Annotated in this window: 55 protein-coding genes (1 of these 55 running past the window's edge); 25 read left to right on the top strand and 30 right to left on the bottom strand. The window is 63.5% G+C overall.

Annotated features, from left to right (window positions below; translation table 11 throughout):
- Positions 1-179 precede the first annotated feature (179 nt).
- The 4 genes from VC212_RS02755 to VC212_RS02770 all read right to left on the bottom strand — a co-directional run bounded on the left by VC212_RS02755 (position 180) and on the right by VC212_RS02770 (position 3960).
- Complete coding sequence (locus VC212_RS02755) at positions 180-575, bottom strand: DUF1801 domain-containing protein (protein ID WP_323514561.1); 396 nt, start codon at positions 573-575, stop codon at positions 180-182.
- Between the two features lie 989 nt (positions 576-1564).
- Positions 1565-1951 (bottom strand): YfeK family protein, encoded by a 387-nt coding sequence (locus VC212_RS02760; RefSeq protein ID WP_115515070.1) that lies wholly within the window; start codon positions 1949-1951, stop codon positions 1565-1567.
- A gap of 242 nt (positions 1952-2193) precedes the next feature.
- Positions 2194-3060 (bottom strand): hypothetical protein, encoded by an 867-nt coding sequence (locus VC212_RS02765; RefSeq protein ID WP_323514560.1) that lies wholly within the window; start codon positions 3058-3060, stop codon positions 2194-2196.
- A gap of 405 nt (positions 3061-3465) precedes the next feature.
- Positions 3466-3960, bottom strand: coding sequence for an N-acetyltransferase (locus VC212_RS02770; RefSeq protein ID WP_323514559.1), 495 nt, complete (start codon positions 3958-3960; stop codon positions 3466-3468).
- A 95-nt stretch (positions 3961-4055) separates the two neighbouring features.
- Between VC212_RS02770 and VC212_RS02775 the strand changes: the two genes are divergently transcribed.
- On the top strand, positions 4056-4301 hold the full coding sequence (locus VC212_RS02775; protein ID WP_323517941.1) for a hypothetical protein: 246 nt from the start codon (positions 4056-4058) through the stop codon (positions 4299-4301).
- Positions 4302-4338: 37 nt separating this feature from the next.
- On the opposite strand, the gene VC212_RS02780 is transcribed toward VC212_RS02775, so the two are convergent.
- The 9 genes from VC212_RS02780 to VC212_RS02820 form a co-directional block, all read right to left on the bottom strand.
- A complete protein-coding gene (locus VC212_RS02780; RefSeq protein WP_115512835.1) occupies positions 4339-4554 on the bottom strand; it encodes a DUF4287 domain-containing protein in 216 nt (71 codons plus the stop codon).
- An 874-nt stretch (positions 4555-5428) separates the two neighbouring features.
- Positions 5429-5695 carry a hypothetical protein gene (locus VC212_RS02785; RefSeq protein WP_153066000.1) on the bottom strand — a complete coding sequence of 89 codons (267 nt, stop codon included), beginning with the start codon at positions 5693-5695 and terminating at the stop codon, positions 5429-5431.
- An 80-nt stretch (positions 5696-5775) separates the two neighbouring features.
- Positions 5776-6093 carry a ribonuclease E inhibitor RraB gene (locus tag VC212_RS02790; protein WP_323514557.1) on the bottom strand — a complete coding sequence of 106 codons (318 nt, stop codon included), beginning with the start codon at positions 6091-6093 and terminating at the stop codon, positions 5776-5778.
- A 69-nt stretch (positions 6094-6162) separates the two neighbouring features.
- Positions 6163-6702 carry an HAD family hydrolase gene (locus tag VC212_RS02795; protein ID WP_323514555.1) on the bottom strand — a complete coding sequence of 180 codons (540 nt, stop codon included), beginning with the start codon at positions 6700-6702 and terminating at the stop codon, positions 6163-6165.
- 44 nt (positions 6703-6746) lie between these two features.
- Entirely contained in the window at positions 6747-7205 is a 459-nt protein-coding gene (locus VC212_RS02800) for a hypothetical protein (protein ID WP_323514554.1), read from the bottom strand.
- Between the two features lie 751 nt (positions 7206-7956).
- On the bottom strand, positions 7957-8226 hold the full coding sequence (locus VC212_RS02805; RefSeq protein ID WP_323514553.1) for a hypothetical protein: 270 nt from the start codon (positions 8224-8226) through the stop codon (positions 7957-7959).
- Positions 8227-10238: 2012 nt separating this feature from the next.
- The gene (locus tag VC212_RS02810; RefSeq protein ID WP_323514552.1) at positions 10239-10622 is read right to left on the bottom strand and encodes a DUF1579 family protein; all 384 of its coding nucleotides are present in this window, start codon (positions 10620-10622) and stop codon (positions 10239-10241) included.
- A 193-nt stretch (positions 10623-10815) separates the two neighbouring features.
- Complete coding sequence (locus VC212_RS02815) at positions 10816-11160, bottom strand: hypothetical protein (protein ID WP_323514551.1); 345 nt, start codon at positions 11158-11160, stop codon at positions 10816-10818.
- An 80-nt stretch (positions 11161-11240) separates the two neighbouring features.
- The gene (locus tag VC212_RS02820) at positions 11241-11747 is read right to left on the bottom strand and encodes a hypothetical protein (RefSeq protein ID WP_323514550.1); all 507 of its coding nucleotides are present in this window, start codon (positions 11745-11747) and stop codon (positions 11241-11243) included.
- Positions 11748-12147: 400 nt separating this feature from the next.
- Between VC212_RS02820 and VC212_RS02825 the strand changes: the two genes are divergently transcribed.
- Positions 12148-12585: a tyrosine-type recombinase/integrase gene (locus VC212_RS02825; RefSeq protein WP_323514549.1), complete on the top strand. Its 438-nt coding sequence runs from the start codon at positions 12148-12150 to the stop codon at positions 12583-12585.
- A 380-nt stretch (positions 12586-12965) separates the two neighbouring features.
- Here the strand turns inward: VC212_RS02825 and ilvD are convergent, their stop codons facing one another.
- Positions 12966-14804: a dihydroxy-acid dehydratase gene (gene ilvD, locus VC212_RS02830; RefSeq protein WP_055853423.1), complete on the bottom strand. Its 1839-nt coding sequence runs from the start codon at positions 14802-14804 to the stop codon at positions 12966-12968.
- Positions 14805-15210: 406 nt separating this feature from the next.
- Between ilvD and VC212_RS02835 the strand changes: the two genes are divergently transcribed.
- Entirely contained in the window at positions 15211-15477 is a 267-nt protein-coding gene (locus tag VC212_RS02835; RefSeq protein WP_115561029.1) for a YkgJ family cysteine cluster protein, read from the top strand.
- A gap of 56 nt (positions 15478-15533) precedes the next feature.
- Here the strand turns inward: VC212_RS02835 and VC212_RS02840 are convergent, their stop codons facing one another.
- Positions 15534-16079, bottom strand: a complete 546-nt coding sequence (locus tag VC212_RS02840) for a gamma carbonic anhydrase family protein (RefSeq protein WP_323514548.1) — start codon at positions 16077-16079, stop codon at positions 15534-15536.
- Positions 16080-16996: 917 nt separating this feature from the next.
- Between VC212_RS02840 and VC212_RS02845 the strand changes: the two genes are divergently transcribed.
- The 6 genes from VC212_RS02845 to VC212_RS02870 all read left to right on the top strand — a co-directional run bounded on the left by VC212_RS02845 (position 16997) and on the right by VC212_RS02870 (position 24209).
- Positions 16997-18307 (top strand): MFS transporter, encoded by a 1311-nt coding sequence (locus VC212_RS02845; protein WP_323514547.1) that lies wholly within the window; start codon positions 16997-16999, stop codon positions 18305-18307.
- Between the two features lie 150 nt (positions 18308-18457).
- On the top strand, positions 18458-19711 hold the full coding sequence (locus VC212_RS02850; protein ID WP_323514579.1) for an HD-GYP domain-containing protein: 1254 nt from the start codon (positions 18458-18460) through the stop codon (positions 19709-19711).
- Between the two features lie 551 nt (positions 19712-20262).
- On the top strand, positions 20263-20739 hold the full coding sequence (locus tag VC212_RS02855; RefSeq protein ID WP_115552710.1) for a MarR family transcriptional regulator: 477 nt from the start codon (positions 20263-20265) through the stop codon (positions 20737-20739).
- A 137-nt stretch (positions 20740-20876) separates the two neighbouring features.
- A complete protein-coding gene (locus tag VC212_RS02860; protein ID WP_323514546.1) occupies positions 20877-21896 on the top strand; it encodes a transporter in 1020 nt (339 codons plus the stop codon).
- A gap of 33 nt (positions 21897-21929) precedes the next feature.
- Complete coding sequence (locus VC212_RS02865; protein WP_055853410.1) at positions 21930-22697, top strand: coniferyl-alcohol dehydrogenase; 768 nt, start codon at positions 21930-21932, stop codon at positions 22695-22697.
- Between the two features lie 30 nt (positions 22698-22727).
- Positions 22728-24209, top strand: a complete 1482-nt coding sequence (locus tag VC212_RS02870) for a benzaldehyde dehydrogenase (protein ID WP_115526830.1) — start codon at positions 22728-22730, stop codon at positions 24207-24209.
- A 126-nt stretch (positions 24210-24335) separates the two neighbouring features.
- Here the strand turns inward: VC212_RS02870 and VC212_RS02875 are convergent, their stop codons facing one another.
- A complete protein-coding gene (locus VC212_RS02875) occupies positions 24336-25232 on the bottom strand; it encodes a helix-turn-helix domain-containing protein (RefSeq protein ID WP_323514545.1) in 897 nt (298 codons plus the stop codon).
- A gap of 96 nt (positions 25233-25328) precedes the next feature.
- Between VC212_RS02875 and pobA the strand changes: the two genes are divergently transcribed.
- Both pobA and VC212_RS02885 read left to right on the top strand, forming a co-directional pair.
- Positions 25329-26516: a 4-hydroxybenzoate 3-monooxygenase gene (pobA, locus tag VC212_RS02880; protein WP_323514544.1), complete on the top strand. Its 1188-nt coding sequence runs from the start codon at positions 25329-25331 to the stop codon at positions 26514-26516.
- 214 nt (positions 26517-26730) lie between these two features.
- Positions 26731-27243, top strand: a complete 513-nt coding sequence (locus tag VC212_RS02885) for a nuclear transport factor 2 family protein (protein WP_055853403.1) — start codon at positions 26731-26733, stop codon at positions 27241-27243.
- A gap of 111 nt (positions 27244-27354) precedes the next feature.
- On the opposite strand, the gene glpK is transcribed toward VC212_RS02885, so the two are convergent.
- The 7 genes from glpK to VC212_RS02920 form a co-directional block, all read right to left on the bottom strand.
- Positions 27355-28854 carry a glycerol kinase GlpK gene (gene glpK / locus VC212_RS02890; protein WP_115512812.1) on the bottom strand — a complete coding sequence of 500 codons (1500 nt, stop codon included), beginning with the start codon at positions 28852-28854 and terminating at the stop codon, positions 27355-27357.
- A gap of 131 nt (positions 28855-28985) precedes the next feature.
- On the bottom strand, positions 28986-29807 hold the full coding sequence (locus VC212_RS02895; RefSeq protein ID WP_055853399.1) for an MIP/aquaporin family protein: 822 nt from the start codon (positions 29805-29807) through the stop codon (positions 28986-28988).
- A gap of 170 nt (positions 29808-29977) precedes the next feature.
- Positions 29978-31492, bottom strand: coding sequence for a glycerol-3-phosphate dehydrogenase (gene glpD / locus VC212_RS02900; protein WP_323514542.1), 1515 nt, complete (start codon positions 31490-31492; stop codon positions 29978-29980).
- A 224-nt stretch (positions 31493-31716) separates the two neighbouring features.
- Positions 31717-32544 (bottom strand): DeoR family transcriptional regulator, encoded by an 828-nt coding sequence (locus VC212_RS02905; protein WP_323514541.1) that lies wholly within the window; start codon positions 32542-32544, stop codon positions 31717-31719.
- A 140-nt stretch (positions 32545-32684) separates the two neighbouring features.
- Positions 32685-33668, bottom strand: coding sequence for a PDR/VanB family oxidoreductase (locus VC212_RS02910; protein WP_055853394.1), 984 nt, complete (start codon positions 33666-33668; stop codon positions 32685-32687).
- On the bottom strand, positions 33661-34464 hold the full coding sequence (locus VC212_RS02915; protein WP_055853392.1) for a GntR family transcriptional regulator: 804 nt from the start codon (positions 34462-34464) through the stop codon (positions 33661-33663). Before VC212_RS02915 ends, VC212_RS02910 begins: the two co-directional genes overlap by 8 nt.
- A 22-nt stretch (positions 34465-34486) precedes the next feature.
- Positions 34487-35563, bottom strand: a complete 1077-nt coding sequence (locus tag VC212_RS02920) for an aromatic ring-hydroxylating dioxygenase subunit alpha (RefSeq protein WP_055853391.1) — start codon at positions 35561-35563, stop codon at positions 34487-34489.
- Positions 35564-35819: 256 nt separating this feature from the next.
- Here VC212_RS02920 and VC212_RS02925 point away from each other — a divergent pair, with 256 nt between their 5' ends.
- From VC212_RS02925 to VC212_RS02965, 9 genes are all read left to right on the top strand, one after another.
- Entirely contained in the window at positions 35820-36683 is an 864-nt protein-coding gene (locus VC212_RS02925; RefSeq protein WP_323514578.1) for a CoA-transferase, read from the top strand.
- The gene (locus VC212_RS02930; RefSeq protein WP_323514539.1) at positions 36680-37468 is read left to right on the top strand and encodes a CoA-transferase subunit beta; all 789 of its coding nucleotides are present in this window, start codon (positions 36680-36682) and stop codon (positions 37466-37468) included. Before VC212_RS02925 ends, VC212_RS02930 begins: the two co-directional genes overlap by 4 nt.
- On the top strand, positions 37465-38673 hold the full coding sequence (gene pcaF, locus VC212_RS02935) for a 3-oxoadipyl-CoA thiolase (protein ID WP_115552719.1): 1209 nt from the start codon (positions 37465-37467) through the stop codon (positions 38671-38673). Before VC212_RS02930 ends, pcaF begins: the two co-directional genes overlap by 4 nt.
- 83 nt (positions 38674-38756) lie before the next feature.
- Positions 38757-39488, top strand: coding sequence for a protocatechuate 3,4-dioxygenase subunit beta (gene pcaH, locus VC212_RS02940; protein WP_323514538.1), 732 nt, complete (start codon positions 38757-38759; stop codon positions 39486-39488).
- 4 nt (positions 39489-39492) lie between these two features.
- Positions 39493-40056 carry a protocatechuate 3,4-dioxygenase subunit alpha gene (pcaG, locus tag VC212_RS02945; protein ID WP_323514536.1) on the top strand — a complete coding sequence of 188 codons (564 nt, stop codon included), beginning with the start codon at positions 39493-39495 and terminating at the stop codon, positions 40054-40056.
- A gap of 271 nt (positions 40057-40327) precedes the next feature.
- The gene (locus tag VC212_RS02950) at positions 40328-41680 is read left to right on the top strand and encodes a 3-carboxy-cis,cis-muconate cycloisomerase (protein WP_323514535.1); all 1353 of its coding nucleotides are present in this window, start codon (positions 40328-40330) and stop codon (positions 41678-41680) included.
- A 10-nt stretch (positions 41681-41690) separates the two neighbouring features.
- On the top strand, positions 41691-42473 hold the full coding sequence (gene pcaD, locus VC212_RS02955; protein ID WP_055853379.1) for a 3-oxoadipate enol-lactonase: 783 nt from the start codon (positions 41691-41693) through the stop codon (positions 42471-42473).
- Positions 42474-42498: 25 nt separating this feature from the next.
- On the top strand, positions 42499-42885 hold the full coding sequence (gene pcaC / locus VC212_RS02960; protein WP_055853377.1) for a 4-carboxymuconolactone decarboxylase: 387 nt from the start codon (positions 42499-42501) through the stop codon (positions 42883-42885).
- A gap of 82 nt (positions 42886-42967) precedes the next feature.
- Positions 42968-43894: an alpha/beta fold hydrolase gene (locus VC212_RS02965; RefSeq protein ID WP_323514534.1), complete on the top strand. Its 927-nt coding sequence runs from the start codon at positions 42968-42970 to the stop codon at positions 43892-43894.
- A 206-nt stretch (positions 43895-44100) separates the two neighbouring features.
- Here the strand turns inward: VC212_RS02965 and VC212_RS02970 are convergent, their stop codons facing one another.
- The gene (locus VC212_RS02970) at positions 44101-44961 is read right to left on the bottom strand and encodes an IclR family transcriptional regulator C-terminal domain-containing protein (protein WP_115528165.1); all 861 of its coding nucleotides are present in this window, start codon (positions 44959-44961) and stop codon (positions 44101-44103) included.
- 146 nt (positions 44962-45107) lie between these two features.
- Between VC212_RS02970 and VC212_RS02975 the strand changes: the two genes are divergently transcribed.
- Positions 45108-45968 (top strand): PA4780 family RIO1-like protein kinase, encoded by an 861-nt coding sequence (locus tag VC212_RS02975; RefSeq protein WP_115512800.1) that lies wholly within the window; start codon positions 45108-45110, stop codon positions 45966-45968.
- A gap of 454 nt (positions 45969-46422) precedes the next feature.
- Positions 46423-47370: an alpha/beta hydrolase gene (locus VC212_RS02980; RefSeq protein WP_115552723.1), complete on the top strand. Its 948-nt coding sequence runs from the start codon at positions 46423-46425 to the stop codon at positions 47368-47370.
- Between the two features lie 146 nt (positions 47371-47516).
- On the opposite strand, the gene VC212_RS02985 is transcribed toward VC212_RS02980, so the two are convergent.
- The 4 genes from VC212_RS02985 to VC212_RS03000 form a co-directional block, all read right to left on the bottom strand.
- Positions 47517-48227: a DUF2490 domain-containing protein gene (locus tag VC212_RS02985; RefSeq protein ID WP_055853367.1), complete on the bottom strand. Its 711-nt coding sequence runs from the start codon at positions 48225-48227 to the stop codon at positions 47517-47519.
- A gap of 279 nt (positions 48228-48506) precedes the next feature.
- Positions 48507-49328, bottom strand: coding sequence for a nucleotidyltransferase domain-containing protein (locus tag VC212_RS02990; protein ID WP_115552914.1), 822 nt, complete (start codon positions 49326-49328; stop codon positions 48507-48509).
- A gap of 75 nt (positions 49329-49403) precedes the next feature.
- On the bottom strand, positions 49404-51308 hold the full coding sequence (gene mnmG / locus VC212_RS02995) for a tRNA uridine-5-carboxymethylaminomethyl(34) synthesis enzyme MnmG (RefSeq protein ID WP_323514532.1): 1905 nt from the start codon (positions 51306-51308) through the stop codon (positions 49404-49406).
- A gap of 598 nt (positions 51309-51906) precedes the next feature.
- On the bottom strand, positions 51907-52371 hold the full coding sequence (locus tag VC212_RS03000; protein ID WP_323514531.1) for a hypothetical protein: 465 nt from the start codon (positions 52369-52371) through the stop codon (positions 51907-51909).
- A 158-nt stretch (positions 52372-52529) separates the two neighbouring features.
- Between VC212_RS03000 and VC212_RS03005 the strand changes: the two genes are divergently transcribed.
- The 3 genes from VC212_RS03005 to VC212_RS03015 all read left to right on the top strand — a co-directional run bounded on the left by VC212_RS03005 (position 52530) and on the right by VC212_RS03015 (position 54771).
- On the top strand, positions 52530-53489 hold the full coding sequence (locus VC212_RS03005; RefSeq protein WP_323514530.1) for a pyridoxal-phosphate dependent enzyme: 960 nt from the start codon (positions 52530-52532) through the stop codon (positions 53487-53489).
- Positions 53474-54091: a YdcF family protein gene (locus VC212_RS03010; protein ID WP_055853359.1), complete on the top strand. Its 618-nt coding sequence runs from the start codon at positions 53474-53476 to the stop codon at positions 54089-54091. The genes VC212_RS03005 and VC212_RS03010 overlap by 16 nt, the downstream gene beginning before the upstream one ends.
- Before the next feature lie 260 nt (positions 54092-54351).
- Positions 54352-54771 carry a nuclear transport factor 2 family protein gene (locus VC212_RS03015; RefSeq protein ID WP_323514529.1) on the top strand — a complete coding sequence of 140 codons (420 nt, stop codon included), beginning with the start codon at positions 54352-54354 and terminating at the stop codon, positions 54769-54771.
- 248 nt (positions 54772-55019) lie between these two features.
- On the opposite strand, the gene lpxO is transcribed toward VC212_RS03015, so the two are convergent.
- Positions 55020-55925 carry a lipid A hydroxylase LpxO gene (gene lpxO / locus VC212_RS03020; RefSeq protein ID WP_115552727.1) on the bottom strand — a complete coding sequence of 302 codons (906 nt, stop codon included), beginning with the start codon at positions 55923-55925 and terminating at the stop codon, positions 55020-55022.
- Positions 55926-56122: 197 nt separating this feature from the next.
- Positions 56123-56399: the 3' portion of a malonyl-ACP O-methyltransferase BioC gene (bioC, locus tag VC212_RS03025; RefSeq protein ID WP_323514528.1), read on the bottom strand. The gene runs 608 nt beyond the window's last position; the window shows 277 of its 885 coding nt (coding positions 609-885); the start codon falls outside the window, past its right edge; it ends in the stop codon at positions 56123-56125.

A 56399-nucleotide genomic window follows, 5' to 3' on the forward strand; every position in this document is an offset into this window, starting at 1 on the left:
GGCTCATGTCGCTCGGATAGGTCTTTTGGCGCATCCGCATAGTCTGCACTGATCAGGAAAGATCGTGAACAGGTTCTAACAAAACGTAGCGAGCAGTCGTCAATGTGCGAGTAGCACATGCCGATTCCAAGCACTGGCCGCGCGCACTCGGCGGCTGCACAGTCCTTTTGTTCGCCGCTCTAAACATGCGTGATCCATTGCCGAATGATCGCAAGCAATGCGTCATGCTTGAGCGCCAGATCCGCGGCCCCGGAAAAACTGAGCGAGGCGCGGTCTGTCCCGTGCCACGTCAATAGCCCTTCCGGATCAGCGATAGCCTCTGCTGGAACCTTCCGTCCGGGTTTGGCACCCAGATGAAAAATAAGCTGCACCGCGGTTGTTGTGCGCAAATGCATGGTGGCAAAGTGCTCGGTGGTGCGAAAGCTGGGTGCGTTCCATTTGATCTCCTCCGAGATTGTCGGATCCGCACCCAGCAAGACTTGCCTGATCGCAACAATCTCGCGCTTGAGCGGATGGTCGAGTGCATCAATGAAGGACTGCACAGACATTGCGGGCTTGCGCTTCTTGTCCGTCACCGTGCGCTCTCCCTTGAATCGCTCCAAGTGGATATTCGAAGCGGACTCGGCTTGAATACGTTGTTAGACCTCTGCATCACTCGCGTCGATGCTTGTTGGGGAAGCCAACAAGGGACTCAATAGCATGTTCTCGAACCACCTGCAGCCCCTCGTTCAAAGCAGCCTGATCTGTAGCGAACCGGTCCCAGGTGGCAGCGTTGTTGAATGGGTTACCAGCGTCAGGCATCCAATCCTTATCTTGTCTACGATAGATCGCGAAGCGAGCCGTCCGCGCGTTGTCCGGACCGATTGATCAAGCGAGGACATTACCTCTGGAGTTCATCCTCCATCATCATCTCAGTCCGGGCTACTTTTCACTCAGTTGCCGAACTTCTGAATAAGGCTGACTTGCGACGCTGATTCGGCTTGACCGACTGGTGGACGCTCATGTCGTTCGCCTTCCTTCACGTTGATCCAGCCATAGCTGACGTTCTGCGGGCACCGATCCGGCTCGGTATCAAGCGCATCGGCAGCATGCACCAGGCCGGCAGTGTTCGACCTGCATCTCGGGCACACCAGCAGCCAACCGCAGATCATCTGGTGTGATCTGAAACACGTAATCGGCAGCGCTCACAACGGGACTGTGCGCAGCATCAATGCCCGATGCGGAGGCGCGTTGATAGCGTAGGCCCGTACTCCACCGGCCACCCAGCGTTCGCTGAGAAAGTGCGTCACCGGTGTGCGTGTCAGGCAACCGACACGTCATGGCCCCGTGCAGGGGTCAAACAGGCGGTCCTGTGCCGCAAGCCCGCCGGCAACACTGCGTGAGCGATTGGAACCGCCCAAGCGCGTTGGGCCTGCCACTGCATGTTGATCGGTCGATCAAACGCGGACGGGTGGTTTAGAGCAGTTACCAAAACCACCGTACAGCCGCCAGGCGGACGCGGCCGGTGCTCGGTGCGGCATGGACACCTAACTGACAACTGCTGGCTAGCCTTCGTCAGCCATTCCTAGCCGGACGCGGCGTCGTTGTTCGAGGGTCGCTTACGTAACTCCCGTAGCTTGCCAATGAACCATGACTGGCTCGATACCGGCGCGGCGTTCCCGCAACGCACCTGATACGGCTTGCCCGACATGCTGCTCTTGGTCGCGGCGAGTTCGATGAAAGACTCGGTAGACGTCACCAATGCCTTTTTTTGCAGGTACTCGTACTTGCGCTGCAGGTGTTCGCTGGCTTTCGGCGCTGCATACCACGACCCGTTGCGTGAAAATTCGCAGTTGGATTGCTCAAGTGCTTTGAAAAGCTGGCCCACCTCACGTGTGGTGGTCGGCGAAACACCTTGTGCAGAAGCAGAGGCACACAGCAGTAGTGCAACAAGAAGAAATTTAGTGTTCATGACCACATGGTAGCGCAGGACGCCACCCTGTTCGCCAGTAGAACAGCCGATGCAGGCGAGCGTTGTCCACCGTCAATCAAGAGCTCGGCCCACTTCATGGTGCAAAACGATCGGAAGCATCGGTCTTGCGAGATAGCGCGGATATCGGCATGGCATGCACTGTGCGCAAGCATCACTGCGCGCCACTGCATCGCGTCCGGCTAACGGCATCAATCCAGCCCTGTGCGCATCAAGGGCAAATGCTAGGCATCCGCCGGTACGTAGCGCAGCAATGTTGAATCATCAAAATAATTTCCGTAGTACTCGCTCTCCCGCAAGCCGGGGTTCGCTCTGAAATCGATGTATGGCATGGAGCAATGCGGGCAGCGGAAGGGGTTGAGGTAGCTATAGCTCGACCCGTCCGGCGCCAGAGGCAATGAGCTTTCCAGTGCGGCAAGTGCGTCAGTATCGGGCTCGGATAGCGCTGCTGGGCTGCCAGGCAGATGGCTGTCGACCGTCATGGTGTACGCGCCAGATGCCGAGTAGAAGTAGCCCGCGTTGCTAAACCCTGCGTGATAGGAGCGGATCAGGAATGAACGCTGGCAGTGGTCGCACACACAGGACAGCACCACATTGCCACTGGTGACCGTGCCGCCATAGTGCAGCCCGCGCGCAAACAGCCCCTTGCCTGCAAGCGCGGAGTTGCTGACCTCTGCGCCCGGCAAAAAGAACGGCTGAAACCTGATCCCGGATGCCTTGCCGGTCGCAAACGCATCCGCAGCGAGCTGCTGGTCCTCAGAAATGACGCAATCCACCTGGCATCCCAGATTGGCATGGACACGCACGGAGAAGTGGAACCATCCAGATGCACTACCGAGCTCATACGTGCGCACGTCCCCTGCCGAATCCACACATTCCAGCACGCTGCCAGGCTTCAACTGCACTGAAGGCGTCATTTCGCAAGGGAGATCTTGTTCTGTCACGCGACACAACTCTTTTCCATCTGCTCGAACGATCAACAACGGTGTGGCTTTCTTCTTGAAGATGGAGAACATGCGGTCCTTGGCAATAACGTGTGGATGGCAGGGCAGGGCGTCGAGTGCAAGCGTGATGGAGCGGCGCGCAGACACAGGGCACTAACCATGCCTGACGCGGCATCGTCTTGCCAACCTGTCACGGAGCAGGTGACGCGCTCGTGGTCGCCGTCCATTCGCGTCGGAGTGGATGCTTGTTGTTGGACTTCGGCGCAAAGATGCAGGTAACGAAGCGCGCAGGCGTGCGCCGGGCTGGCAGAAAGCGCCTGGCGAGGCATGCCGCAGGAGCCGAGACCGTTGGGTTGCGCACTGCGGAGTCTGTGAGCCACGCGCACAAGAGCGGCGCCTCGATGAAAGCAACTGCAGTTCCGCCACAGCCAGTTGTCTTCTCGATGGCATCGCCACGCATCGTGCAAACTCAACCTGTGTGCAACGTCGATGTGCAGGCGACCCGAAGATGGCACCACACCGATCTGCCCAACAGGCTGGCTAGACGAATCCTCAGGCATCCTCTGCATGCAGAGGCCTGTGCATGACATAGACATCCACGAGCCCCAGTCGGCGATGGTGAAACGCCTGTGGCAAAGTACCGACGATGGCGAACCCCAGTTTCTTGTAGAGCTCCACAGCTGGCGCATTGCTGCTCACCACATAGTTGAATTGCATGGCTAAATAGCCGGCATCTTTTGCCTGCGTCAGACTGTGTTGGACAAGCGCACGTCCAACCCCCCGGCCTTGCGCCTCTGGATCCACCAGATAGGTGGCAGTGGCCACATGAGACCCAGGCCCTGGGTAATTGGCCCCAAACTTATACATGCCCAACACAGCGGCATCAGTGATAGCGACGTAAGACCTCTGCGATGTGAACCAATGCGACTGAAACGTGGAAAGATCGAAGTCAGCAGCGAATGGCAGTGCATCACCCGCTGAAATAACTGCCTTGAAGATGCTCCACATCGAAGCGAGATCGGACGCGTTTGCTTGTCGAATGCGCATGATGAATCGCGGATCCTACTGATTGAGTGAAGCTGGCCGGCGAAGTGGCATTGCTAACCCACAGCCAGCATCTCGTCGGGAAGTGGCGGTCGTGCATGAAGGAGGTCTTTCTTTCAGCAAGCACCGAACTCTCTGTAGTTCAATTGTCCCTCGCTAAGGCTGATGTGCCTATTTTGGCCAACCCGGACCTCATCAGCATCTTCGTCATCCTGGCCATCGTCCTTCCAGAGACACGCAGCGCAGTTGTCAAAACCACCACGCTCGATAAATTGTTTACCCGCAGCAGGGACGCCGAAGGGGAAGATCTGCCATCTCTACCATCTGACCTAATGCTGGAGTGAGTTCGCACCGCAAAGAACTGTTGGCTTCGATAAACTCTTAGAGATCGCGCTGGGCCTTGTGGTAGGCCACAAGGGCATTCGCATGGCCGTGGCCAATCTTATGTTCGGTCTTGAGAAAAGCCACCTGCTCCATATGCTTTTTGTCTTTTACGGAGTCAAGCAAATTGAACCAATGCGCAACCGGCTTCCCGTAGCTCTTCTCGATGGAGGGGAAGTACGAAGCTGGTCCCTTGACCTTCGTTTCCGTAGTCACAAACGGTTCTCGCTATTGAAGAAGTAGGGTGGTCAGGATAACTGGCTTGGCTTGCACCTGCTTGTCCAGCAACACGACGTCGGACAAGTGGCGATCAGAGCATCGCCTATAGGTCAAAAAGATATAAGTGCCTCATCAAGCGGGCCTAGCTAGGAGGATTTCAGGCGCGCTAAGGTGCGCTTCGATCCATCACTAGGTTGCTCCCGCCCGTGCTGCGGACGACAAGAAACACAACAGCCAACAGCACCGCTAGTACCAGTAGGTAAGTAAGCCTGTATCGGGTGACTCGAGACATTGCCTGTGAGGCTTAAAGCATTAATTAAGCCGCGCCGCGAAGTGGTGTCGGCTTGAATGAATAGTTAGCCGCCTGGCCGCATCACCGGGCAAGCCCCCACTAGCGCGTTCGACACGAGAACATTCATGGGGTCTTTCCAGACATCTTTATTGGTCAGCAGATACTTATCAACAACGTCTCGCAATGCCTCGCTGCTCATTTCAGAAGTACATGCATGAACCTTCTGCACCTCTTCCTTAGAGGCTCCGTAGAATCCAGAGCTCAGCAGCCCGTCTACAACGCCCATTACATAGGCTGATCGAGTGGCAGGTGACTGTGTCACATACGTCTCGCCTTTCAAGTACCCATCATAGACGTGCACCGACTGCGCAGAACTAGTCGAGGCAGCTAACAACAGACCAGCAAATAATCCAAATCGCATAACCAAATCTCCTAGGGGCTAACGCCTGAATTAAGCCGACTGGCGAAGCCAGTTCGGCTTGAATGAATTGTTATCCGACAAGCTCGCATGGCAAGGTCAGCGGCACCAGGAACGAAACTTTGCTGCTGCCGGACTGCTCGCTGCTTGACTGTCCGCTGCTACCAAGTGAAGGGTGCGACGAACACACCCGCGCCACCTTTTGTGCCCGAAACGTCCTTAGTTGTGATCGACACCTCAAACTCAACGAACTGCACCGCATCACCGCCCGCAAGCGTGAAACCATGTCTGGCGAGCTGGTCAGCCATTGGGTCAAGGAACGGATTGACGCGTGCCCCGGCATTGAGCGCATCGACCTTGGCACGAGCATCAACAACTCCGCCCACAATCTGGACCAAGGTCTCGGAAATGAAATCTTTCAGCTCCACGTGATGCTCCATTGCCGGCTAACGCCTGAGTTAAGCCGAGTTGCGAAGCAACTTCGGCTTGAATGAGTTGTTAGGCCGCATTAGTGCATGACTCCCCAGGACTCACAGATGCCGCCAAATGGCTGCATTGTTGAGTTGGTGCGGCGCTGAACGGAAATGACTCCTGCGTAGGTGACGGGTCCAATGACTTGGAAGAGAACATACCCATCTCCGTCCTCATCTGGCTCGATCACCTCAATGCCGCCGTACTGAGAACGAAGTACCTCAAGTGCCAATGGAGCAGGAGGCCAAGACCCAAAGTCCACGTTGTAATCAACTGCATAGGGTTTGGAGAAATCGAAGCCATCGGCTTCAAGGCGCCGAAAAACATCCCCATCTGCATCATCTGGCCAGCTCATTGAAATCTCCATACGGCTTAACGCCTGAATTAAGCCGACCCGCGAAGCGGGTTCGGCTGGAATGAATTGTTAGGAATCACTAGCGGATTTGCGCCAGAAGCGCTTTTCAATCTTTCTGACATTTGATGCCTTCGCGAGTGTGGGCAAGTACTCGCCTAGCCGGAACAGTTCCTGGTCCGCTAGATCACCAAAAAACGGCTTCACCCTGACGAGGTTTCCGTAGTGTTTGGCCAGTTTGGCGGGAGTGTCATCTACCATCAGCACCTGTTCAAGCCGACAACCCCGGCGCTTTATCTTGCCAAGATTCTTTGTCCACTCATAGTCTTGATGCTCTGGATCAAAGCGCATCGTGCAGCGCTCGCGGGACCATATGAACTTGAGGTCGATGTCAGGTGGGAAGATTGCCGCGACAACCGGCACCGCATAAAGACGAGTAGAAGAAGTCCAAACCGCTAGGTCAAAGTGCGAACTTACCGTAGACAGGAACGAGTTAAGGCCCGGTCGCCTGTACACAGCGTACGGTCCAACCTCAAAGTCGGGATCACGATCCAGGCAACCTTCGGTTGCATGGATGAGTGTCTCGTCGAGATCTAGAATCAAGAGTGTCATGCAGTGCTGGGTGCGGGCCATAACGTTTGACTTAAGCGGCGCCGTCAGGCGTCCGCTTGAAGGAAGGGTGAGGCGTTCAGGCGCCTCAGCCGGTATGCCATTTCTTCCGCTACTTCAGGCTTGCCTGATGTGGCGATTTCTTTGATGAGCGCGATGGACTCGGGCGTGTTGATGTCTGCGAGAGCATGGCTGAACCACTTGGCAATAACGCCTGGTTCGGAACACGTGTACTCAAGCATTTGAAAGTCACCTTCGAGAACCTGACGAATGTAGCGAACGCTCGACGGACTACGAAGGAGTTGGATTTCCCTGGTTACCTCTTGATGAAGCTCGTGCCCTGGCATCACAAGCAGCTCATTGAGGATGTCTGATCGATTTTCTGGCTCGCCGATGGTTAGGGTAAGGCTCAGTAGATCACATGAGGCCTGCCAGTTATTCTGGGAAATTGCGATGGACATTTCACGCAGAACTTGCTGTTTGATCGTCTCAGGCTGCTGGTTCATGTTGGAATGCCTAACGCCTGAACTAACCCGACTGGCGGATCCAGTTCGGCTTGAATGAATTGTTAGGTGCCAGACGACAGCACCCGAGAGGCAACGAGTGTCACAAACAATACTGGAGGGAGCAACAGTACGCCAAGCTCGAGCTTGCGGTGCAAAGGGCGTGGTGCTGGAAGGGCACGAAACCTGGTTTGACCGTAGTAGATGGCGAACCCAGATAGAAGGGTGGAGACACCTAGACTTGCAGCGACGAGGAGCAGCCACATCATTGCGTGGTTTTGCTGCTCCGGCGTGGGGCGAAGTACATAGCTGACGCCAACCGGGAGAACTATAGAGACGAAGCTGGCAATAACCGCAAGAACCCTTCGCATGGCACCTAACGCCTGAATTAGGCCGCGCCGCGACGCGGCGTCGGCTTGAATGAATTGTTAGCGATGAGCGCTATTTGCACTTGTAGGGGCTCTCGGCCGAGTGCTCCTTCTTAGTCTCGTTGTTAACTATTGTCACGACTGCACCTGGGTGCGCAAGGCAGAATGCATTTCTTGCGGTGTAAATTCCAGACCCTTGGGCCACGATGGAATTGGACATGGCTGTTCCGTCGGCCCGTGCTGCGGTGACCGTGTAGCTTCCGGACGTCGTAATGCAACCAGACAAAAGCACTGCTGATACTAGAAATAGGTACTTCATCTGCTCTCCTTTGTGCTAACGCCTGAGTTAAGTCGCGCCGCGAAGCGGCGTCGGCTTGGACGAATTGTTAGCTGCGCTGCGATTGCTTGCGGCGATGAGCGAAAACGACATAGGGCCAGAAGCCGGCTATGGCCAAGCCCAGCACTGAAGCGAACAGTTTGCCGAAGGCGCTCCCATTGGGGCTGGTCCAAGCCATGAACACCAGTCCGATCCAGAAGATCATCAAGGGGCCACCAAGAAGCACAAGCGCGAACGTCGTTACGCCCTTGCCCGTACGGGGATCTTGAAGCTTGCCGACGATGTCCGCAGTGGCGAAGTTGATTTGAAAGGGATCCACAGTCGATCGAACTGGCTCGCTTTTTGGCGGGGGGCGCCGTCTCAACAGGTTGGTTTAGGTCAATCTAAGGATTTGTGGGCTGAAGTAGATCCCCGAGATTGGTGCGGGCGACGAGCTCTTTGAGCTTTGGGTCCATGCGTGCTCCCCCTGAGCAGCTAACGCCTGAATTAAGCCGACCCGCGAAGCGGGTTCGGCTTGAATGAATTGTTAGGGAAGCTCTGAACAACTCTTTCATAGGTTTCCCATCGATACCTTGGACAGACTAAATCACGCGCAAGTGCTTGATTTTAAGTGCCGGCGATTGTCGTGATTAGCCTGGATTGCAAATCTCTCTCACTGGGCCATGAATTATTCAGAGGTTCCTTAGGTTGCGGCCAGCAGAGAATGCGATGAAGCAGCAGCGACTGCACTCGCGAACACAGAGAAAACTGACGCAACCTGCAAGTTACGGAGGCGGCTAGTGAGGGGCAATCTGCGGAGTCTGGCCATGGCAACTAACGTCGCCATACCGAAATACGCCGCGAGAAGCCACCAAACAGGGGCGTGATAGAAGAAGCCTGCCAAAACAATAGCTGCGATTGCTAAAAGATGCAGGAACCTCAGCAGCGTGAAGGCTGAAAGGAGTTGGCCTTTGGTCTCCGCTGCGACTCCACGAAGCGACAGCTCTGAAATGATGGCGCCGCCAACAAATCCTGCTATGACGAGAGTAAGTGGTATGAGCTGCAAGGTGGACATTGTTGAATTAGCGGCCTAACGCTTGAATTAAGCTGCGCTGCGAAGCAGTGTCGGCTTGAATGAGTTGTTAGGCAATGAGTGGCCGCAGAGGTTGATTGGTACAACCCTGCTCCCCAGCACTGCCGCATGGACCGAGTGTGCCACAGCTTGCGGGATGGAGCTTGCCCAGTGATGCAGCGGCGCCTGATACCGCCGATGCCAACTGCACCAAGCGCAGCGCGGGAACGACTCGCCAAGGCGAAGCACCGTACTTAACGCAACCAGAAACGGTCATGACTGCTGTCCGGAGCCAACCGCAAGCACGCCTGCGAACTCACCGAAGCGGCAACCACCAACGCATTTGCTCTACCACGGCCTAACGCTTGAATTAAGCCGAGCGGCGAAGCGGCTTCGGCTTGAATGAGTTGTTAGGCCTGGACTGTCCGTCCATCTTCACCTTCAAACCAATCTGTGTTCTTGTAAAGCGTCTACCCAGATTGACTCGCCACACGCGACGAAGTACGACCTGAGGAGGCTGGAAACAACTGGCTGAGTCAGCTCACCGGCCTCTATAAGCCAAACTAACTTCTGAGAATCATCGATAGGCATTTTCACCGCCCGGTTGCTCCAACTAGGGTAGCAGCAGCCGTAGCCATCAAAAGAAATCCTGACCAGAAATAACCGGCCTTTCTCGTCCACATTAAAGTCTGCGAACACGCTGTCATCTTGCAGCGCAAAGCAGAATCTGCATGGACGAGTGGGCATGACCAGAAAGGTGCGAACGAGCATTGTGGTGCCTGGGCCTAACAACCGAGTTAAGCCGAGCCGCAAAGCGGCGTCGGCTTGAATGAATTGTTAGCCCATCTAGTCATAGATGGTGTGAGGGTTCATCTGCTTTGGCGAGAACCACACAATATTGTGGCACTCAAGCAAGATTCTAGCCTGCTCACGCCAGATAAAATGACAGCTCCCTCTGCCGATGTGACCGGCATGTTGAGCCAACTCCCTGGCCTCCTCCGCTGAAGCGGAAACTAGAGGGCCGGCATGTGGATCCTCCTGTATGGGATCCACCAAACCGCGCTGCCGCTTGGGTCGTTGGATCGCTATCAGTACGCGCTCCCTAAGGAGTGGCTCCATTGCGCGAAGCGTGTTTTGGGCGAGCCTAATTGGGCAGCCAGTAGCCTTGTGATAGGCAAACACTTGTTCCGTAGTTGGATCAGTCATGCTCGGTAGGCCTAACGCCTGAATTAAGTCGGCCCGCGAAGCGGGTTCGGCTTGAATGAATTCTTAGCACTCAGCTATGGACGGCGGACGCTGTAGCGCGCAAAGTGCTTCCATGTGCCATCCGGTTGTGATGCTTCAAGGACGAATAGCCAAGTATTTGTCTCAGGGCTATAAGTGAAGGTGTCCCGGAAGGCGCCATCCTCGTAGGGGATTGTGAACTGAATCGAGGTTTCCGTGACGTTTCCCGTTCCATGCGGAACTGAATACTTGGCGCCAAAGCTGTCCATCCAGTGCGTAATGACAGTGTTGCTTTCCGCGTCGTACCCAATTAATACACGCGCCTCATACTCAGAAGGCACTTGGACATCATTCATGTGGATTTCGGTGAAGGCACCCTGGAGCGTAGGCCCGGCGACCATCCGATAGGTGACCGGCTTACCCATTACATCGCCGGACATGAGCCAATCACCATCCAGCGCCCTTAGGGCTGCTGGTCGTTCGGGGATCTTTGGGTGCTCTTGAGCACGCAGAGTGCCTGCTACAAGGATCATCAACAAACCAGCTATTGCTACAAGCCGCATCAAATCTTTCTCTGGGTGCTAACGCCTGAATTAAGCCACGCCGCGAGGCGGCGTCGGCTTGAATGAATTGTTAGGCGACATCTTCGCGCCGTTCACCCGCCGTAACTCGCTGAACGCTATAGGGCTCAATCTGGATCGGCCAGAGACCGTTTGGCCCGAAGCCGCCTTGCCCAAACCCAGCGAACGACGGTAACGATGCAATGGTGCGCACGAAGCCTTGGATGCGAACACGTTTACCCTCCCAGCGAGTTAGAGCAATTGAGTTCGGCTGAAGCGAGCCGCTGCCAAACCCGACCCATACTGCGGCTTGATAAGGCTCATTGTATCCATCGGCGGCCGTCAACCTCTCGGCCTTTGGGTAGTGGAGCAACTGATAGCCTTCTGGCTGCAATTGCAGAATGCCCTCGATGGACATCGCTCGCTCGTTAGCCTCAGCGAGCTGACCAAGAACCTGATTGACCGAGCAATATCTCCGCATGTCGCCTAACGCCTGAATTAAGCCGCGCCGCGAAGCGGCTTCGGCTTGAATGAATTGTTAGACCTCTCTGCTCGCATCACGTCCCGGCGCCCTCGCGCCATGCCAGACAGCATCCCCGTGAGTAGATAGAAGGCCTTTAAGAGCGTATTGCGATAGGTTTGCTTACGGTCTATCGATTTTGGCGTGTAGCCAACGACACCACAAGCCCAGCATTTCAGATCTGCATGCATGCCGGTGAAATCCAGTTGATGGGCAAGCTTGTTGCGGATCCTGTTTATCTCACGCAGATGGGCTATCTCCTCCTCGAATCCACTCGGTCTTCCCGATAGTGCCTCGAAGAGGTCCAGTTTTTTTGTGAACATGAGGTTGAGGCTACTGATAGCTTTTTCATCCTCGAAGTAACACAACAGCATCTGGTTCAAAGTTTGCTCGAGAATAAGGTGCCCTTTGAGTAAAAGCATCTCTATATCGTTCTTCGTTCGGAGATGGCGCTCAAGAGTGGTCAACAGGTCGCTGGAATCCATAAGGAGGCCTAACAACTATTCGAAGTTAAAAAAGTGCGTAGCACCGGGGTGTAGTACGTAATTTCTGACCTCCCCATCCAGTGCAATCCCAGTCTTATCAACGCGGTATCCCGATCGTGGTGCGTGACCACGATACATAAGTATGTCGGATCCCCTTGCGCGACTCATCTGAATGCGACCGTATCATTCCGACCGAACGGCTTCAATCTCCTGGTCTGCATCGGGCGCCAGGCAACCGTCTTCGGCAGCGCCTAGCGGGCGACGACCAGCTCGGTTTCTGGATCGCGTCTGCGATCGGTTGCGGCGGCAGGGCCGTGCCAAGCGCATCGAGGATGCCTATGTTGGTTGGATTCGGCGCTTCATCCTGGCCGACGGCAAACGCCATCCATAGGCGATGGGAGTGCGCGAAGTGGAAGCGTTGCTGACTCTGCTGGCGGCGCGCGATCATGTGGCGCCTTCGATGCAGAATCAGGTGCTGGCCGCTTTGCTGTTTCTCTATCGCGAGGTGCTGGAACGCGATTTACCATGGATGGACGAGATTCAGCGGGCCAAGCGGCCGCGGCGGTTATCTACGGTCTTGAGTGAGGCGGAGGTCATGGCGGTGCTGGCGCGGATGGAAGGGCGTCACGCACTAATGGCGGCACTGCTCTACGTCGGCGGCATGCGTTTGATGGAATGCGTGCGCCTACGCATCAAGAATGTGGATGTGGCACGCAACGAGATCGTGGTGCGCGACGGCGGGGGTGATAGCGACGGGCTGGTGCCACTGGCGCTCAGTCTGCGCGCGGCGATGATGCAGCAATGCGAGCGGATGCTGCTGCTCCGCGCGGGGGAGTGATGACCTGTGGCCGGTGGGTGGTGTTGTCGCATGCGGTAGCGCGCAAGTGTCCCCATGCCGATGCCGCGCCATGGTTGGCAATATCCGTTCGGTGTCCGCGCCAGTGGGTGGATCCACGCAACTGCCGGATTGGCCGGCGTCACCCTTACAGGGAAGTTCTGCAGGGTGCTTTGCAGTGGGCGCGGTTTAGGTTCGTCTGATTTGTCGCGTGATCGCGTGGCTGCCCCCATCCGCCCTTCGGGCACCTTCCCCCGCAGGCGGGGGAAGGGCGCAGGGTGGTTTTTCCGTAAGCCTTCGTAAGTCCTCGTAAGTCTAGGGAGTGCAGTTGGTCACGGCCGCGGCCGCGGCTGCGGACGGCATGGGCCTGGCTCGGAGCTATCTCAGCCGTCCAACAACGCCTTGTCCCGCACCGCGCCCTTGTCCGCGCTGGTCGCCAGTAACGCATACGCCTTCAACGCCGTGGTGACTTTGCGCGGGCGCACTTCCACCGGCTTCCAGCCCTTGGCGTCCTGCTCGGCGCGACGACTAGCAAGCTCTTCGTCGGACACCAGCAGATTGATCGAGCGATTGGGGATGTCGATCAGGACCTTGTCGCCATCGCGCACCAAACCGATCGCGCCGCCTGCGGCCGCTTCCGGCGAGGCGTGGCCGATCGACAGGCCCGAGGTGCCGCCGGAGAAGCGGCCGTCGGTGAGCAGGGCGCATTGCTTGCCCAGGCCCTTGGATTTGAGATAGCTGGTGGGGTACAGCATTTCCTGCATGCCGGGGCCGCCCTTGGGGCCTTCGTAGCGAATCACCACGATATCGCCGGCTTTGACTTCGTCGGCAAGAATGCCCTTGACCGCCGAATCCTGGCTTTCGTAGACGCGGGCGTTGCCTTCGAAGACATGGATGGATTCGTCCACGCCAGCGGTTTTCACCACGCAGCCATCGCGGGCGATATTGCCGTACAGCACGGCGAGGCCGCCTTCCTGCGAGAACGCGTGGGCGACATCGCGAATGCAGCCGTCGCTGCGGTCGGTATCCAGGCTGTCCCAGCGCGTGGCCTGGCTAAAGGCGATCTGCGTGGGGATGCCGCCCGGTCCGGCCTTGTAGAACGTATGCACCTTTTCATCGCCGGTCTGGGTGACATCCCATTGCGCGATGGCGTCGGCCAGGGTGCGTGCATGCACTGTGGCTGCGTTGGTGTGCAGCAGGCCGCCACGTGCGAGCTCGCCGAGAATGGCCATGATGCCGCCAGCGCGATGCACGTCTTCGATGTGGTACTTGGGCGTATTCGGCGCCACCTTGCACAGCTGCGGCACGCGCTTGGACAGGCGGTCGATGTCGCGCATGCCGAACGGTACTTCGCCTTCCTGCGCGGCGGCGAGCAGATGCAGGATGGTATTGGTCGAGCCGCCCATGGCGATGTCCAACGTCATCGCATTTTCAAACGCTTCGAAGGTGGCAATGCCGCGCGGCAGTGCGGTGGGATCTTCGCCGCCATACCAGCGGTGGCACAGTTCCACCGCCACGCGTCCCGCACGCAGGAACAACTGCTCGCGGTCGGCATGCGTGGCCACCACGGTGCCGTTGCCCGGCAGCGACAGGCCCAGCGCTTCGGTCAGACAGTTCATCGAGTTGGCGGTGAACATGCCCGAGCACGAGCCGCAGGTGGGGCAGGCGCTGCGTTCGAATTCGGCGACTTTCTCATCCGATGCGCTGTCGTCGGCAGCGATCACCATGGCGTCGATCAGATCGAGTTTATGTTCGGACAACTTGGTCTTGCCGGCTTCCATCGGGCCGCCGGAGACGAACACGGTCGGGATATTCAGCCGCAACGCGGCCATCAACATGCCCGGGGTGATCTTGTCGCAGTTGGAAATGCACACCAGCGCGTCGGCGCAATGCGCATTGACCATGTACTCGACCGAGTCGGCGATGATTTCGCGGCTGGGCAGCGAATACAGCATGCCGTCGTGGCCCATCGCGATGCCGTCGTCCACGGCGATGGTGTCGAACTCCTTGGCCACGCCGCCGACGCGCTCGATCTCGCGCGCGACCAGCTGACCAAGATCCTTCAGGTGCACGTGCCCGGGCACGAACTGGGTGAAGGAATTGGCGATGGCGATGATGGGCTTGTGGAAGTCCCCATCCTGCATGCCGGTGGCGCGCCAAAGTGCGCGCGCGCCGGCCATGTTGCGGCCGTGGGTGGAGGTCTTGGAGCGGTATTCGGGCATGGCGATGTCGACGACTGATCAGCGAGCGGTGGCTGGCAATTAGAGCGCGTCGCGACTGTTGCTGCTGCAACCGTCACGGCGCGTTCTGGCGATCGGTCACGGTAGCACGCAGCCGCCAGGCACGAGCGCGGCGGCAGGCGAGCACGGATGCGGCGAACGCGTGGCCGGGCAGGCATGTGCGGCTAGTCGAACGGTTCATCGATGCGGCGCGACACGCGCGTTTTCCAGGCTGCGCGCATGCGCGCCGGTTCAGGGGGAGCCACGACAACCACAGTGCTCACCGTCAGGCGGGCGCATTCGCGCCGCAGCGTCGTCGCCAACCATGCGAATCGCGGGGCTGCGTGCCTCGCCCGCACGCACCTGACGTTCGCTCGCTACGTTCTGCTGGCCGCTCTAAACTGCGCGCATGACCTCTGCCATGTCGTGCCGCGCCGGCTGTGCCGCGTGCTGCATCGCGCCCTCGATCAGTTCGCCAATCCCCGGCATGCCCAACGGCAAGCCGGCCGGGGTGGCGTGCGTGCAGCTGGACGCGCAGCTGGGCTGCCGGTTGTTCGGGTCGCCGCAGCGCCCGGCGGTGTGCGGCAGCCTGCGGCCGTCGCTGGAGATGTGCGGCACATCGCGCGAACAAGCGTTGACGATGCTGACGGCGTTAGAGCGCGCCACGCAGCCCTGAAAGACCAGCCCTGTGCTGCTGCGTCGACGCCAGTCAGGAGTGGGCCGTGCGGCTGCTCAGTCGCGGACAGGCGCGCTCAGATACTGATCCTTAAGCCGCACATAATGTTGCGCGGAGTAGTGCAGGCTTTCGATTTCCTTGTCGCTGAGCGTGCGCGCCAGCTGCGCCGGATTGCCCAGCCACAATTCCGCTTCGCCAACCACTTTGCCCGGCCCCACCACCGCACCGGCGCCAACAAAGCCGTAGCGTTTGATGGTGGCCCCATCCAGTACGCAGGCGCCCATGCCGATCAGGCAAAGGTCTTCGATGGTGCAGGCGTGCAGGATGGTGCCGTGGCCCACGGTCACGTCCTCGCCGATGATGGTTGGATAGCCGGCCTTGTTGAACGGGCTGTGGTGGCTGACGTGAATGATGGTGCCGTCCTGCACATTGGTGCGTGCGCCGATCTGCACGTGATTGACGTCGCCGCGGATCACCGTGCCTGGCCACACCGATACATCGTCGCCCAGGCTCACCTTGCCGATGATGGTGCAGGCCGGGTCGACATAGACGCGTTCACCCAGCTGTGGGGTGTGTTCCAGAAACGGGCGAATCGGGGTCACGGCACTCTCCGGTCAATCAACGTGCCGCCAACTGCGGACACGCCTGGATGATACCTGTGCGGTGCGGACTGCCGCGGCAGTGGTCGTGCTGTGCAATGGATGTCGCCAGATGCGCACGTGCGTTGTGGATGCTGTGGACGCGGCATGCCGCGATGTGTGTTGGGCCAGGCTGTGGTCAATCGCTGCAGACGAATAGCGCCCCTTTGAAGTCACACGCTGTGTTGCTGCCTGAGCATGCTGCACATCCGGCAATCCGACAGACACGCAGCGCGTCCGCTGCCCATGATGCATGCATGACAAGGAGCAGATAACAAACTACGGCGCGGCCACCGGCCGGGCAGGGCCGCTGCTCGGAATCGGTATTGCCGACTCGTACGCTCCGGTTATGCACGCGCTGTCCGCACCCACCTGACGGCTGTTTGAGCGGGTTTGTTAGGCGCTCCAAGCCGCATGGAGCGTTGTCGCCGTGATATTCGCCGACGAAGTGCATTGCGCAAGTTGTCGCAACGCTGCGTACAAGCACCGCACACGCTCGTCGAAGGCGATCTCGCACAGCTAACGAGATAACGCTGCGGAGGCGAACGCTGCGGCCGCGCCAGATCTGATCGCCAGGCGCGCGCCGTACCTGAAGGAGCAGCCGGCAACGCAGAGAGCACACCCGAACGCATCGCTGCGCAAGCGAAGTCCGGTTCGCCGGCCGTCCGATAAGCGCACAACACTGCGGTAATCGGTCTTGAACACCACCTGCAATCGGCCTAGCGTGCATGCGGTTGCCACGCGTTGATCGCGGTCTGCCACACGTACCCGTTTTTCCAGTTGGCGGCCACGTGGCGTAGCACGGCGCACAAGACACGCCGCGATACCGCACGTCCTGCAGCGACACTAGACCAGCACGCCTCATCTCACAGGACACGCCAATGCTCCAAAGCACCCCAACTTCCACGCACTTTGTCCTGGAGCGCATGACGCCGTTCCAGTGGAGGGCCGTGGCGGTGTGCGTGCTGCTGACGATGCTCGACGGCTTCGACGTGATGGCGATGGCATTCACCGCTCCGCACGTGTCGGCCGACTGGCAGCTGTCGGGCAAGCTGCTGGGGGCGCTGTTCAGTGCCGGGCTGGTCGGCATGGCGGTGGGCTCGCTATTGCTGGCGCCGTTGGCAGACCGCATCGGCCGCCGTGCGCTGATCCTGGTGTGTCTGGCCATCCTGACCGTCGGCATGGGCGCGTCTGCGCTGGCGGGCGATGTGTGGCAGCTGGGCGCGCTGAGGGCATTCACCGGGGTCGGGATCGGCGGCATGCTGGCCTGCGTGGCGGTGACCGCTGCCGAATATTCCACCGCACGCTGGCGCAGTACGGCGACGGTGCTGCAGGCCACCGGCTACCCGGTCGGGGCGACGATCGGGGGCGCGATCGCCGCGCTGCTGGTGCAGCACTGGTCCTGGCCATCGGTGTTCTGGCTCGGTGCGCTCGGCTCGCTGCTCTGCGTGCCGCTGGTGCTGGCCTTTTTGCCCGAATCGCTGGACTTTTTGATCGCCCGCCGGCCGCCCCACGCGCATGCACGCTTCAATGCGGTGCTGGCACGCATGGGGATGGCGCCGCATCCGCAGTTGCCGCTGCCACCTGCGCAGGCGGCAGGGCAGGCGCAGGGGTATGCGGCCTTGTTCGTGGGTAAGCTGCGGCGGCAATCGCTGCTGATCGCGCTGGCGTTCTTCCTGCTGATGTTCGCGTTCTACTTCGTGCTCAGCTGGACGCCCAAGCTGCTGGTGACCGCCGGCCTGTCGGCTGCCGAGGGCCTTACCGGCGGGGTGCTGCTGAACCTGGGTGGCATTGTGGGCGGCACGTTATTCAGTTGGCTGGCCCTGCGCGGGCGCTTGTCGCGGCTCACCGCCGGCGCACTGGTGCTGGTGGCGATCGGGATGGTCGCGTTCGGGTTGAGCAGCACGGTGCTGAGTTGGGCATTTGTCACCGCGTTGCTGACCGGTGCGGCCCTGACGGCGGCGATGGGTGGGCTGTATGCGGTGGCGCCGGTGGTCTTTACCGCGGCGGTGCGCTCCACCGGCATGGGCTGGTCGATCGGGATCGGGCGTCTGGGCGCCATTGCCTCGCCGCTGTGCGCCGGGGTGCTGCTGGATGCCGGTTGGTCGCCGGCCATGTTGTATCTGGCCTGTGGCGTGCCGTTGCTATTGGCCGCTGCTGCGGTGGTGGCGATGCGCTTGCCGGAGCGCTGAACTGCTCAGCTTGCGGTGCCCAATGCCGGCTGGTGTGGCGGCTGCGGTTACGTTCGTAGACCAAAGAAATCGCGACCGGTGCCGATAACTCCGGAGACCGCCAAGCCCGTGGCGGACTCTTCCGTGGATATTGTGCAGACCAGCGCCGGCATGCTCAGAACCATCGACTCCGACCAACTCCGTCCCGGCATGTATGTCTACAAGCTGCTGGGCGCGTGGGTGCACCATCCGTTCTGGAAAACGTCCTTTCTGGTCGATTCCGACGACGTGGACAAGATTCACGGCAGTCGGATCGAGCAACTGGTGATCGACACCGCCCGCGGCCTGGATGTGGACACCGGCGCGACGGTCGACGAGCAGGAGACGGGCCAGACGCCATCGCCGCCGCCCACGCCGGAACCGGAGCCAGAACCGCCGGAGCCGGCGTCCACCGCGCGCAGTGCACGGACCAACAGCGTCACCGCGCAGGTCGGGATCGAAGCCGAGGTGGTGCGGGCGCGGCGTATTTTTGAAGACGGCCGCGACATGGTGGAAGCGATGTTTCGCGACGTGCGGCTGGGGCGCACCGTCGACACCGAGGCGGCCATGCCGCTGGTGGAAGCCATCAACGATTCGGTACTGCGTCATCCGCAGGCCTTGATCAGCGTGGCGCGGCTCAAGACCGCCGACGACTACACCTATCTGCATTCGATGGCCGTGGCCGGGCTGATGAGCGGGCTGGCGCGGCAGCTCGGTCTGCCCGAGGCGCAGGTGGTGGAAGCGGCGATGGGCGGCCTGCTGCACGACATGGGCAAGGCGGTGACGCCGTTGGATATTCTCAACAAGCCCGGCCGGCTTACCAACGACGAGATGGAAGTGATGCGCCAGCATCCGCTGGATGGGCATCGCCTGCTGATGGCCGGCGGCGTGCAGAACGCGGTGGTGCTGGAAATTGCGCTGCATCATCACGAAAAGATGGATGGCAGCGGATACCCCAACTGCCTGGTCGGCGAAGACATCTCGCTGATGTCGCGGATGGGCGCGGTGTGCGATGTGTACGACGCCATCAGTTCCGACCGCCCCTATAAACGCGCCTGGGACCCGGCCGAATCGCTCAAGCAGATGGCGTCGTGGAAGGGTCACTTCGACCCGGCGATCTTTCAGGCGTTCGTGCGCCGGCTGGGCATTTATCCGGTCGGCTCGCTGGTGCGGCTGGAATCGCAAAAGTTGGCCGTGGTGATCGAACAGACCCCGGACGCGCTGCTCAAGCCCAAGGTGCGCGTGTTCTATTCGGCCAAGTTGCGCAGTCACGTGCTGGTGCAGGACATCGACCTGTCGCGGCCCGACTGCCAGGACCGCATTGCGCAGATGGAAAGCCCGACCGACTGGGGCTTCCGCGATCTCGAGAAACTCTGGCTGCCGTAAGCGCGCTGCGCAGCGCTGCCTTGCCGGGCGTTGCATGTGCCGCGTGGGCGGGCGCGGCCGTCGGTGATCTCGACAGTGGGCTGCGGCGATAACGCCGTGGCAGCCATCGCGGCTGGCTCGCCTGCGAGCGGTACTTGCCTTCCCGCCTTCCCGCCTTCCCAGCACCAAGCACCCAGCACCCAGCACCCAGCACCCGTCCGCGGACTAGCGAGCGCGACCATGCTGCGCTGCAGCTTGGCAATGTAGTTATGATCAATAACTATTCCGGAACGCAATCACTTGCCGACCGGATCTCATGTCCAAGCCGTGCCTGGATCACCGCCGTCCCCCGCACATCGCAGCGCTGCTGTACCGATGGCAGGCGCATGCGTGGAAGAGCGGTGCGGCAGACGCACGGACGCGTGCGCAGATATCGCACGTACCGGCAGCCTGCATGTCCACATCGGCAGGCCTGGCCGCGTCTACAATGCGCTGCACGCCGGGGATCGGCGTTGCGGACCGGGCGCATGGCGCGTACCGCTCCGCCCGCTGCCTTTGTCGCGAGAACCGTCATGCCCGCTACTGCCACTGCTGCACCGTTGCCCGATGCCATCACTGCGGTGGACCAGGCGCGTCTGCTGCGACTGCTGGGCTATCGCATCACCCGCACCGAACTGCTGGTGCGGCGGATGTTCCAGGAGTGCGTTGCCGCCTTCGATCTGAAGCCGGTCGATTTTTCCCTACTGATGCTGGTGGACGGCAATCCGGGCATCAATCAGCGCCAGATCGGCGACGTGTTGCATGTCTCGGCTCCGAATCTGGCCATCGTGGTGGCGCGCCTGGTCAAGCGCCGTCTGCTGCGTCAGGTGCGCGGGCGTCAGGACCGGCGCATGCAGCATCTGTCATTGACGCCGGCCGGCGTCACCCTGCTGACCGATGCCGAAGCCGAAGTGCTGCGCATGGAACAGCAGCTCAGTGCCGTACTCGGTACCAGCGAGGCGCCGCTGCTGCGCGCGCTCGATCGCCTGGATCGGCTCGACACGCTGTAAGTCTTCTGCGCCAGCCCGTTGCCGGGCGGCGTGATCTCACCAACGTCTTGATGGCACGTGCTGTGCGCAGCGCGGGGATCGCCCCTGCCTGACCGCGTGCCAGGTGGCACGCCCGCTGTTTTCTTCCAACGCTGGAGATGTGCGTCGTGATTCGACCCTCGGTGGTGCGTGGCGTGGCTGTAAAGGCAATGTGGCGGGTGCGTGCAGCGCTCGGCATCGTGGGGCTGTTTGCGAGCGGGGCGGCGCTGGCGCAGGGCGTGCCGCAGAGCATGGCGTTGACCAATGGCCTCAACACCGGCGGGACGAGTTTTCTAGATGGTTTTACCCGCACCACACCCGGCTGGGCGGTGATCACCTACCTGCGCCAGACCTCGCTGGATTCGGTGAAGGACGCGCGTGGCGACGATGTGCCGGTGTTCGACAACCCGCGCATCGACTCGACGCTGCTGCTGACGCAGATCGCGTACGTCACGCCTTACAAATTGTTCGGTGGCGTAGTGGGCTTCAACACGCTACTGCCGCTGGTGAATCTGGATGCCTCGTTCGGTCGCAACAGCATCGCCACCTTGCGCGACAACGGCGCCGGCGTGGGCGATCTGACCTTCGGCCCGTATGTGCAGATGCTGCCGGTAATGCGCGACGGGCGGCCGGTGTTCTCGCAGCGTTTCGAATTCAACGCGGTGGCACCGATCGGCAAGTTCGACCGCGACCGCGATCTCAACCAGGGCTCGGGCTATTGGTCGCTGATCCCCAATTACGCAGTGACGGTGCTGCCCACGCCCAAGTGGGAAATCAGCGCACGCTTCAACTACGTCTATAACTTTCGCAGCGAGCGCCGGCCCAACCTGCCCGACGGGTTTGCCTTCCGCAACGGCCAGGCTGGCGACGCGGGCTGGATCAATTTCGCCACCTCCTGGGAAGTGGTGCCGGATGTGCGATTCGGCATCAACGCGTATTACCTCACGCAATTTCGCGATAACCGCACCAATGGCCAGCGCGTGCCCGACAGCCGCCAGCGTGTGTTCTACGCCGGCCCGGGCGGTGTGTGGCGGTTCGATGCCGACAACATCCTGTTCGCCAATCTTTATCTGCCGGTGAAAGTCAGAAACGCGGCTTCCGGCAACAACGTCAACCTGCAGTACGTCCATGTGTTCTAGTGCCGGCGCAGCTGGCTCCTACGGAGGGTGGCAATGAATTTGCAAAACAAGACGATCGTGGTGACCGGTGTGGCGTCGGGTATCGGCGCAGAGGTCGCACGGCTTGCGCGGTTCCATGGCGCCACGGTGATCGGTGTCGATCGCACTCCGGTGCAGATGACCCTGCATGGCTTCCATCAGGCCGACCTGGGCGATACGGCCTCCATCGATGCGCTGGTGCGCGCGCTGCCGGAGAAGATCGATGCCCTGGCCAACGTGGCCGGCGTGCCGGGCACCGCACCGCTGGATGTGGTGGCACGCGTCAATTACCTGGGCCTGCGGCATCTGAGCCAGGCCCTGCTGCCGCGCATCGTGGCCGGCGGCAGCATCATCAATGTCGCGTCGATCCTGGGCGCAGAATGGCCGCAGCGGCTGGACCTGCACAAGCAACTGGCCGCTACCGACAGTTTCGACGCCGGCACCGCATGGCTGGCCGCGCATCCGGTGGCGCACGACACCTGCTATCAGTATTTCAAGGAAGCCCTGATCGTGTGGACCTTGCTGCAATCGCGGCCGTGGTTTGCCGAGCGCGGCGTGCGTGTCAACAACGTCTCGCCCGGGCCGGTGTTTACGCCGATCCTTGGCGATTTCGCCGCCATGCTGGGCGAAGAGCGCGTCAAGGAAGACGCCAAGCGCATGACACGCCCTGCGTATGCCGACGAAGTGGCCGAGGCCATCGTGTTTCTCGCATCCGATGCCGCGCGCTGGATCAACGGCATCACCCTGCCGGTCGATGGCGGCCTGGCATCCACCACGCTGTAATTCCCCCACTGTTTTAGCAGGAGCTAGACCATGAATGCTCTTCCCAGCGCAGCGGTCGCTGCGACCGCGACACCCGCTTGGCACGGCTGTATCTTCAATGGCGATTGGGTGCCCGGCCACGGCGGCGCGTTGCCGATCTATGAGCCGGCCACCGGCGGTTTGTTGCACGAGGTGAGCAAGGCCGATCTGGCCGATGTTGCCGCCGCTGTGGCACAGGCCAAACAGGCGCAGCGCGCCTGGGCCGCTACCGCGCCACGCGAGCGTGCTGCGATCTTCCATCGCGCTGCACAGGTGATGCAGGCACGCAGTGCCGAAGCCGCGTTGCTGATCGCACGCGAAACCGGCGGCATCCTGCCCAAGGCGCAGCGCGAAGTCGATGAAGCAGTGGTGTTCTACCAGCAGTCCGCCGGCCTGCCGTTGCAGGCGGTTGGGCAGGTGCTGCCGACCGGCGCGGGCCAGCTCAGCCTTGCCCGTCATCTGCCGTTGGGCGTGGTGGCGGTGATTTCCCCGTTCAACTTTCCGCTGATTCTGTCGCTGCGCTCGGTTGCACCGGCATTGGCGATGGGCAATGCGGTCATCCTCAAACCCGACCCGCGCACGCCGTACACCGGTGGTGTGATCATTGCGCAGGTACTGGAAGAAGCGGGCCTGCCGAAGGGCTTGCTGCATGTGCTGCACGGCGATGCGCAGATCGGTCAGGCGTTGGTGGAAGCGCCTGATGTTCCGATGATCGCCTTTACCGGCTCCACTGCCGCCGGCCGCCGCATCGGCGAAATTGCCGGGCGACATTTGAAAAAGGTGGCGCTGGAACTCGGCGGCAACAACGCAGTGATTGTGCTCGACGACGCGGATCTAGACCGCGCTGCATCGGCGATTGCCTTTGGTGCTTACCTGCATCAGGGCCAGATCTGCATGGCCACCGGACGGGTGCTGGTACAGCGCAGCGTGGCGGATGCGCTGACCCAGCGTCTGGCGGAAAAAGCGCGGCATCTGCCGGTGGGCGACCCGGTCAGCGGCACCGTGGCATTGGGCCCGATCATCGACCAGCGCCAGCTGCAACGCGTGATCGATATCGTCACCGACAGCGTCGCCGCCGGCGCCGTGGTGGAAGCCGGCGCGACCAACGAGGGGCTGTTCTACGCGGCCACCGTGCTGTCCAACGTGCGCCCCGGCATGCGCGTGTTCGACGAAGAGGTGTTCGGGCCGGTGATCAATATCACCGTGTTCGATACCGACGAAGAAGCCGCGGAAATGGCCAACCACAGCGAGTATGGTCTGGCCGCCGGCATCATGTCGGCGTCGGTGTCGCGTGCGCTGGCCCTGGGCGAACGCCTGCATACAGGGTTGCTGCATATCAACGACCAGACCGTGGTGGACGAGGTGATCAATCCATTCGGCGGCACCGGCGCATCCGGCAACGGCACCAGCGTCGGTGGCCCTGCCGATTGGGAGCAGTACACGCACTGGCAGTGGCTGACGATCAAGAACGAGGTGCCGCAGTACCCGTTCTGATGGCAGGCGCCGGGATCGGCTAGCTGGTCCCGGCGCAGCTCCAAGACATGGCGGGTTGTGTCGCTGTGTCAGTGCCGAGCTTGTCGCGACGTTTTCGTGCCGCCGGCTCGGCGGCGCTTCATCGACTCACTCGCCGGTGCGAAAACGCGTCGGCGAACAGCCTGCCTGCCGCGCGAAGTAGCGGCTGAAATACGCAGCGTCGAAAAATCCAAGCGCTGCGGCAATCTGCTGCACGCTCAGGCTGGTGTAGCGCAGGTTGCGACGTGCTTCGAGCATGATCCGGCGCTGCAAAAGTTCCAATGCGGACGCATTGGCCAGCCGTCTACACAACGCAGTGAGATGGCCTGGCGTCAGTCCCAGCTGATCCGCGTAGCGGGAGATCGGCCAGTGTGCGCGGTAGTGCTGGTCGATCAAGGTTTGATACGCACGCAGATGCCGCAGGGCCGGATCGGCTTGCGCGTTGGCCACGGCCGCGTCTTGCAGGCCCTGCAGCGCAGCGCGCGCGGTCCAGATCACCAGTTGCGTTGCTGCGGCCTGCAATGCGGCCTCGTGCCCGACGCGCTGATGCGCGTGGTCGTCGGCGATGCTGCCGAACAGCACGTCGAGCAGGCGTTGCGAGGTTTTGACCGGCAGTACTGCCGGCGTCGCCAGGCTGGATTGCAGTAGCGGTGCAGCGCTCAGGGCGTCGCGCACCAGCGGCATGCACAAGGTGATGATGTGCCCGCGCACCTGCGGGTCGAACGCGAAACCGTGCACGCACAGCGGCGGCAGCCATACCACGGTGGCACCCCGCAGACGCTGGGTGCGTCCATCCAGTTGCAGGGTTGCCGGCCCGCGCTGCACATACAGCAGCTGCGCCAGATCTTCATGCCGGTGCGGGGTGATGTGCCAGTCATGCAGCCGGCTGCGTGCGGCGATCGACTCCCAATGCAACAACTCCGGCGCATCGGCGTGCCGCTCGCCGTACAGGCCGAATGCAGGAACAGCAGCGACTGCAGCAGTGTGGTGCGTGCGAGTGGGCATCGTCGAAAAGTCCAAGTACTGCCTGCAATCATCCCTTCAATGGCAGCGGTTGGCTACCGACACTGCAGGTCTGATCATTAAAGGCAGGAGCGCCCCATGCGGACGCAGGTTGCAATCATCGGTGCCGGGCCATCCGGGCTGCTGCTGGGCGAGCTGTTGCTGCGCGCCGGCATCGACACCCTCATCGTCGAACGGCAGACCCCGGAACACGTGGTTGGGCGCATCCGCGCCGGTGTGCTGGAGCAGGGCAGTGTGGAGCTGCTGCAACGCGCCGGTGTCGGCGAGCGCGTGCAGCGCGAAGGGCTGCCGCATCACGGCTTCGAACTATCGCTCGATGGCCAGCGTGAGCGCATCGATCTGCTGCGCGGCTGCGGCCGCGGCGTCACGGTATATGGCCAGACCGAAGTCACCGCCGATCTGATGCAGGCGCGTCAGCGCAGCGGTGCGCCCACCTACTACGACGCACGCGACGTCACCCTGCACGCGCTTGACAGCACCGCACCCAGCGTCGAGTTCACGCATCACGGTGCCCGCCTGCGCGTTGCCTGCGATTACATCGTCGGCTGCGACGGCTTTCATGGGGTCAGCCGCGCCAGCATCCCGGCCGAGCGCATGCGCCTGTTCGAGCGCGTCTATCCGTTCGGCTGGTTAGGCGTGCTGGCCGATACGCCGCCGGTGCACGATGAGCTGATCTATGCGCGCCATCGGCTCGGCTTTGCGTTGTGCTCGATGCGCTCGCCCACCCGCACGCGCTACTACGTGCAGGTGCCGGCAGACGCCCGTGTGGAAGCCTGGAGCGATGCGGCGTTCTGGGATGCACTGCGCGCACGGCTGCCGGCAGCATTGGCCGAACAATTGGTCACCGGCCCATCCATCGAAAAGAGCATCGCGCCGCTGCGCAGCTTCGTCGCCGAACCGATGCAATACGGCCGCCTGTTTCTGGCCGGCGATGCCGCGCATATCGTGCCGCCCACCGGCGCCAAGGGGCTGAACCTGGCGTTGGCCGATGTCGGCCTGCTCGCGCAGTTGTTCGCGCGCTGGAAGGCATCCGGCGATGCCGATGTGTTGCAGCAGTACTCGTCCCTGGCGCTGCAGGGGGTGTGGAAGGCCGAGCGGTTTTCGTGGTGGATGACCACGCTGCTGCACACCTTCGACGACGAGGATGCCTTTACTGCACGCATCCGCCAGGCCGAGCTGGAGTATTTGCTGGGCAGCGACGCCGGCCGCGCGACCATCGCGGAGAACTATGCGGGGCTGCCGATGGCCGAATTGGCCGGGGCCTGACGCAGCCAATTCGAAGGTAATTCTTTTATCACCAGGCAGTTTTGAAATGTCCTGGTGCACTTCCGGGTGGCTAGCGCGGCAGCGGATGTGCTCGGTAGGGTGGCATGGACGCGTGGCGGTTGCTGTCCATGCAAGGACGCGTCATTCCCCCAATAGCGAGCCGTGCGCCAACTCCCCCGCGAGCGCATGACTCGTTTCCTCCCAGGAGAGCCCCATGAAAAAGATTGTTTCCCGCGCCTTGTTGCTGATCATGCTGGTCGCACCGATGGCGGCGTTCGCGCAGACCGCCGTCACTGAAAATACCAATCACCAGAAGATGCTGCTCGGTTCAAATTGGTACGAGACCGCCAACAAGCGCCTGGTCTACGACTTCTGGCGCATCGTGTTCGAAGCGGGGCAGGTGCAGTACGCGCCGATGTACATGGACAAGAACTACATCCAGCACAACCCGAATGTCGCCAACGGGCGCGATGCGTTCATTGCATTTCTGACCGCCTTCGTGAGGCCCACCCCGGTGCAGCCGCGCGTGCAGTTGCCGTTGGTGGCCATCACCGCCGATGGCGATCTGGTCACGCTGGTGTCGGTGCGCACGCTGCCGGACCCGCGTAACCCGGGCAAGACCTATACCACCACCTGGTTCGACATGTTCCGTATCGAAAAGGGTCTGATCAAGGAACATTGGGACCCGGACACCATTGCCGGCCGCGCAAACACCAGCGGCCAGTAATCGTGTGACGTATCGCCGGCCTGCACGATGCAGGCCGGCGATAGATGCGTTGTGTAACCAGCAAACACTGCGGCAGAACGCATGCCGGCAGCCACCATCAGGCGCAGCTGCTTAGCTGATCTTGAAGCCCATCGTCGCTTCCACCGCCTGCTGCCAACCGGCATACAGTTGCTCGCGTTTGTCCTCGGCCATGGCCGGTTCGAAGCGTCGATCCACCGCCCATTGCTTGGCGATTTCTTCGCGGCTGCTCCAGAAGCCGGTCGCAAGACCTGCCAGATAGGCCGCACCGAGCGCGGTGGTTTCGGCCACTTCCGGGCGCAGTACCGGCACGTTGAGAATGTCGCTCTGGAATTGCGCCATGAAATCGTTGGCGATCGCGCCGCCGTCGGCACGCAGCTCCTTCAACTCGATGCCCGAATCGCTCTGCATCGCGGTGAGTACGTCGCGGGTCTGATACGCCATGGATTCGACTGCCGCGCGCACGAAGTGTTCCTTGCTGGTGCCACGGGTCAGGCCGAACACCGCACCACGAATATCGCTGCGCCAATACGGCGCGCCCAGGCCGACGAAGGCTGGCACCAGGTAGACGCCATCGTTATCGCCAGCGCGTTCGGCATAGGCCTGCGAGTCGCTGGCCTTGCCCAGCATGCGCAAGCCATCGCGCAACCACTGCACCACTGAGCCGGCGACGAAGATCGCGCCTTCCAGCGCGTACTCGACCTTGCCATCGATGCCCCAGGCAATGGTGGTCAACAGGCCGGCCTTGGAGATCACCGCCTTGTCGCCTGTATTCATCAGCATGAAACAGCCGGTGCCATAGGTGTTTTTCGCCATGCCCGGCTCAAAACACGCCTGGCCGAACAACGCCGCCTGCTGGTCACCGGCGATGCCTGCGATGGGCACCTGCTCGCCGTAGAAATACTGGGTTTGGGTCATGCCATAGACCTCGCTGGAGGAGCGCACCTCCGGCAGCATCTGCGCCGGTACGTCCAGCATCTCCAGCAGCTCCGCATCCCATTCCAGGGTGTGGATGTTGAACATCATGGTGCGCGAGGCGTTGGTGTAATCGGTCACGTGCACCTTGCCGCCGGTGAGGTTCCAGATCAGCCAGCTGTCGATGGTGCCGAAAGCCAGTTCGCCGTTGCGCGCGCGCTCGCGTGCGCCTTCCACGTGATCGAGAATCCACTTGACCTTGGTGCCGGAAAAATACGCATCGATCAGCAGCCCGGTCTTGTCGCGCACCATCTGCTCATGGCCGGCTTCCTTGAGCTGGGTGCAGATGTCCTTGGTCTGCCGCGATTGCCACACGATGGCGTTGTAGATCGGCTGGCCGGTGGCCTTGTCCCACACCACCGCGGTTTCGCGCTGGTTGGTGATGCCGATGCCGGCGATCGAGCGCGCATCGATCTGCGCGTTGTTGAGCAGCTCGGTAATGGTGGTGTAGACGCTGGTCATGATTTCGCGCGGGTTGTGTTCTACCCAGCCCGGCTGCGGGAAGATCTGCCCGAATTCGCGCTGCGCCACACCGGCCACCTTGCCCTGGCGATCGAACAACATCGCGCGCGAGCTGGTGGTGCCCTGATCGATCGCAAGGACGTATTGCTTTTCCATCGAAGATTCCTCAAACAATGCCGGCATTGGCGCGCGGCGAGAGTGGTCGGTGCAGCCTGGGAGCGATGTGCGGGCTGCCGGTTAGCGGCGGCCCGCACATCGTCGTGGTGGTCGATTCACTGCGGCGGCGACTAGCGCGGATCCAGCGGCGCGGTGTCGCCCTGCAGATGGCGCACGCGCGCCGGCAGGAACGGCAGGATCAGCCACTGGTAGGCCAGTGCGCCGATCGGCCCACCGATCAACGGGCCGACGATCGGGATCCACCAGTAATTGTCCTTGGCCGGCAACGCCGCTTCGCCCCAGCCGGCGAAATACGCGAACAGACGCGGGCCGAAATCGCGCGCCGGGTTCATCGCCCATGCTTCCAGATAGCCCATCGACGCACCCAGCGTTGCCACCAGCAGGCCGATCATCAACGCGCCGGAATTGGCGCCTGGCGCAGCTTCGTTGAAGCGCTCGGTGATGGCGAAGATGCCGAAGATCAGGAACGCGGTGATGATGATCTGGTCGACCAGCGCATGCATCGGGGTGACCGCAAGACCGGGCGCGGTGAAGAACACACCGGCCGCGCCGCCTGCTTCGCGGGTGAGCTGCTGCACCTGGTTGAAATGGTCGATCACCGGCCCGTACAACTGATAGACGATGGCCGCGCCCAGGAAGGCGCCGATGACCTGCGCAATCCAGTACGGCACTACCTTTTTCCAAGAAAAATCGCGGAATAGCGCCAGCGCTAGCGTGACCGCCGGGTTGGCGTGCGTGCCCGACACCGAGCCGGTCACGTAGATCGCCAGCGTCACCGCCAGGCCCCAGGCGATACACACGCCCCAATATGCGTTTTGGTAAGGACTGGGGTCGTAGAGGATGTACATCGCCGCGACCGAATCGCCGAGCGCGATGATGATGAACATCGCGATCGCCTCGGAAATCAACTCACCCACGAGTTGACGGCTCATGCGCGCAGGCCCGCGAGCAGGTCATTGCAACGAACAGGGGATTGCGACGCGCGCGTTGGCGCGCAGGGGGAGTGGGTCGTGCTCATCGGGGGTGCCCTCCACAGGGTGATGCAGGCAGTGCGCCAGGATACGTTGCCGGACGACCCGTCCTCGCCGGCAACGCGGTGTGTTCAAACAGTTGCGGCATCGGCTGGTTGCGGCGCCTGCGTCTGCAGATAGTCTTCCAGCCGCGCACGTCCGGCTGCATCGATCCGCAGCCCGAGTTTGCTGCGACGCCACAGGATATCGTCGGCGGTCTGCGCCCATTCGTGTTGACGCAGGTAGTCCACCTCGGCCTGATACAGGTCTGCGCCGAAGTGCGTGCCCAGGCCGGCCACATTCTGCGCATCGCCCAACAGTTGCTCTGCACAGGTGCCGTAATTGCGCACCAGCCGCTGCGCGGTGGCGGCAGGCAACCAGGGGCGCGCGCTGCCCACACGTTCGAGCAGGCTGGCGATATCGCGTTGTTCACCGCCCGGCAGTGCGTCTCCACGCGCGGTCCATGCCGGCTTGCGGACGCCCAGCACATGGGTGAGCCGGTCGACCGCCTCTTCGGCGAGCTTGCGGTAGGTGGTCAACTTGCCGCCGAACACGTTGAGCAGCGGCGCGCCGTCGTTGATGACTTCCAGTTGATAGTCGCGGGTCACTTCGGCGGCGTTGTCTTCGGCATCGTCCAGCAGCGGGCGCACACCGCTGTAATTCCACACCACGTCCTGCGGGCTGATCTGCTTCTGGAAATACAGGTTCACCGCATCGCACAGGTACTGCACCTCGGCCGCGTCGATCTTGGGTGCGGCGGGGTCGGCCTCGTAGTCGACGTCGGTGGTGCCGATCAAGGTGAAGTCATGCTCGTACGGGATGGCGAACACGATGCGCCGGTCCGGTTGCTGGAAGATGTAGGCGTGATCGTGATCGAACAGCTTGGGCACCACGATATGGCTGCCCTTGACCAGGCGCAGCGCATGCTGATGCGGCACCGCCGCCACCTTGTCCAGGAACGACACCGCCCACGGCCCGGCCGCATTGGCCAGTGCGCGCGCCTGCACGGTGCGGCGGCGGCCGTCGCGGTCTTCGAGCTCGGCGTACCAGAACCCGGCATCTCGCCAGGCACCCACGCAGCGCGTGCGGGTGTGGATCTTGGCGCCGCGCTTGGCGGCATCCATCGCATTGAGCACCACCAAGCGCGCGTCCTGCACCCAGGCATCGGAATAGACGAAGCCGGTGCGCAGCGATTCCTGCAACGGCTGCCCGACCGGGTGTGTGCGCAGCGACAGCCGGCGCGAGCGCGGCAGGCTGCGCTTGCTGCCGCCAAGGTGGTCGTACAGGAACAAGCCGGCGCGGATCATCCAGGCCGGGCGCAAATGCGGTTGATGCGGCAACAGAAAGCGCAGCGGCCAGATGATGTGCGGGGCCAGGCGCAACAGCACTTCGCGCTCGGCCAGTGCCTTGCCGACCAGCGCGAATTCGTATTGCTCCAGATAGCGCAGCCCACCATGGATCAGCTTGGTGCTGGCGCTACTGGTATGCGAGGCAAGATCGTCCTGCTCGCAGAGACACACCGACAGACCGCGCCCGGCCGCATCGCGGGCGATGCCGACCCCGTTGATGCCGCCGCCTACCACCAGAAGATCGTACGTCTCGCCCATCGCTATCTCCGTCCAGGTGCGCTGAGGAGCGAACCTAAGTTTTCATGTTCGAACATATTCGAACATCCAACCTTTTCGGAACGTGAAGACATGGATTGCCTTTGAATGAAAGGCTTTTTAGGTTATGTGGCCCATCGAAAATTGAGAATTCATTGAGAAAATGAATCAATTGAGAGGGCAGGACGGCATCTGCGTATCGCAAACGTACTTAAACGAACAATCTCTCAGCCCGTGTCGGTCGCGCTCGCCAGGTGCACCCGGGTGCCGGCCTCGGCCAGCACGCTGGCCAGTTCCTGCGGCGGCGGTCGGTCGGTGAACCAGTCGTGCACCTGTGCGATGGCGCCCAGCCGCACCATGGCGTTGCGGCCGAACTTGCTGTGGTCGGCAGCAAGCACCACCTGGCGCGAGTGCTCGATGATGGCCTGGGCCACCCGCACTTCCTGGTAATCGAAATCCAGCAGGGTGCCGTCCAGATCGATCCCGGAAATGCCGATCACCCCGAAGTCCACCTTGAACTGACGGATCAGCTCCACCGTGGCCTCGCCGGTCACGCCCTGGTCGCGCCCGCGCACCACGCCGCCGGCCACGATCACCTCGAAACTGGGGTTGGCGCTGAGCATTACCGCCACGTTGAGGTTGTTGGTGATCACGCGCAGGCCGCGATGCTGCAGCAATGCGCGCGCGACTTCTTCGTTGGTGGTGCCGAGGTTGATGAACAGCGAGGCGTCGTCGGGAATGAAGCGCGCGACGTGCGTGGCGATGTGCTGCTTTTCGCGTGCCTGCAGCGCCTTGCGCGCGGTGTAGGCCAGGTTTTCCACGCTGGAGGGCATGCTGACGCCGCCGTGGTAGCGACGCAGCACGCCGGCATCGCACAGCAAGGTCAGATCGCGCCGAATAGTTTGCGGGGTGACCTCAAAGCGCGTGGCCAGGCCTTCGACATCGGCAAAGCCCTGCTGCCGCACCAGCGCCACCAATTGCTCCTGGCGCGGGTTCAATGCCGGCGCCGGGACAGTCCTGTAGTGAGTTGACTCCATGCGCAGATGATCGCGCATGCGCGTGAGGATGCAAGCACAGCGGTTGCAGGCCTTGGTCCGCCAAGCGGACCGATCGCTCTGCGCCGTCGCACGGCGCATGGCGAGTCAGCAGCACCGCGCCGGCGCAATGGCGGGCGCGGTCAGCATGACCGCTACGCTCAGCCCAGCCCGCCGCGGTAGCCGGTATCGATGCTGATGCTGCCACCCACCGCACGCGACACGCAGGCGCACAGTTTGCGATTTTCGCGGCGTTGCTCGTCGCTGAAGAACACATCGCGGTGATCGATATCGGCCGCGCTGTCGAGCACCTCCACCACGCACAACCCGCATTCGCCACGACGGCATTCGGCAATCAGCTCCACCCCGGCATCGGCCAGGGCATCGAGCATCGATTCGTTTTCGGCCACCGGCACTTCCAGGCCGAGCCCGGGCAGCTTGACCACGAACGCTTGCGCCGGTACCCGGCCACTATTGCCGAAGGTTTCAAAATGCAACCGCGCGCGCGGGCGACCGCCGGCATGCCAGTGTTGGCGCACCGCTTCCAGCATCCCCAACGGCCCGCACACATAGACCTCGGCATTGGGCGACAGCCGCGCTAGTTCGGCGGCAAGATCGGGCGGGCCGTCAGCGTCGTCGCAATGGAGCTGCAGACGCGCGCCGAGCAGCGCTTCCAACTGGTCCACGTAGGCCATCGCGCTGCGCGAGCGCCCGACATACAGCAGGCGAAACGCCTGATGCCGCTGCGCCAGCCGCTGCGCCATGCCCAGGATCGGTGTGATGCCAATACCGCCGGCGATCAACAGGATTTCTTCGCCGCGTTCGTCCAGCGCAAAGTTGTTGTTCGGGGGAGATATCTCCACTGCATCGCCGGGCTGCAGCGTCCACATATGCCGCGAGCCGCCACGGCTGTCCGGCATCTGCCGTACCGCGATCTGGTAATGCCCGTCCGCACGCGGCTCGCCCACCAGCGAGTAAGAGCGCACATCGCTGCGGCCATGCAATTGCACGCGAAAATCCAGGTGGCTGCCCACCTCGAAGGTGCGTGCTGCGGTGCCCGGATCGAGCACGATTTCGCGCACGCCGTCGCAGGCGTCGGCAATGCTGACGACATGGGCGCGATGCCATTGGGTGTCTTTACGCATAAGGAACTCCAGGCAGAAGAGCGTGCCGGGCACTGCCGGCGTTGAATGCATGGGCGCGGCCGATCAGTGCGCCGCCGCGCACCTGGGCGATGGCCGCGGGGGTTTGCAGGATGTGGCGCAAATTGCGGTGCGCCAGACGTGCGTGCTCGCGCATCAGCGCTTCGGCGCGGCTGCCATGGCGCTGCTCGATGGCGGCAATCACTTCGCGATGCTGGTCCTGTGCCAGGGTCAGGATCACATGCGCGTCGGCAGCACTGGTCTGTGCCATAACCAGGCTATTGGGCGAGGCGAAGGGCAGCTGCAGCACGCGGGTGAGTTCGCGGCCGAGCACGTCGCTGCCGGCCATCGCCACCAGCAAGGCGTGGAACAGCGCATTGGCCTGGACATAGGCGGCGAAGTCGATGGCCTGCGGTGGCGTGCCGACAATGGCATCGATCTCCGCCAGCAGCGCGTGCGCCTGGGCAAGCTGCGCGTGTGAGACACCGCGCTCGGCGGCCATGCGTGCGGCCAGCCCTTCGAGCGTGCCGCGCAGTTCGATGGCGTCGTGCACGTCGCGCTCGCTGAAGGCCTGCACCGCGTAGCCGCCACCCGGCAGCGCGCGGGCCAGGCCTTCTTCGCACAGGCGTTGCAGTGCCGCACGTACCGGCGTACGCGACATGCCCAGCCGTTGCACCACGGCCAACTCGGACAATCGCGCACCAGAGGGCAGGGTGCCGTCGAGGATCAGCTCACGCAGCGAGAGCAGCGCGCGGGTGGTTTGCGCGGCGCTGCTGTGGAACGGTGTGGTCGGTGGCATGGCGGTCTCCTGTGCGCTGCGCTCAGCCCACCATGCGCAGCGACAGATCCTGCGCGCGCTGTTCCTGGGCAATCAGACGATCGATCACCCGCCGTGCCCACATGCCGCCGGAATCGACGTTGAGGTTGTAGAAGGTGTGATCCGGGTGCGCATCGATGGCGCGTTGCTGCGCTTCCAGGATCGCCTCGTCCTCGCCGAACACACCGGTGACGCCGGCGCGGGTGAGCGTGGTCAACGACTGATCGTGCAGCGCGTAGTTGCGCATGAACGCCCAGAAATAGTGGCAGGTGGTGTCGGTCTCCGGCGTAATCGTATTGAGCACATAACCGTTGACGCCCTGACTGCGGTCGCCCTCCGGCGCGCCGGTGCCGGTGATGGCTACACCGACATCGATGGCGATGGTGCCGGGCGCTTCGAAGCGGATGATCTGCCAGCGGTCGACCTTGCCGTGGTAATCCAGGTGTTTCGCAATCTGGCTGGCCCAGAACGGCGGCGGGTCGATGTTGCGCATCCAGCGCGAGACCACCACCGAGCGGTCGCCATGCACAACATCGAACGGCGCTTCGGCGATCTCGTCCTGGCCGATGCTGGACCCGTGCACGAAGGTCTCGTGGGTCAGGTCCATCAGGTTATCCAGCACCAATCGGTAATCGCACTTGGCGTAAATGGTGCGGCCATCGCCGGCCCAGGCCGGGTCGTGCGCCCAATGCAGGTCGGGGATGAGCGCGGTGTCGGCCTGCGCAGGGTCGCCTGGCCAGATCCACACGTAGCGATGCTTCTCGGCCACCGGAAAACTGCGCACGCAGGCGGACGGGTTGATGGTCTCCTGCGAGGGCATGTGCACGCAGCGGCCCTGGGTGTTGTAGACCAGGCCGTGATAGCCGCACACCACATCGTCGCCGCGCAGCTTGCCCATCGACAGCGGCACCAGCCGGTGCCAGCAAGCGTCTTCCAGCGCGACCACTGCGCCGGCCGTGGTGCGGTAGACCACCACTTCCAGGTTGCAGACCTTGCGCGGCGTCAGGGCGTGCTTGATTTCGTGGTCCCAGGCGACGGCATACCACGCGTTGAGGGGAAACAGCGGCTTGGACTGGGACATGACCGTGACTCCTGGGGTTTTTGTATACAACCTGGGATACGAATCGACGCACTGCGTCGGCCGGCAACCAGTTAGCGCGCATTCCAGCGCTGGCGTCTGCTTGCGAGCGAAGTTATGTATACACCGGAGACAATGTCGGAGCGTTATTGCCAGATGGAAATTGTGCGATTATCGAATTCAATCGCCGATAATCGTATTGACCGCGCTGTTCGGCCGGCTCTACCGTGGCTGTACGTTCGCAGCGCGGGGTGGTGCCATGGTCGAAATCGTCTCCCTGAGAGATGCGGTGTCCCACCTGATCGCCGACGGCGATTGCGTGGCGATGGAGGGTTTCACCCATCTGATCCCGCATGCGGCCGGCCATGAAGTGATCCGCCAGCGCAAACGCGAGCTGCGTCTGGTGCGCATGACACCGGACCTGATCTACGACCAGCTGATCGGCGCCGGCTGCGCATCGGCGTTGCGGTTTTCGTGGGGCGGCAATCCGGGGGTCGGCTCGCTGCACCGGCTGCGCGATGCAGTCGAACACGCCTGGCCGCAGCCGCTGCAGATCCGCGAACATAGCCATGCCGACATGGCCAACGCCTACGTGGCCGGTGCGTCGGGCCTGCCATTCGCGGTGCTGCGCGGCTATGTCGGTTCGGACCTGCCGCGCGTCAACGACAGCATCAAGTTCCTGCAATGCCCGTACACCGGCGAAACGCTGGCCACCACGCCGGCGGTGAACCCCGATGTCACCGTCATCCACGCACAGCAGGCCGACCGACGCGGCAACGTCTTGCTGTGGGGGATTCTTGGGGTGCAGAAAGAGGCGGCACTGGCCGCGCGCAAGCTGATCGTGACGGTGGAAGAAATCGTCGACACGCTCGACGCGCCAGCCAACGCCTGCATCCTGCCGCGCTGGGTGGTCGATGCGGTGTGTCATGTGCCTGGCGGCGCGGCGCCGTCGTACGCGCATGGCTACTACGCCCGCGACAACCGGTTTTATCTGGCCTGGGACGCGATTGCGCGCGACCGCGCGCGCTTCCAGGCGTGGATCCAGACGCATATTCTGGACACCGACGACTTCGCCGCATTCATGCGCGTGTATGAGCACTCGCAGCAGCAGGAGGCCGCATGAGCGCGTACAGCACCAATGAAATGATGACTGTGGCCGCGGCGCGCCGCCTGCCCGATGAAGCGGTGTGTTTCGTCGGCATCGGTCTGCCGTCCACCGCGGCCAATCTGGCCCGGCTCACGCATGCGCCGGATGTCACCTTGATCTACGAATCCGGCCCGATCGGCGCACGCCCGGACGTACTGCCGCTCTCGATCGGCGACGGCGAGCTGGCCGAGACTGCCGACACCGTGGTCTCCACGCCGGAGATTTTTCGTTACTGGTTGCAGGGCGGTCGGGTAGATGTCGGCTTCCTGGGCGCGGCGCAGATCGATCGCCACGCCAACCTCAACACCACTGTGATCGGCGATTACGCCGCGCCGAAGACGCGGTTGCCCGGCGCCGGTGGCGCGCCGGAAATCGCGGCCAGCGCCAAGCAGGTGTTCATCATCATGCGGCAGTCCAAACGCAGCTTCGTGTCGGTGCTGGACTTCATCACCACGGTCGGGCATCTGGACGGTGGCGATGCGCGCACGCGTGCCGGCCTGCCAGGCGCCGGCCCCACCGTGGTGGTCACCGACCTGTGCGTGATGGAACCCGATGCGGTGACCCGCGAACTCACCGTGACTTCGCTGCACCCGGGGATCAGCCGCGAGCAGGTCAGCGCGGCGACTGGTTGGTCGATCCGCTTTGCCGACGACCTCGCCCAGACCGCACCGCCCAGCACGACGGAACTGCATGCATTGCGCGCGCTGCAGGCGCGTACCGACGCCGCACATGGCACCCACTCGGCAGGAGCGGAGGCATGAGCGAGGTCTATCTGATCGACGGCATCCGCACGCCCATCGGCCGTTACGGCGGCGTGCTGTCCAGCGTGCGTCCCGACGACCTGGGCGCGGTGCCGATTGCCGCGTTGCTGGCCCGTCATCCGCAGCTGGACCCGGCCGCCATCGACGATGTGTATCTGGGCTGCGCCAACCAGGCCGGCGAAGACAACCGCAATGTCGCGCGTATGAGCCTGTTGCTGGCGGGCCTGCCGAGTTCGGTGCCGGGCAGCACGCTCAATCGCCTGTGCGGTTCCGGGTTGGATGCGATCGGCACGGTGGCGCGCGGCATCCGCGCCGAGGAGCTGGGGCTGGCGATCGCCGGCGGTGTCGAATCGATGTCGCGCGCGCCCTGGGTGATGGGCAAGGCCGAAAGCGCCTTCGCCCGCACCCAGCAGCTCGAAGACACCACCATGGGCTGGCGCTTCATCAACCCGCGCCTGCAAGCCGCCTACGGCACCGAGTTGATGGGCGAAACCGCCGAGAACGTCGCGCAGCGCCATGCCATTTCGCGCGAGGATCAGGACGCTTTCGCATTGCGTAGCCAGCAGCGCGTGGCCGCCGCCCAGGCCGCCGGTTTCTTCGATGCGGAGATCACTTCGGTACCGGTGGCGGCGCGCAAGGGCGGCGATGCCGTCAGCGTCGAATACGACGAAGCGCCGCGCCCGAATACCACCGCCGAGATGCTGGCCAAGCTCAAACCAGTGTTCCGCCAGCCCGGCAGCGTGACGGCCGGCAATGCGTCCGGCATCAACGACGGTGCTGCCGCGTTGTTGTTGGCATCCGCGCAGGCCGTGCAGACGCATCGGTTGACCCCGCGCGCACGCGTGCTGGGTTTTGCGTCGGCAGGTGTCGAGCCGGCCTACATGGGCATGGGCCCGGTGCCGGCCACGCAGCGTCTGTTGGCGCGGCTGAACTTGCGCATCGAGCAGTTCGATGCGATCGAACTCAACGAAGCCTTCGCCGCGCAGGCGTTGGCCTGCACGCGCGCGTTCGGGTTCCCCGACGATGCTGCGCATGTCAACGCCAACGGCGGCGCCATTGCGCTCGGTCATCCGCTCGGCATGAGCGGCGCGCGGCTGGCGCTCACCTTGCTGCGGCAACTGGAAGCGTGCAACGGCCGGCTCGGGCTGGCCAGCATGTGCGTCGGTGTAGGGCAGGGTGTGGCACTGGCGATCGAGCGCCTGTGAGCCGGCCCACTGCAACCACTGCGCCGCCACCGCACACCTACACCGCTTGACCATGCCGCAGTGCGGCGCAGGGAGATCTCACGATGCGCGATGCCCCCGATGATTCGACACTTGCAGACCCGCTGCTCGGCTACCGCCGCACCCGGCCGGGCACGCAGCCGGCCTATCTGCATCCGGCCTACGCCTCCACCGCCTTGCGCGGCCCAACGCGGGCGCCCATCGATATCCCGGCCACGCTGTCGGAAGTCACCGGCCCGCGCTTGGATCGGCTCACCCTGGGCGAGCATGCAGCCGACCTCACCGCAGGATTCAGTGGCGAGCCGCTGGGCGAGCGCATCATCGTTTCCGGCCGCGTGCTCGACGAAAACGGCAAGCCGGTGCGCAACAGCGTGGTGGAAGTGTGGCAATGCAACGCGGCCGGCCGTTACCAGCATGCTGGCGATCGTCACGACGCACCGCTGGACCCCAACTTCCGCGGCACTGGCCAGGTGCTCACCGATGAGCATGGCCGCTACGTCTTCAAGACCATCAAGCCGGGCGCGTATCCGTGGCGCAATCACTACAACGCCTGGCGGCCGGCGCACATCCATTTTTCGCTGCACGGCGATGGCATCGGGCAACGGCTGATCACCCAGATGTATTTCCCGGGCGACCCGCTGCTGGCGCACGACCCCATCTACAACTGCGTCGACGATGCGCTGGCGCGCGAGCGCATGGTGTCCAGTTTCGACTGGGAAAACGCCATCAGCGAATATGCCCTGGCCTACCGCTTCGACATCGTGCTGCGCGGCCGCAAGCAAACGGTCTGGGAGTGAATCGATGAGCCTGCACGCAACCCCTTCGCAAACCGTCGGCCCGTATTACCGGCTTGGGCTGGAGCCGCTGTATCGCGACCAGCTCGCACCGGCGCAGGCCGCCGGCACGCACGTGCAGATCAGCGGCTGCGTCTTCGATGGTGCCGGCGTCCCGGTGGCCGACGCGGTGCTGGAACTGTGGCAAGCCGATGCCGCCGGTATCTATGCGCATGCCGCCGACAGCCGTTACCAGATGCACGACGCCAGCTTCGATGGCTGGGGCCGGGTGCCGACCGATGCGCAGGGGCGTTTTAGCTTCAGCACGGTCAAGCCGGGCGCCGTCGCCGGGCCGGAGGGCACGCTGCAGGCCGCGCATTTGAGCGTGCTGGTGTTCATGCGTGGGCTGTTGCGGGGCGCTTCGACGCGCCTGTACTTCGCCGATGACCCGCAGCTGGGCAGCGACCCGATCCTTGCGCTGGTGCCGGCCGCGCGCCGCGCCACCTTGCTGGCCCAGCCATCCGGCAATGGCGCCTATGCCTGGGATATCCATATGCAAGGCGACACAGAGACCGTGTTCTTCCGGTATTGATCCGCAGATCGGCGCACGTGCCGCACACGGCAGCCTGTGTCTGCACGTGCGCCGCTGGCCTGGCCAGGCGGCATGCAGCGCCGCGCACGGCAGCATGGCAGGCGCACAAGTGCACATCGGGGTGCCCAAGGCACGCATGCAAACCAGGGGTGCACGCTGTCACCTTCGCCCGCTGCGACCGCGCTGCGGGCGCTGCGCGTATTGCCCTAACGTCTAGTTGGCACCCCCGTGCTTCGGTGCCATGCTGCCGGCACGCCAAGAGATGCGATGCATGAGTGCGACGTCTTTGTTGTTGGGATCCTTGTTTGGCGAGCCTGCGTGCGACGCATTGTTCAACGATGCGGCGCGTGTGCAGGCCATGCTGCACTTCGAATCCGCGCTTGCCCGCGCGCAGGCGCAGTGCGATGTCATTCCTGCCGAAGCTGCCGCGTCCATCGCAGCGGCCTGCGATGTGCAGCACTACGACATGGCCGCCTTGGCGCAGGCCACCGCGCTCGCCGGCAACCCCGCCATTCCGCTGGTCAAGGCGCTGACCGCGCGCGTCGCTGCGCACGATGCTGCGGCCGCGCGCTGGGTGCACTGGGGGGCCACCAGCCAGGACGTCATCGATACCGGCAGCGTGTTGCAGCTGCGCGCCGCGCTCGATTTGCTGCTGCCGCGCCTGCAGCGTCTGTGCGACACGTTGGCCGCGTTGGCCGCACGCGAGCGCGACACTGGTCTGCCCGGGCGCACCTTGTTGCAGCAGGCCGTGCCGGTGACCTTCGGGCTCAAGGTGGCCGGCTGGCTGGATGCCTTGCAGCGCGCGCATCGGCGTCTGCACGCGTTGCGGCACGACGCGCTGGTGCTGCAATTCGGTGGCGCGGCCGGCACCTTGGCCTCATTGCAGGCGCGCGGCCTGGACGTGGCCCAGGCGCTTGCCGCCACCCTGGCGCTTCCTTTGCCTGCGTTGCCCTGGCACACCGCGCGCGACCGCATCGTCGAGGTTGGCTGCGCGTTCGGCCTGCTCGCCGGCACGCTGGGCAAGATCGGCGGTGATGTGGTGCTGCTGATGCAATCGGAGGTCGGCGAAGCCTTCGAGCCCGCGGCGGCCGGCAAGGGCGGCTCATCGGCGATGCCGCACAAGCGCAACCCCGTTTCCAGCGTGGCGGCGGTGGCCGCGGCCACCCGCGTGCCCGGGCTGATTTCTACCTTGTTCAGTGCGATGGCGCAGCCGCATGAGCGTGCCGCCGGGCAGTGGCATGCCGAATGGGACACCTTGCCGCAGATCGTCTGCCTGACTGCCGGCAGCCTGGCGCAGATGCAGGCCTGCCTGGCCGAGCTGGAACTGGACCGCACGCGCATGCGTCAGCACCTGGAAAGCCATGGCGGCGTGCTCTACGCCGAGGCGGTGGTGTTCGCGCTGGCCCCGCAGCTCGGCAAGCCGCAGGCGCACGCGCTGGTCGAACAGGCAGTGGCGATTGCGCAGGCGCAGCAGCGGCATCTGCGCGAGGTCTTGGCAGAGGACGCGCAGGTGAGTGCAGTACTCACGCACGCGCAACTGCACGCGGTGTTCGATAGCGACAGCTGGCGCGGCATGTCCTCGGTCTGGATCGATCGCGTACTGGCCGCTTCTTCCTCCCGTTGACGGTGCTTCGATGGCCTATCTGCAATTGCCCACGCATCGCCTGCATTACCGTCTGGACGGCACCGACGGGCGGCCCTGGCTGACCTTCTGCAATTCGCTCGGCACCGACATGCACATGTGGGACGTGCAGATCGAAGCCTTCGCCCCGCATTACCGCATCCTGCGTTACGACCGCCGCGGCCATGGCTATTCCGACTCTCCGCCAGGTCCCTACAGCGTGGCCGACCTGGGACAGGACGTGCTGGCGCTATGGGATGCCTTGCAGATCGAGCGCAGCGATTTCTGCGGGCTGTCGATCGGCGGGCTGACCGGGCAGTGGCTGGGACTGCATGCCGCGCAACGGCTGCGCCGGCTGGTGGTCTGCGCCACCGCGCAGAAGATCGGCAGCACCGCCACCTGGGAAACCCGCATCGAGCAGGTGCGCAGCGAAGGCCTGCCGATGCTGATCGATGCCACGCTGCAGCGCTGGTTTACCCCGGAATTTTCCATCAGCCACGCGCAGCGCCTGGACATGATCGCCGCCGCCTTCGTCTCCACCTCCCCGGACGGATACATCGCCTGCTGCCAGGCGGTGGCCGAGGCCGATTTCCGCGGCGCGCTGGATGGGCTGAACCTGCCGCTGCTGGCCCTGGCCGGCGACGACGACCCGGTGTGCCCGCCGCCGGACCTGCGCGAGATCGCCTACGCCGCGCCCGACGGACATTACGCCCAGGTACCGGGCCGCCATATCTGCAATCTGGAATCGCCGGCCGCGTTCAACGACGCGGTGCTGGGGTTCCTGCAAGCCGACTGATCTTTTCCGTATGACGAGGACGCACATGCACGAAGACGAACGCTATCAAGCCGGCCTGCGCGAACGCCGCCGTGTGCTGGGCGAAGCGCATGTCGAGCGCTCGCTGGCCGCACGCACCGAGCTCACCACCGAGTTTCAGGACCTGATCACCCGTTACGCCTGGGGCACCATCTGGACCCGCGACGGCCTGCCTGCGCATACCCGCTCGTTGATCACGTTGTCGATGATGGTCGCGTTGGGCCACGACGAAGAATTCAAGCTGCATGTGCGCGCCGCGCGCAACAACGGCGTCACCCCCGAGCAGATCAAGGAAGTGCTGCTGCAGGCGGCCATCTATTGCGGCGTCCCGGCGGCCAACCATGCCTTTGCGCTGGCCAAACCGATCCTGGAAGAACAGGCTGCCGAGACCTGACGCGGCCCGCATCATCGTTTTCGCGTCTGCCTGCCATGCCACGCAGCGTGCCCGGTCCACCGCGCCCATGACGAGATGCCGCATGACGTTCCGACCCGCCTACCTGCTCCTGCTGTTGCTGTTCTCGCTGGCCGCTGGGGCACAACCGCAGCCCGGGCCCGGCACCCAGCTGGCGCAGGTGCGCGCCGACGATGGCCAGGCACTGGCGGTGTGGTCGCGCGTGCCTGTGCAGCCGCGTGGCGCGGTACTGCTGGTGCATGGCCGCACCTGGAGTTCGCTGCCCAACTTCGACCTGCAGGTGCCGGGCGAAGCGGCCGATTCGCGCTCGGTGCTGGCGGCCTTCGCACAGGCCGGGCTCGCCGCCTACGCGGTGGACCTGCGCGGCTACGGCGGCAGTGCACGCGACCGCAGCGGATGGAACACGCCCGACCGCGCGGTGCGCGATGTCGCGCAGATGCTGGCCTGGGTTGCCCGGCAACACCCGGGTCTGCCGCCTCCCGCCTTGATCGGCTATTCCAACGGCGCGCGGGTCGCGCTGCTGGTCGGCCAGCAACACCCGCAGGCGGTGTCCGCGCTGGTGCTGTACGGCTTCCCCGACGATGTCGATGCGCCGCCCACCGACGCGCCAACACCGGCCCAGCCCTTACGCGCACGCACCACCGCCGCGGCGGCCGGCGAGGATTTCATCACTGCCGACGCGGCGCCCCCTGGCGTGCGTGCGGCCTACGTGGCGCAGTCGCTGGCGGCCGACCCGGTGCGCACGGACTGGCGCGCGATGGCGCAGTTCGCGTTCCAGCCCGAGCAGGTCACGACGTTGCCGGTGCTGCTGCTGCGCGGCGTCGACGATCCCATCGCCACACAAGCGGACAACGCGCATCTGTTCGCACGCCTGGGCAGCCAAGACCGTAGCTGGATTACCTTGCCGCACGCCGATCATGTGGCGCATGTGGAAGACACCCATGCGGCCTGGGTGGAGACGGTGGTGGGCTTCCTGCGTCGGCCGCGCTGAGCCCTGACGCGGGTGGCGGGTGCGTCGGGTGCGTGCAGGAGCACGCGACCAACGCGCTGCCTGCTGCATGCGAAGCAATGACATGCAGCTGTGCGCGAGGCGCACGTCACGCTTGTGTGCGGGACCCAGGCCACGCGCAGCCCGCAGCCCTCGGCCGCGTCACCCAGGATCGAGACTGCTACAGCGCTCAAGACGCGCCGCACGCGCTAACTCAACAACGCTCCCAGGCGCTGCGCCGCCAGCTTCAACGGCTCCAGCAACTGCGTCTGCATGGTCTGCAGGCTGACGCGCCCGGCCTGCGCGCCGATGTTGAGCGCGGCAATCACCTCGCCACGCAGGTTGCGCACCGGCACTGCGATCGAACGCAGGCCGATCTCCAGCTCCTGATCGGTCAGGCACATGCCTTCGCGGCGCGCACGCGCCAGGACCTCCAGCAGCGCCGAGGCCTGGGTCACCGTTCGGTCGGTGCGCGGGCGCAGCGTGGTGCGCTCCAGGTAGGCCTGCAAGGTATCGCCGGGCAGGGCCGCCAGCAGCACCCGGCCCATCGAGGTGCAATAGGCCGGCAACCGCGTGCCCGGGCGTAGCCCGATCGACATGATCCGCACCGTCTCCGCGCGCGCCACGTACAGCAGGTCGTCGCCGTCCAGGACGCCCAGCGAGCAGGACTCGTGCAGTTGGTCGCGCAACCCGTCCAGCACCGGCTGGGCCGCCGCGGTCATCGCCGAAGACGCCGCGTAGGCGCCGCCAATGCCCAGCACGCGCGGCAACAGCACATAGCCACGGCCCTGCTCGCCGACATAGCCCAGCTTGGCCAGCGTATGCAGCACCCGCCGCACCGCCGCTCGCGAGATGCCGGTTTCCAGGCTGATCTGCGACATGGTCACCTCGCGCGGGTGCTGGGCGAACACGCTCAGCACCACCAGCCCGCGCCCCAGCGAGGTCATGAAGTCCGGGTCGCCCTGGGCGGCGGCAATCTGCTGCATCAACTCGTATGGCAGGCCGCGCTCGCTCCCGGTCGCGGCGATTGCGGCGGGACGTTTGCGGCGGCTGGCGGTGGGCTCGGGCATCGGATCGCGCGTCAGGCAGGTCCACGCATGGTAAGCGCTCGCGCCAATGCCTGCTTCCGGTCGCACTGTGCGCCTCGCATGTAAGCACTTCATCCTGCTTGCCGCATAATCGCTGCTGACTTGTTTCGGATCGGTCCCCCTCGTCCATGAAAACCCCCAAGGGCCTGCAGCCGCTGATCGACGACGGTGTCATCGACGAAGTGTTGCGACCACTGAAGAGCGGCAAGGAAGCCTCCGTCTACGTGGTCAGCGCCGGCGCCGACATCCTGTGCGCCAAGGTCTACAAGGACATGGCGCAACGCAGCTTCCAGGCGCGCGTGCAATATCAGGAAGGCCGCAAGGTGCGCGGCAGCCGCCAGGCGCGCGCGATGGGCAAGGCCACCAAGTTCGGCCGCCGTGAAGCCGAGACCGCATGGAAGAACACCGAAGCCGACGCGCTCTACCAACTGGTGGATGCCGGCGTGCACGTGCCCAAGCCGCGCGGCTATTTCCATGGCGTGCTGCTGATGGATCTGGTCACCGATGCCGCCGGTCACAGCGCACCACGGTTGGGCGAAGTGGAGCTGGAGCCGGAGCAGGCGCACGCGTTCCATGTCAGCCTGATCGGCGATGTGGTCAAGATGCTGTCGCTGGGTCTGGTGCACGGCGATCTGTCCGAATACAACGTGCTGGTCTCGCCCGACGGCCCGGTGGTGATCGATTTCCCGCAGGTGGTCAGTGCCGCCGGCAACAATGCCGCGCGCGACATGCTGCTGCGCGATGTGCACAACTTGCGCGACTGCCTGGGCCGCTTCGCTCCGGAGCTGCTCGACACCCACTACGGCGAAGAAATGTGGGCGCTTTACGAAAAGGGTGAGTTGCGCCCGGACAGCGTGCTCACCGGCCGCTTCAAGTTCGACACCAAGCGCGCCGACGTGCGCGCCATCCGCGCCTCCATTGAAGACGCGCGGCAGGAAAACCTGATCCGCCAGCAAGGCCGTGAAGCCGCCGCCGAAGACGACGACTGATCGCTGCGTGCGCCACACGGCGGATTGCCTTGCTCGGCGGCCGCCGGCACGGGGCCTGCCGTGGCACGGGCGGCACCTGTCCAGACGCGACCCTGTTGCTTCCGAATTGATGGGATTGACGCGAACTGAGCCACGGTGCGTCTAAACGACGGCAACGACGGCACGGGGATGAGGCGCGTTGCCGCTTCATCCCGCACGGTCTGCGCTTGTAAGTCTGCGCACGCGGCATGCGGTTGCGCATCCACGCGATGCAACGCAGCAATCGGGGTTGCAGGTGGTCGTGTGCATGCCCGCAAGATGTAACGCGTTGCAGCTCAGAACCCTTCTGTATCAAGCCAGCACAGGCCTGCCCAAGCGATCGCGCGTCATCCGGCCAGGTAGTTATTTCATTTAATGGTTATTTAAAATAAGTATCAGGCAAACTCGGTAGTCCTCCACTGCCAACGAGACCGCCATGTTCGATCCCGATGTCGTTCGCCTGTTCGCTGTTCTCCAGCAGGCTGCCCAGCCGCCGATGGAAACGCTGCCCCTGGCAGACGCACGCGCAATGATGCGTGGGCTGGGAGCGCAGCTCGGCTTTCCGGTGCTGGAGATGGCGCAGGTGCGCGCCGTGCAGGCCGACACCGCTGTTGGCAACGTGCCGCTCCGGTTGTATCGGCCGCCGGGCCTGAGCGACGCGCCCGCGCCAACCTGCGTGTTTGTGCACGGTGGCGGCGGCGTGGTGGGCGATCTGGAGTCGCATGACGATGTGTGCCGACAGCTCGCGGCACGCGCTGGTTGCCAGGTGCTGGCCGTCGATTACCGGCTGGCTCCCGAGCACCCCGCGCCGGCCGGCGTGGAGGACGTCATCGCCACTGTGCAGTGGCTGGCCGCGCATCCCGAGCAGGCCGGCGCAGATCCACAGCGGTTGGCGGTGGCCGGCGACAGCATCGGCGGCGCGATGGCTGCCGCCGCTGCAGTGGCCGCACGCGATGCCGGCATTGCGCTGCGCTGTCAGCTGCTGCTGTACCCGCTCACAGACGCACGCGAAGACAGCGGCGAGTATCCGTCCCGCACGACCAATGCCGACATTCCACCGCTGACCCGGCAGGCCACGCAGTTTTTCAACCAGCATTTCATCAAGGATCCTGCCATCGCCCTGGATTGGCGCGTCTCGCCGCTGCTTGCTCCGGATCTGAGCGGCGTTGCGCCGGCGCTGATCGTGCTGGCCGAGCGCGACGTTCTGCACGACGAAGGCCTGCGCTATGCCGAGCGCCTGCGCGCAGCCGGTGTCGAGGTCAGCGTGCACACCTTTCCCGGCATGGTGCACGGCTTCATCCATATGGCCAGCATCATCCAGGCAGCCGACAAGACCGTGGACCTGTTTGCCGAAATGCTGCGACAGCGGCTGTTGCCGGCGTAATCCGGCGTATTGCCGAGGTGTCGGCACTACGCGCAGCATCGTGGCGGGTTGGCGCACGGTGCGGATGCAAACGCGCTGCCGCTTCGGTCCGCGCGAACAAACTCCGGCGCGATCCGGCACTCGGTGCCGGCGCGCTACCGCGGCGTTTAGAAGTTGAAGCGGAGCGTCGTCATCAATACGTGGTTTTCGCGGTCCACTGCGCGCGTATTGACGAACTGGTTGAGATAACCGACGTCCATATTGGAAATGGCGTTGAACTTCCAGTTGATGCCGACGAAGACGCGGTTCTGGTCGATACCGCGGCGTGCGCCCCATTGCGTCTGATCGAGATTGACGAACAGCTCGTTGAACAGCACCCAGGACAGTTGCGGACTGAATCCGCTCGGGCGGGTGGCGCGGATCATTTGCCGCACGCGGTAGCCCTCATCGCTGAAGTCTTCGCGGTGGCGCTGCTCCAGACGTGTGCGGCTGGTGATGCTGATCTCGGCGATCGGATCGAACTGATACTGAAACTGTCCCCACCAGCGATTTTCGCGGTTGGACGGCTGGCCGGCCGGATGGCTGATGATGGTGTCATACCCCATCCAGACGCTGGCCTTGGGGTTGAGCCGGTAAAACACCGCAGGGCGCAGGATCAATTGATCGAACTGCTCGCCTTCCTCGCGCCAGCGCGGATGAATATCCATGCTCCAGTAAAGGTTCTCGACCGGCAATTTGCCCTGGGCGTAGATACTCAGCCAATATCGGCCATCTTCTTCGGTATTGGCATGGGCGGTGGAGATACTTCCCAGCAGTAAAAACAGAACAGGACCGGCGATGCGAAACGTTGCGGTCCGTAGCGTGCCAAATGCGTTCATTTAGTGAAATGTGTCGGCGTTGGCAAATCATAGCAACATCTATCGCGTTTCCATCGACCGTCTGGTCCACCCGTAACGCCTCTGTTCGGCTGGGGCTTCGCTAATCGGGATACGCCATCGCTTCAGTGCATTCGCTGGCAAGGTGTGCAGGCCTGGAGCCAAGTGACATGTCTGTGTTTGCCTTCTGTGAGACCAGGCCGATACGCCGACATCGCCAGCCCTGCGCTGCGCTGCTGTGACCGGCGGTCGATCTCCAGACCGACAGCGCATCCCAATGCCTCAGGGCGATGCAGCGTCGTTGGAGAGCATCTGCCGAAACAAGGTGTCCAGGGCATCCGAACGCCCGCTGCCGGCCGGCAGCTGTGGCTGCGCCGTGCCCATGCGGTCGAGTTCTGCTTCGATAAAATCGCTGATCACCGCAATCCGTGGTCCATCTTCCACTTCTGTGGAGATGCGCTTGAGCGCCAGCAAACGCTCGATTTCCTCGCGCAGGTCTCCACTCGGCAGCAGTTCGTCCAGCAGCAATTCAAATGCCATCGGCGGCATGTCCTGGCGGCGCTCGATCCACTGACAGGCCAGAATCGGGCGCAAGACGTACAGATATTTCTTGGTACGAATCCGCTCACCGCGCAGGTAGCCGCGATAGTTGCTCTTGGCCATGTTGAAGTAATGCCACCAGGTGCCAAGCGGTGAATAGAAGTGCGCGGCGATCGTCCGCAACTGCTCGACAGCAACCGGATCTTGCCGATACACCACCGGCGAATGCAGCCATTCCAGCAGCGTCGGATTGGACTTGGAGACCAACCGCAATGCCTTGCGCAGGTCCCAGCCGCTGACATCCAGATCGTCGGAGATCGGCAGCTCGATCACGTCGCGCTGCGGCTCGCCGGGGCCGGTGCTTTCATTGACGCTCAGATACCAATCGCGCCGATGGACGTAGACAAAGCGTGCGTCGTAATCGCTGTCGGGCGACGAAAATCCCCAGCCGCGGCTGCCCGATTCGCACGCCAGCAGAATGCGGACCTCATGTTGCTGCTCGATCTCACGCAACGCCGCCAGCACTGCCTCGCGTTTGTCCGCTGCGATGGGATGGATGTCCATGGGGTCGCTGTCCTTGTGCATGACGTGCCCCAATCATAACCAGCTCACGCAGATGCAGCCCGGCTCACGGACAGATCATGCAACCTTGCTACGCCGCGCGCGTTCCAGATGCACCAGCAGCAGCGAGATCGCTGCCGGGGTCATGCCGGGAATGCGTTGTGCCTGACCGATGTGTTGCGGGCGCACGCGTTCGAGTTTCTGCTGTACTTCGATCGACAGACCGCGCACGCCGGCGTAGTCGAAGTCTTCCGGGATCGGCGTATTTTCCTGGCGTTGCTGGCGTGCGATATCGTCGCGCTGGCGATCCAGATAACCGGCGTACTTGACGCTGATTTCGACCTGTTCGGCCACCTGCGTATCGTCCACGCCCGGCCCCAGTGTCGGCACGCGCATCAGCGTGGCGTAGTTGAGTTCCGGGCGCTTGATCAGGTCCAGCACATTGGTTTCGCGGCTGAGCGACACGTTCAGCGTCTGCGCCACTTCGCGACCCAGCGCATTGCCCGGCGTCGCCCACAGCGCCGACAGGCGTGCGGTCTCGCGTTGCACCGCATCCTGCTTGGCCGAAAAGCGCGCCCAGCGCGCCTCATCGACCAGACCCATCGCGCGGCCCACCCCGGTCAGGCGTGTATCGGCATTGTCTTCGCGCAGCTGCAGCCGGTATTCGGCGCGGCTGGTGAACATGCGATACGGCTCGGTAGTGCCGTGGGTGATCAAATCGTCCACCAGCACGCCTAGGTAGGCTTCGTCGCGACGCGGCGACCAGGCCGGCAGCCCCTGCACATGGCGGGCGGCATTGAGGCCGGCCAGCAGGCCTTGCGCGGCGGCCTCTTCGTAACCGGTGGTGCCGTTGATCTGTCCGGCAAAGAACAGCCCGCCGACCGCCTTGGTTTCCAGCGAGGCCTTGAGCCCGCGCGGGTCGAAGAAGTCGTATTCGATCGCGTAGCCGGGGCGGGTGATATGCGCCTGCGCAAAACCGTGGATCGAGCGCACCAGCGCCAGCTGCACATCGAACGGCAGCGAGGTGGAAATGCCGTTGGGATAGATCTCGGTCACCTCCAGGCCTTCGGGTTCAACGAAGATCTGGTGGCTGGTCTTCTCGGCAAAGCGCACCACCTTGTCTTCGATCGACGGGCAGTAGCGCGGGCCGATGCCTTCGATCTGCCCCGAATACAGCGGCGAGCGGTGCAGTGCGCCGCGGATGATGTCGTGGGTCTGCTCGGTGGTGTGGGTGATCCAGCAGCTGACCTGGCGTGGGTGGTCGCTGACCTGGCCCATGAACGACATCACCGGCAGCGGGTCGTCGCCGGGTTGTTCGGCCATGACGCTGTAGTCGAGCGTGCGCCCGTCGATGCGCGGCGGGGTGCCGGTCTTGAGGCGGTCGATCGCGAACGGCCGCTCGCGCAGACGCGCGGCCAGCGTGGTGGCGGGCGGGTCGCCCATGCGCCCGGCCGCGTATTGGGTTTCGCCGACATGGATCTTGCCGGCCAGGAAGGTGCCGGCGGTCAGCACCACCGCCGGCGCCTCAAAGCGCAGCCCGGTCTGGGTGATGACTCCGCGCACGCTGTCGCCTTCGGCGGCGCCGTTGTTGATGATCAGATCGTCCACCGCCGCCTGGAACACGGTCAGGTTGGGCTGTGCCTCGACGATGCAACGGATGGCGTTGCGGTAGAGGTTGCGGTCGGCCTGGCAGCGGGTAGCACGCACCGCCGGCCCCTTGGAGGCATTGAGGGTGCGCCACTGGATGCCGGCCAGATCCGCCGCGTGCGCCATCGCCCCACCCAGCGCATCGATCTCTTTGACCAGATGGCCCTTGCCGATCCCGCCGATGGCCGGATTGCAGCTCATCGCGCCCACCGTCTCGATGTTGTGAGTCAGCAGCAAGGTGCGGGCACCTGCGCGCGCAGACGCCAACGCGGCCTCGGTGCCGGCATGGCCGCCGCCGATCACGATGACGTCGAAGCGATAGAAAGAGTCGGACATGGGCGTGGACTGATCAGCAGAGAGAAGGAAAACGGCCGCAGAAGTATCGACTGAAGCGCCGCGATGGTCACTAAAACGTTAAATATGTGACGTAATTCACATTTCAAGATAGTGACCCTCAAGTTGGCACGTTCCGTGCGGATATCCCTACTGCACCTATCGTGGCATTGCGACATGGGCGCAAAGGCTGGAATTGGAACAGGGGCCAGCCGCGCGTGCGATGGGGTAGCGTAAGGGTCGGTAGTCGGGGGACTGCCGACCCTTATTTTTTTGCGATTCCGGCAACACCTGCACGCTTTCTCGATCATTGCGCGGCTGCAGGCGCTGCGCGTCCTGATGCGCCTGCGATCCTCGATCTACAAATGCATAAAGCCCCGGCATGCCGGGGCTTTATGCATTGGAGGCGCCGATATCCGACAGGGCCGGAACAGGGGGGATCCAGATTTCCCTGTCGGACATCGACATAAGTCGGTCAGTGGGGCGGGCCGGGTCATAACATGACGTGGCGGGTCACACAGAGCACCTAGCTTGCGACCAAGTGCCGACTGAACGCAAGCCCCCAATGTCGCCATTTGTGGGGCACGTCGCAGTCAGCGTGTCATGGGATTTGCTGGCGGCTGTTGCGTGGCGCTGTCTGGCGCTGGATCTCGCGAATCACACGCGGCGGCGCGCCGATCCGTGCCGGTGGCCGCGCGGGCGGTGCACCCGTCGTCGGTGGCGAATTGGGACGCTGCGGACGCGGGCCATTCGGGCGCGGGCCGTTGTTGAACGATCCGTTCGGACGCGGCGGGCGGTACTGCGGGCGGCGATCGTTCTGCCGGTAGTAATAGCCACCACCACGGTAGACCGGATACACCGGGTAGTCGTACAGCCCGATCGCACCGGCACCATACGGAGCGCCGTAGAGGCCGCCGTAGTTATAGGGCGAGTATCCCGGCGGATAGCGATACTGCACAGCAGGCGCGCCACGGTAATAGCCGCCCGACCCGCCTCCGGTGTAGTCGTAAGTTGCGCAGCCGCCCAAGGCCAATAGCCCGGCGGCGAAGATCAGACGGAATTTCATGGATGGTGCCCTCCTGCAACCATGATCTCACTTTCGAACCGCTGCATTGAATCGGTCCTTAACTGTGCCGCAATGTGGCGCTTTTTCATCGATCCAGCATGCGCAGGCGGTGTGCGTGCGAGCCGTGAAGAGTGAGGCGATACGTTAATCTTGCAGGCATGATCGACACGGTCCCTCTTGCCCATTCAGATGTCCTGCAAGCCGCCGCGCGCATTGCGCCGCACTGCGCGACGACACCGTTGCTGACCTCGCACCGCCTGGACGCACTGTGCGGTGCGCAGCTGTTCTTCAAGGCCGAGCACCTGCAGCGCAGCGGCGCGTTCAAGTTCCGCGGCGCCTGCAATGCGGTGTGGTCGCTGCCTGACGACGTGGCACCGCACGGCGTGGTCACCCACTCGTCCGGTAATCATGGCGCGGCGTTGGCGCTGGCCGCTCGTACGCGCGGTATCGGCTGTCATGTCGTGGTGCCCGAAGGCGCGGTTGCCGCCAAGCTGGCCAATATTTCCCGGCATGGCGCCACGCTGTGGCGTTGCGCGCCGACCATCGCAGCACGCGAGCATCTGTGTGCCCAGGTCCAGGCCACCAGTGGCGCGACCCTGGTGCATCCGTACACCGATCCGGCCGTGATCGCCGGCCAGGGCACGGCCACCTTGGAGTTGCTGCATCAAAGCGGCGGGCTGGATGTGCTGCTGGCGCCGGTCGGCGGCGGCGGGTTGGCGGCCGGTGCGGCGTTGGCGCTGCGGTCTGCGCCGGGCTGTGCGCTGGTGCTGGCCGAGCCAAGCGGGGCGGCCGACACCGCGCGCTCGCTGGCCGCTGGGCAGCGCCTGGTCGACTTCGTGCCCGACACCGTCTGCGATGGTCTGCGCGGCACCCTGGGCGCGCCGAACTTTACGTTGCTGCAGGCGGCCGGCGCGCAGGTGATCACGGTGGACGATGAGGCCGTGGTGCAGGCGATGCGGCTGATCTGGCAGCTGCTCAAGCAGGTGGTGGAGCCGTCTTCGGCCATCACGCTGGCGGCGGTGCTGGCCGAGCCGGCGCGGTTTGCCGGGCGCAGGGTCGGGCTGATCCTGTCCGGCGGCAATGTCGATCTGGACGCACTGCCGTGGGCCGCGGCGTGAGCAGGCGTGCGCGCGGACTCGGCCTGTGGGGCTGGGGCTGGCGGTTATGCATGCTGGCGCTGATCTGGCTGGTGGCGGTGGCTGGCTGGATCGTCTGGGTGGGCGACCGCGATCAGGCGGCGCCGGCGGACGTGATCATCGTGCTGGGCGCGGCGGCTTATGACGCGCGCCCGTCGCCCGTCTTCGAAGAACGGATCCGGCATGCGCTGGATCTGTACGACCAGGGCTATGCGCCGCGGCTGTTGTTCACTGGCGGCTTCGGCAATGGCGCGCGGTTTTCCGAGTCGCAGGTGGCACGGCGCTACGCGCTGCGCCACGGGGTGCCGCCGGAAGCGATCGTGATCGAGACGGTCTCGCGGACCACCCGGCAAAACCTGGAGCAGGCGCGCATCTTGATGGCCCGTCATGGCATGCACCGGGCGATCATCGTCAGCGACCCGCTGCACATGGCGCGCGCGCTGCGGCTGAGCCAGGAGCTGGGAGTGGACGCGCTGGCCTCGTCTACGCCGAGTACGCGCTTTCGCAGTTTCCACACCAGCTGGCGCTTCCTGCTGCAGGAGGTTTACTTCTTCCACCGCGATCTGGTGGTGCAGGGCCCCTGAAACGGATGCGTGGCATCCGGCGGCATCCCCACTGGCGATTCAGCCAGTCGGGGCGATGGTGCGTCGCGGTTGCACCAGCGCCTCGCCGCGATGGATCGGCACCGGGCGTCAGCGGTGCATGGTGTGGTGGTGTGCGCTGCGCGTAACGGCGCGGCCGTCGAGGTAGGGGAACGCCTGCGATGCAGTCGGACGCTGACCGCGTCTCAGCGCGCACGCAAAACCCGCTCTATGATGCGGCTTTCCCAGCGGCAGGTTCGAGCATGAGCGAGAGCAATCGGCAACACGCCATCGGCCTGGTCCAGGCCTATTACGACGCCTTCAATCGCGGAGATTGGGACGCCATGCTGGCGTTCCTGGCCGAGGATGTGGCGCACGACCTCAATCAAGGTGCGCGCGAGATCGGCCGTGCGGAATTCGCGGCCTTCCTGCAGCGCATGAACGACAGCTACCGCGAGCAGTTGCGCGACATCGTGATCACCGCCAACGATGACGGCACGCGGGTGGGGGCCGAATACGTGGTGCACGGGGTCTACCACACCACCGACGAAGGCCTGCCCGATGCCAACGGCCAGACCTATGTGCTGCCGGGCGGTGCGTTCTTCGATGTGCAGGACGGCGCGATCACCCGCGTCACCAACTACTACAACCTGCAGGAATGGATTGCGCGGGTGTCGCGCTGAGAGCGTCGATCGGCATGCGCTAGACCTGTGTAGGGGCGCGCCCGGGCGCGATGAAGCGTTACCGGGAATGCCTCGTCGCGCCCAGGTGCGCTCCTACGCGGTTTGTCTTGCGTTACAGCACTGCTGCATGTTCGGTCGGCGGCGATGGCAGGAGCGGCTGGGCGGGTATTCGCGCCTGTCTGCGCGGGATGATGCGTTCTGGGGAATGCCTTCGCGCCCGGGTGCGCCCCTACGTGGGTGGTCGGGCGTTACAGCCGCACGATGCCGACCACCACCAGGATGAAGATGCTCCACTTGAGCACCTGGTACAGCGGGTTGTTGCGCTCTTTCAGCGCCTTGGCTTTCAGGCGCGCCGCGTAGAAATACCGGAACACGCGGTTGATGCCGCCGGTCTTGTCGCCGTCCTGATTGGGCGAGGCGCCGGCCGACAGCAGGCTGCGGCCGACGAAGCGATTCAGCGCCGCCGCCCAGCGCCAACGCATCGGGCGTTCGATATCGCAGAACAGGATGATGCGGTCCTGGTCGGTGTCATTGCGCGCGTGATGGATATAGGTCTCGTCGAACATGGTCCACTCGCCGTCGCGCCAACTGTGGCGCTGGCCATCGACGTCGATGAAGCAGCGGTCGTCGTTGGGCGTGGCCAGGCCCAGGTGCAGGCGCATCGAGCCGGCGAACGGGTCGCGGTGCGGGCGCAGCTCACTCCCCGGCGGCAGCTCGGCGAACATCGCCGCTTTCACCGTGGGGATGGACTTGAGCAACGCGGTGGTCTGCGGGCACAACTCGGCCGCCGACGGGTGCGCGGTGCCGTACCACTTCAGATAGAAGCGCTTCCAGCCGCGGCGGAAAAACGAGTTGAAGCCGATATCGGTATAGCCGTCGGCGGCGCGGATCTTCTGCATCTGCTGCAACGCCACCGCCTCATCGCGGATCACCGGCCAGTTGGCGCGCAGCGGCGCCAGCTCGGGGAATTCTTTGCCCGGGTCGATAAACGGTGTGGTCGGCACGCGCGAACACAGATACATCAGCGTGTTGATCGGCGCCATGAAGGTGGAATGGTCGAGCAGCTGCCGGCTGAGCCGGTGGCGCACGCGACCGCGGTAATGGATGTACAGCGCCGACGCGATGAACAGCGCGATGAGAAGCCACTTCAACATGGGGGAAACCGTTTGGGGGCGGGGGTCGCTTGGGGCGGGGACCAGAAGCGGGTAGGCCAGCACAGGATCGCGGCACTTTATTAATGAATTCTACCGGCAGTCACTACAAAGCCCGCCGGCGCAGCATCGGCGTCGGCGCAATGCTGTGTATCACCGGCACAGGCGCGCTGCGGCGGGCGATGTGCACCGCAGCGCGGTCAGTCGATGCGGCGGCGGATCGGGATGGAGGACACCGGCACGCTGGCGATGTCCTGGCCGCGCTCGCGGATGGGCGCGCCCGGTGCCGGGGCCCAGGCGTGCGCGTAGATCACTTCCCAGGAACTGGGCAGGGCGCCATCTGGCCGCCGTAACGGTTCGTAGGCGGCGCTGGCAGCGGCAAAGCGGCCACGGCCGGTCAGCGTGGCGCGTCGGTTGCTGAGCGCATTGGTGGCGCCCATCGCACGCAACTCGCGCATCAGCGCGGGCAGATCGTTG

This window comes from Xanthomonas sp. WHRI 8932A (assembly GCF_035012785.1).
GTDB lineage: Bacteria > Pseudomonadota > Gammaproteobacteria > Xanthomonadales > Xanthomonadaceae > Xanthomonas.

Coding starts and splice junctions, on each gene's coding strand:
- VC212_RS02970 (WP_115528165.1), bottom strand. CDS start 44,961: ATGCCCGAGCCCACCGCCAGCCGCCGCAAACGTCCCGCCGCAATCGCC.
- VC212_RS02870 (WP_115526830.1), top strand. CDS start 22,728: ATGAATGCTCTTCCCAGCGCAGCGGTCGCTGCGACCGCGACACCCGCT.
- VC212_RS02965 (WP_323514534.1), top strand. CDS start 42,968: ATGACGTTCCGACCCGCCTACCTGCTCCTGCTGTTGCTGTTCTCGCTG.
- VC212_RS02775 (WP_323517941.1), top strand. CDS start 4,056: ATGAAGGAGGTCTTTCTTTCAGCAAGCACCGAACTCTCTGTAGTTCAA.
- glpD (WP_323514542.1), bottom strand. CDS start 31,492: ATGGGCGAGACGTACGATCTTCTGGTGGTAGGCGGCGGCATCAACGGG.
- VC212_RS02985 (WP_055853367.1), bottom strand. CDS start 48,227: ATGAACGCATTTGGCACGCTACGGACCGCAACGTTTCGCATCGCCGGT.
- mnmG (WP_323514532.1), bottom strand. CDS start 51,308: ATGTCCGACTCTTTCTATCGCTTCGACGTCATCGTGATCGGCGGCGGC.
- VC212_RS02920 (WP_055853391.1), bottom strand. CDS start 35,563: ATGTCCCAGTCCAAGCCGCTGTTTCCCCTCAACGCGTGGTATGCCGTC.
- VC212_RS02930 (WP_323514539.1), top strand. CDS start 36,680: ATGAGCGCGTACAGCACCAATGAAATGATGACTGTGGCCGCGGCGCGC.
- VC212_RS03015 (WP_323514529.1), top strand. CDS start 54,352: ATGAGCGAGAGCAATCGGCAACACGCCATCGGCCTGGTCCAGGCCTAT.
- VC212_RS02905 (WP_323514541.1), bottom strand. CDS start 32,544: ATGCGCGATCATCTGCGCATGGAGTCAACTCACTACAGGACTGTCCCG.
- VC212_RS02875 (WP_323514545.1), bottom strand. CDS start 25,232: ATGCCCACTCGCACGCACCACACTGCTGCAGTCGCTGCTGTTCCTGCA.
- VC212_RS02795 (WP_323514555.1), bottom strand. CDS start 6,702: ATGACACTCTTGATTCTAGATCTCGACGAGACACTCATCCATGCAACC.
- VC212_RS03000 (WP_323514531.1), bottom strand. CDS start 52,371: ATGAAATTCCGTCTGATCTTCGCCGCCGGGCTATTGGCCTTGGGCGGC.
- glpK (WP_115512812.1), bottom strand. CDS start 28,854: ATGGAAAAGCAATACGTCCTTGCGATCGATCAGGGCACCACCAGCTCG.
- VC212_RS02770 (WP_323514559.1), bottom strand. CDS start 3,960: ATGCGCATTCGACAAGCAAACGCGTCCGATCTCGCTTCGATGTGGAGC.
- VC212_RS02815 (WP_323514551.1), bottom strand. CDS start 11,160: ATGTCCATCGAGGGCATTCTGCAATTGCAGCCAGAAGGCTATCAGTTG.
- VC212_RS02790 (WP_323514557.1), bottom strand. CDS start 6,093: ATGAGCTGGCCAGATGATGCAGATGGGGATGTTTTTCGGCGCCTTGAA.
- VC212_RS02855 (WP_115552710.1), top strand. CDS start 20,263: ATGCCCGCTACTGCCACTGCTGCACCGTTGCCCGATGCCATCACTGCG.
- VC212_RS02820 (WP_323514550.1), bottom strand. CDS start 11,747: ATGGATTCCAGCGACCTGTTGACCACTCTTGAGCGCCATCTCCGAACG.
- lpxO (WP_115552727.1), bottom strand. CDS start 55,925: ATGTTGAAGTGGCTTCTCATCGCGCTGTTCATCGCGTCGGCGCTGTAC.
- VC212_RS02800 (WP_323514554.1), bottom strand. CDS start 7,205: ATGAACCAGCAGCCTGAGACGATCAAACAGCAAGTTCTGCGTGAAATG.
- VC212_RS02915 (WP_055853392.1), bottom strand. CDS start 34,464: ATGCCACCGACCACACCGTTCCACAGCAGCGCCGCGCAAACCACCCGC.
- VC212_RS02865 (WP_055853410.1), top strand. CDS start 21,930: ATGAATTTGCAAAACAAGACGATCGTGGTGACCGGTGTGGCGTCGGGT.
- pcaC (WP_055853377.1), top strand. CDS start 42,499: ATGCACGAAGACGAACGCTATCAAGCCGGCCTGCGCGAACGCCGCCGT.
- pobA (WP_323514544.1), top strand. CDS start 25,329: ATGCGGACGCAGGTTGCAATCATCGGTGCCGGGCCATCCGGGCTGCTG.
- VC212_RS02835 (WP_115561029.1), top strand. CDS start 15,211: ATGACCTCTGCCATGTCGTGCCGCGCCGGCTGTGCCGCGTGCTGCATC.
- VC212_RS02850 (WP_323514579.1), top strand. CDS start 18,458: ATGCTCAGAACCATCGACTCCGACCAACTCCGTCCCGGCATGTATGTC.
- pcaF (WP_115552719.1), top strand. CDS start 37,465: ATGAGCGAGGTCTATCTGATCGACGGCATCCGCACGCCCATCGGCCGT.
- VC212_RS02860 (WP_323514546.1), top strand. CDS start 20,877: ATGTGCGTCGTGATTCGACCCTCGGTGGTGCGTGGCGTGGCTGTAAAG.
- VC212_RS02885 (WP_055853403.1), top strand. CDS start 26,731: ATGAAAAAGATTGTTTCCCGCGCCTTGTTGCTGATCATGCTGGTCGCA.
- VC212_RS02990 (WP_115552914.1), bottom strand. CDS start 49,328: ATGGACATCCATCCCATCGCAGCGGACAAACGCGAGGCAGTGCTGGCG.
- VC212_RS03005 (WP_323514530.1), top strand. CDS start 52,530: ATGATCGACACGGTCCCTCTTGCCCATTCAGATGTCCTGCAAGCCGCC.
- VC212_RS02950 (WP_323514535.1), top strand. CDS start 40,328: ATGAGTGCGACGTCTTTGTTGTTGGGATCCTTGTTTGGCGAGCCTGCG.
- VC212_RS02810 (WP_323514552.1), bottom strand. CDS start 10,622: ATGTCCGGCGATGTAATGGGTAAGCCGGTCACCTATCGGATGGTCGCC.
- VC212_RS02760 (WP_115515070.1), bottom strand. CDS start 1,951: ATGAACACTAAATTTCTTCTTGTTGCACTACTGCTGTGTGCCTCTGCT.
- VC212_RS02975 (WP_115512800.1), top strand. CDS start 45,108: ATGAAAACCCCCAAGGGCCTGCAGCCGCTGATCGACGACGGTGTCATC.
- pcaG (WP_323514536.1), top strand. CDS start 39,493: ATGAGCCTGCACGCAACCCCTTCGCAAACCGTCGGCCCGTATTACCGG.
- pcaD (WP_055853379.1), top strand. CDS start 41,691: ATGGCCTATCTGCAATTGCCCACGCATCGCCTGCATTACCGTCTGGAC.
- VC212_RS02925 (WP_323514578.1), top strand. CDS start 35,820: ATGGTCGAAATCGTCTCCCTGAGAGATGCGGTGTCCCACCTGATCGCC.
- VC212_RS02980 (WP_115552723.1), top strand. CDS start 46,423: ATGTTCGATCCCGATGTCGTTCGCCTGTTCGCTGTTCTCCAGCAGGCT.
- VC212_RS02910 (WP_055853394.1), bottom strand. CDS start 33,668: ATGCGTAAAGACACCCAATGGCATCGCGCCCATGTCGTCAGCATTGCC.
- ilvD (WP_055853423.1), bottom strand. CDS start 14,804: ATGCCCGAATACCGCTCCAAGACCTCCACCCACGGCCGCAACATGGCC.
- VC212_RS02845 (WP_323514547.1), top strand. CDS start 16,997: ATGCTCCAAAGCACCCCAACTTCCACGCACTTTGTCCTGGAGCGCATG.
- pcaH (WP_323514538.1), top strand. CDS start 38,757: ATGCGCGATGCCCCCGATGATTCGACACTTGCAGACCCGCTGCTCGGC.
- VC212_RS02895 (WP_055853399.1), bottom strand. CDS start 29,807: ATGAGCCGTCAACTCGTGGGTGAGTTGATTTCCGAGGCGATCGCGATG.